A 57,671-nucleotide genomic window follows, 5' to 3' on the forward strand; every position below is an offset into this window, starting at 1 on the left:
TTGAAGATTTCAACTTTGTTCTTAGCGAAGGTAAGAAGTACAACATTAAAGGTGGCGTTCACATTAATGCTACTGAGTATATGACAGATGCATTCGAGTATAAGAATGAGAATATGAACCAACCGTTAAGTAAAGGATGGGGCTGGCTAGACCAATCCTATTATGTTAACAAAACGAAGGATGTAGAGTCAGGGGAATTGAAACGTCGTCTTGACATGTTGAAGGATGATACGAAAGAAAATCTGTCTTTTGTATATGTCGATGTCTATGCAGGCGCTGATTATAATGCAAAGAAATTGGCAGAGTACATTAATGGAAACGGTTGGATGCTGGGCACAGAATTTGCAGGTCCTCTATTCGAGCAGTCAGCTTGGGTACATTGGGGGACAGATCCAGGTTATCCGAATGCCGGTAATGATAGTAAAATTATACGCTTCCTTCGTAATGACGTGTTAGATGGATTCTTAACTACCCCATTATTGAAAGGAAACAAACAAGTTGGTGTTGGATATTGGCAGAATAGTGATCCATTCTATAGCTATAAAACGACGACAGCAGCTTTCTTTAATCATAACTTACCGACAAAATATATGCAGAACTTCCCTATTATAAAAATGGAACCCAACAAGGTTACCTTTGAAGATCAGGTAGCAGTTGAGCGACAATCCGATGGTAAAATTCACTTGAGCAAAGATGGAAAAGACATTGCAATCATGACAGATAGCAGCAGCATTACTAACAGTACCGTCTTTATTCCTTGGGATCCCAAAACAGAGGATAAAATTTACCACTGGAATCCTGCAGGCGGGGCAACAACTTGGAGTCTACCAACTTCCTGGAGCAATTTAACAACGGTACAATTATATAAGCTAAATGATTTGGGCCGCGAGCATGTTGGAAGTGTGCCAGTGACCGCTGGGAAAGTCACGCTGACTGCGCAACAAGGAATTGGATATGTGTTGTACAAAAATACCGCTCCTGTTCAAGCAGAAATGGTATGGGGCGAAGGTAGTCCGGCTAAGGATAATGGCTTCGATAGTCAACAATTTAACAATTGGAGTAAATCATCAACAGGGGGAACAACGGATCATGTTCAATTCGTTAAGAACAGTAACGCTGATGATCAACTTCAAGTAAAAGGTCCAGCTGATGCAACCATCCAACAAGACATTACAGGGCTTGTAGCTGGCAAAACATATTCAGCTTCAGCATGGGTAAATATTGATGGAAAACGTAAAGTAGACATCAGTGTGAAACAGGGTGCTGAGGAAGTTAACAATTATCTTGATAATACGGAACATAAATATTTGTCCCAACAACACAAATATTATAATGCGGACTTCCAACGGGTCAAAGTATCATTCGATGCCAAAAGCGATAAAGCACTCCTTCAGTTGAAGGTAGATGCAGGTAACGCCAAAGTCATCTTTGATGATGTCCGGGTATGGGAGAATCCAACCAAAACGGAAACTGGAAATTCGGTCATGTTCGAAGATTTCGAGAATGTCGATGAAGGTTGGGGTCCATTCGTCTATGCGAAATCAGGCCCAGTACGTACACATTTAGTTGAAAAGGCACCGGCACCGATTGTTCAGTTTCAAAATTACGTATTAGATGACAAATGGTCACTGAAAACCAACGAAGAAGGTACGGGTGAATGGCTTAGAACATTGCCACATACCCTTCGGTTGAAGGAAGATAACCTCTATCATCTGACGATGAATTATAAATCGGATGAACTAGATATGTACACAGTGGCAATACGTGTCAAAGAAAATGGTGTTGTTCGGGATTTGGCTTCACAGAAGTTAAAAGAAGGGGTTAACACTTTAGATATAGCCTTTGCAACAGAAGGCGCTAAAGACGCTTATCTTGCGATTATCAAGAATAAAGTGAATAACGAAAAGGAATTAACAGGAACACTCGTAGTGGATAACATTCGTGTTAACGACGAAGGTCCAATCATTCCTGTTGAAGGTACCCTTGTTCAAAGTGTAACACTATCACAACAAAATATAGAAATGAATTTGGGTCAATCTGTGCAGATCAATGCACAAGTGAGTCCAGCCAATGCCTTTAACAGAAAGCTAACCTGGAGTTCTAGCCATCCAGAAATCGTATCTGTCGATCAAGCAGGTACATTAAATGCTACAGGAGCAGGAGCTGCAACCATCACAGTCACAACTACGGATGGAAGTAATATTAGCGCGACTGTGTCTGTCAATGTATTCTTAGCCAATCAAATCGTTCCGCAGGGACAAATGACGGCATCGGCAACGAGTTCCCAAGCAGGTGACGCAGCTTCAAATGCCCTTGATGGTAATACTACTACGCTGTGGCATACGAGTTGGGCTACGCCGCATTTGCCGGAATCCATTACATTGAATCTTGGTGCAAGCCGTAAGGTGAATCAATTGAATTACACGCCAAGAGCAGGTGCATTGAACGGTACCATTACCAAATATAACTTGTATTCAAGTACAAATGGTGTTGATTTCACGCTGGTGACTACGGGTACATGGGCGCAGAATGACCAAGTGAAGAAACTTCGCTTCCCTTCCGTGACAGCGACGCATCTTAAATTGGAAGCTACAGCGGGTGTAGGTAATTATGCATCAGCGGCGGAGATTAATGTGTATGAGGAAGTGTCTACTCCACAGGTTATTGCAGTTACTGGTGTTCAAGTAGATACGACACAGATCACGCTTCAAGAAGGTGCAACAGCCGAGCTTACGGCGAGGCTTCAACCTGCTAATGCAACCAATAAGAATGTCACATGGGCCAGCAGCAATAATACAATTGCTACAGTTGAAGTTCAGAACGGACGTGCGATAGTTACGGGTATAAGCGTGGGTTCAGCCGACATCACAGTTACAACTATCGATGGGAACTTCACAGCTACAAGTCAAGTAACCGTTGAAAAGGCTAGCGTTATAGCATCTGGAACGAAGCTTACCGCTCCAGCTACTGTATTAACCAATGCAGATTTCGCAGTCAAGCTTGGTCTAGTCAATCTTACGCGGAATATATATGCGCAAGACTTTACGGTGAATTATGACTCTAATGTCATGGATTTCATTGAGGCCAAATCACTTAATACTGGCGTGACTCTCTTTGAGCCTCAGATTTTATCACCTAATGCACTTCGTTTCATCCTAGCAAGTCAAGGAGAAGCGAATGGTATGACGGGTAATTCAGATGTACTTGAGATGTCATTTAGAACAAAAGACTTACCAACGAATTCAAGTGGTACGATTTCGATCACGAAGGCTGATATCGCTGATGATGTTGGTGAATTCAGTGTTATGCCATCATCAACAACGGTCAATATTGAGATTCCCGATCAAGGTATCATAGGTGATATTACAGGAGATGGCAAAGTAAGTATTGGTGATTTGGCTATCATCGCAGCGAACTATGGTAAAACAGCATCGAGTTCGGATTGGTTGTTAGTGAAGAAAGCAGATGTGAATAAAGATGGAACAATTGGTCTAGAGGATCTTGTTATCGTTGCTAAGAAGATTGTTGAGTAAATCAAGTTGAAGTAAAAGAAGTTTGTAAGTCTAGGTACATGATGTGATCAATTAGCATTGTGTGCCTATTCTTACTTTATTTTAATAACGGAGAGGTGATCAGAGATTGAAAAGGTGTATGAGTATGATTATCACATGTATCTTGATTTTGTGTTCAATTCCAATACCGTCAGTTGGTGCTGCGGAAGGTGATATCAATGCTAAACCAAAGGTGATTCCTAGTCTACAAGAATGGACAGGGAGTACGGGTTCATTCGTGCTGACTTCGAACACAAGAATAGTATATTCGGATGTTGCATTGAAATCGACAGCCACTCAATTCACAACAGACCTGAAAGAAATGACGGGGCGAGATATTCCAATGGTAAGTGGAAATGAAGCAACAATAGGTGATTTTCTACTAACATTGAATACAAAAATAGACAGTACCATTGGTGATGAAGGGTATTATTTCGAAGTTGGAAATTACGTTACTATTCGTGCAAATACAAAAGCAGGGGTCTTCTACGGTACAAGAACAGCCTTGCAAATCTTAGAGCAAGATTCACAAAAGTCAAATATTGTGAAAGGGCATTCAAAGGACTTCCCCAAGTATCCAGTAAGAGGATTTATGTTGGATGTAGGACGTAAATTCATTTCAATGGATGACCTTAAGGAATATGTGAAGTTGATGTCCTACTATAAACTAAATGAGTTCCAGCTTCATTTAAGTGATAATGAACTATTCAGTGATTTGAACAGGGATGAGAACAGTTGGAGTAGATATGCTGCGTTTCGTCTGGAAAGTACAAAGTATCCAGAGTTGACGGCGAAAGATGGACATTATACGAAACAAGAATTTCGGGAGCTTCAAGATTTAGCAGCCATTCGAGGTCTAACAATTACGCCTGAGATTGATATGCCCAGTCATTCGCTTGCTTTCACCAAGGTGAGAAAGGATCTGGTACACCCCAATTTACCAATAGATCATCTAGATATTTCGCGACCGGAAACGATCGCGTTTGTGAAGGACATATGGGATGAATATTTGGATAGTGATTGGTTTGATACGGACCGAATTCATTTCGGTGGTGATGAATTCGATCGCAGAGATACGACTCAATTCGAGGTGTACAGAAAATTCCTAAATACAATGAATGCACATATCAAGAGTAAAAATAAAACAGCTCAAATGTGGGGAAGCCTTAGTCAATTCCCTGGGAACACCGTCGTGGATAACGATATTGTCATGAATGCTTGGAATAAAGGGTGGCAAAATCCGAAAGACGCCATAGCTCAAGGGTTCAAAATCATTAATACAGATGATGCCCAACTCTATATGGTACCTAAGGCCAACTATTATCACGACTATTTAGATAAGCAATGGTTGTTTAATAATTGGACTCCGACCTACTTCGGTGGAACTCACAATTTACAGGAAGGCGAACCCAACCTACTAGGCGGAATGTTTGCCTTGTGGAATGATAAGCTCGGAAGAGTAGTAAGTGCAGCCGAAATCGCTGACCGAGTGAATGATGCTGTACCCGTAATGGCAGAGAAGATGTGGAGAAGCCAATCGAGTGGTGCAACATTTGCTGAATTTAATAATTTAACTAGTGTGATTGGTGTAGGCCCAGGAGTAGACCTTTTTCGTGAGGTTAAATCGGTTGGAGATCTAGTAGTCCATTACCCATTTGAAGAAGGAGCTTCCCTTATAACTTCGGATCAGTCAGGTAATGCCTATGAAGGCACGTTAAAGAATGTGACCTGGTCAGATGCAGGCAAATCAGGAAAGTCCGTTGTGTTCAATGGAACGAGTGATCGAATTGTGACAGGCTTATCTTCTAAAGGACTACCATGGACTATTTCTGCTTGGGTGAAACTTGATGAAGGATTACAGGCCGATGAAATGATCTTTACAGAATCTAAAGATGGTGCATTGAAACTGAAACAAAGGGGTAGTGTGAATGCTGGGTTTACTCGCGAAGGTTATGATTACAACTTTAGTGTAGCTATTCCAACAGGCCGCTTTGTACACGTGGCTTTCCAAGGAGATTTAAGTGGCACTTCATTGTACATAGATGGGGAGCTGAAGAGTAAAGTATCCGATACAACGATACTCCCTATTGAAATGATCGGAGGTCAGAAGAACTCCTTTGTAGGATCGTTGGATGAATTCAAAATTTTCAATCGCGTATTAACGGCCAGTGAAATTGCTGTTGAAGCAGGATCACCTTCGTGGACGGTCAACATTGCATCTGGTAAACCAGCAACGGCCTCTTCACTAGAAGCACCTCAATTTACGGCTAATTTAGCCTTCGATGGTAATGGAACTACTCGTTGGTCCTCAGGTAAAACGGACAATGAATGGATATACGTGGATCTAGGGGCAGCGATGGATATCAAAAAGATTGTTCTGAAATGGGAATTATCATTCGCAAGAGGCTACAAAATCCAAGTCTCAGATGATGCCGTGTCTTGGCGTGATGTATTCTCGACGACTGCTGGTGCTGGTGGTGTGGAGAACATCACTTTAAAGAAAGCTGAAAATGCACGATATGTAAGAATGCTGGGTACCAAACGTGCGGGAACGTATGGCTTTTCCTTATATGAATTTGAGGTATATCAATCGAATCCGAATGACATTCCTCCCGTTCAGAATCCAATAAGATATGCAAGGGACTTTGAAGACAATTCGCTTGTGGGCTGGCAACAAATGACAGGAGTTAATGTTGGAAATATGTCCATCGTGGATGCTCCGGCGAATGCAAGTCTTCATGCATTGAAATTGACAGCCAATGGAGCAAGCAACGTGTTTGTAGATATGAATTCTCCGAATGTGCAAGACGGAGAGATTGAATTTAAAGTAACACCGCAGAGTACTGCTTTGCGTGAAGGTATTATTTTCCGGTATGTGGATAACAACGCTTGGGCTTCTATTGGATTTGATGGAGGTTCATGGTACTGGGTGAATGCGCAAGATAACTATGGATTGGTTACCAATAACCCAGCGGCAGCATTGCGTAATGGCGTGACTTCTACTGTTAAAGTGAAATATGAAGGTAGTAAAATTACGTTGATCGTGGACGGAACAACCTATTTCGAAGGTAATCTCTCAAGTCTTCCAACCGAGGCAGGTAAAATGGGAGCTCGTGTATTCGGTGCGTCGGTCGCGGTCTTCGATGATTTCGTATACGCCAATGATGTTGCTGAAGTGCCTGTAACTGGAGTTCAAGTGGATAAGAAGACAATTACGTTACAAGAAGGAGAAATGATGCAACTGTCTGCATTGGTTCTACCGGAATCCTCAACGAATAAAAAGGTTGCCTGGACTTCTAACAATGAAGCGGTAGCTAAGGTTGACGTTGTGGATGGAAAGGTCATTGTAACGGCCAAAGCGGCAGGAACTGCGGATATTACAGTGACTACGTTAGCAGGAGGTTTTACAGACACGAGTAGAGTGACTGTCCTTGCAGCTGCTACAACAGATCTTCCTTTATCGACATTAACTGCTCCAAGTACAGTTCAATATGGGGAGACTTTTATAGTTAATTATGGTCTTTCAAAAGTAGCGGAAGCAGTATATGCACAAGACATTTCGATTCAATACGATGTAACCCGAATGGAGCTTGTGTCCATTGATTCGTTGATTGATGGTGTAAGTGTCATAGAGAAGATTGAAAGTCCGGGATCTCTCCGTTTGATCTTTGCTAGTCAAGGTGGACTATATGGCATTTCAGGTGATGCACAAATCGTAAAACTAACCTTTAAGGCAAAGTCATCCTTAGAACCGGCGATCGGTACAATTGCTGTTGTAAAAGCTTTTATGGGTCATGGAAATGGCGTGGAGACAGACGCAGCACCTTCTTCTGCGAACATTGCATTTACAATTGCACCGGTAGAATTATCTCCAGATATTAATGGGGATGGCAAAGTAAGCATTGGCGATTTAGCGATCGTTGCAGCAAACTATGGTAAAACAAAAACAGATATCGCTTGGGAGCAAGTCAAGAAGGCAGATGTGAACGGCGATGGCAAGATTGATATCAACGATCTCGCGATCATTGCTCGCAAAATTCTGGAATAAGGAAAGAGTCGAATGAAATGACATGGAGGATACGTTATGAAACGCTCTAAATTTCTAAAAGTGATCACTCTAGCATTCGCACTAATGATTGGTTCAATAGGGCTTGTTGGTCTAAATACAGCATATGCGGATGACGTTGTTCCTCTTGTTGATCTTTCCACATTAACGACTACATTAACTGCGCCAAGCAAAGTGGAGTACAACAAGGAATTTAGCATTAATATGGGTCTTCAAGGTGTAACAAGAACGGTATATGCACAGGAAATTACGGTTCAATACGATGTTTCATTAATGGAATTTGTATCCGTGGAATCATTGATTGAAGGAGTAAGTATTATAGATTCTGTCGACCGTACTGGGTCGATACGATTAATTGTTGCTAGTTTAGGGGCAGGTCACGGGATTTCTACTGATACGGAAATAGCGACAATTCACTTTCGGGCGAAGGCATTGGATCATGCTGCAACTGGAGCGATTCAAGTCTTAACAGCCGTAGTCGGAGATGAGAATGGGTTTGAAACCGTTGCAGGTACTTCTTCTGTTGAGATTGCCTTCTACACAGCACCGGTAGAATTATCCCCGGACATCAATGGAGATGGCAAAGTGAGTATTGGAGATCTTGCTATCGTTGCATCGAACTATGGTAAGACAGAAGCAGATGTGGATTGGGATCAAGTAAAGCATATGGATCTCGATGGTGATAAGAAGATTGATATTGTTGAATTAACGATTATCGCTCGTCAAATTCTCGAAATGTAATGGAAAGATAACTGATCTAATGGAGTAGCACAATTAAATCAACTTTTGGAGGGCAAAAATGAAAATCAATTTAAGTTTTAGGCGGACTTTCTTATCTCTTTTATCTTTATTAATGATCTCGGCAAGCTTCTTAGAGACGGTCTCACTAGCTGCACCTACGAATGGATATCCAGAGTGGAATAATAATCCGGCTATCTTCCAAGAGAACCGTGAAAAGGCTCATACCTCTTTTATTCCCTACAAGGATACAGCATCTGCACTACAAGGTGCGGATATGATCTCAGCGATGCTCGAGAACCCATCATCGAATTACCAATCTTTAAATGGACAATGGCAATTCCATCTCGCCAATAATCCAGCTACACGTCCAGTTGATTTCTACCAAGATTCGTACAATACGAGTACATGGGATGAAATTAAGGTTCCAGGTGATTGGCAGTTGCAGGGTTACGACTTCCCCATTTATACGAACGTAACCTATCCATTCTGGGGCAATGGCAATAGTACAAATGTACAGCCACCATTCGCACCAACACAATATAATCCAGTTGGTTCATACAAACGAACATTTACCATCCCACAGAATTGGGATGGCAGACAGACATTCATCTCATTCCAAGGCGTAGAAAGTGCATTTTACGTCTGGGTGAATGGTCAGAAAGTCGGATACAGCGAGGATAGCTTTACGGCGAAAGATTTCAATATTACCCCATATCTAAAGGCAGGAGAGAACACGCTTGCGGTTGAGGTATACCGTTGGTCAGATGGCAGTTGGTTGGAGGATCAAGATTTCGTGAGGTTGAGCGGTATTATTCGCGATGTATACCTAGTCAACACACCTCCAGTTCATATTCGTGATTTCACCGTTGTGACGGATTTGGATTCTGAATATAAGGATGCAACATTGAATTTGAGTGTTGATGTTCACAATTATGTGACAGACGCAGATCCAGGGGCACATCAGGTAGAAGCTATGCTCTATGATGCGAACGACCAACAGGTATTTACGCAACCTGTCGTCATGAATGTCGATGTCAATGGTCATTCCGAAGTACAAGTGAGTGGATCTAAGCTTGTTGTGAATCCATTGAAATGGTCTGCGGAAGACCCGAATCTGTATACACTTGTATTCAGTCTGAAGGATGCAGGTGGCAGTGTGATCGAGGCTGCTGGAACACGTGTTGGATTCCGGGAGTTCGAGATCGAACTTATGCCTGACGGTTCCAATAAACAACAAATGAAGCTCAATGGTAAGCCGATCCTACTCAAGGGTGTTAATCGTCACGAAACAAGCCCTGACACAGGTCGCACATTAGATATTGGACTTATGGTTCAAGATATTGAATTGATGAAGCAATTTAATATCAATGCCGTACGTACGTCCCACTATCCGAATCATCCGTTCTGGTATGACTTGGCTAATAAATATGGTGTGTACATTTTAAATGAAGTGAATCTCGAAACACACGGCGTAAGAGCTACAGTTCCTACGAATAAAGTGGAGTGGTTGGACAATATTAAGGATCGCTCAGCTAGCCTAGTAGAAAGAGATAAGAATCATCCTTCTGTCTTGATTTGGTCTTTGGGAAATGAGGCAGGACAGGGTTCGAATTTCATTGCTCAATCGGAGTATATCCGCAGTCTTGATCCAACAAGACCTATTCATTATGAAGGATACAATGATAAGCGTGTAACGGATATGGTCAGCGACATGTACGCAGGTGTTCCATATTTGGAAACCTACGCAAAGAGTAGCGACCCAAGACCATATATTCTTTGTGAATATGCACATGCTATGGGGAATAGCGTAGGAAATCTGCAAGAGTATTGGGATGTTATTCGTAAATACCCGAATTTGCAAGGTGGATTTATCTGGGATTGGGTAGATCAAGCTGTACGTACGAAGACGCCATCGGAAAGAACATATGTAACGGATACGGCTCATTCTTTTGAAGCGAATTATACGGGGGAAATCGTTGGTTCTGATGGCAGTGTAACGGGCGTTCTCCAACCCAAGAAGATGACTTCTCCGACGGTTACCTTTCCAAATGACCCTAAATTCAACCTTACAGGTTCTTTGACACTGGAAGCTTGGATTAAGCCATTATCGAACATTGCGAACAGTCCTATCATCACGAAGGGTGATACGCAATTCTCATTAAAGATGAACGGTACGAACAAATTGGAAGTATTCATCTACCGTAACGGGACATGGAACTCAGCGATCGCTGATCTACCTTCCAATTGGCTGAATAACTGGCATCATGTAGCGGGTACCTATGATGGAGTGGAACTGAAGCTGTATCTTGATGGTCAATTCGTTGCCACCAAAGCTGTAACAGGCGCTCTTACTGCTAATGCCTTCCAATTAGCTATCGGGAAGGATACGCAACTAAACAGAACTTCAAGTATGAGCTTTGACAAAGTACGTGTATACAACCGAGGTTTAACTTTGGCGGAGCTCAATGACACAACTCGAACGAAAGACGATAGTGCAGTGATATGGATGGATTTCAACACGAGTGACGCAAAGTCGGAAGCTCTTGTTTCGCAGGAGTATTTTGCCTACGGTGGAGACTTCGGAGATTCCCCGAATGATGGGAACTTCATGGCTAATGGCCTGATCTCTGCTGACCGAACCGTGCAACCAGAATTATGGGAAGTTAAACAGGTATATCAAGACATTCATGCGAAAGCAGTAGATCTTAATACAGGTAAGATTGAGATCAAGAATGAATTCTTATTTGCAAATGTCAATGAATACGAGGCATCTTGGGAATTGAAAGCAGATAATAAAGTTATTCAGCAAGGAGTCATCGACGCAACACAGTTAAATATCGAAGGATTGACGACGAAACAACTGACGGTTCCTTATACGATGCCTGTAGCAGAACTGGGCGTAGAATACTGGCTTAACATTAGCTTCAAGTTGAAGTCAGACACCTTATGGGCAAAGGCTGGTCATGAAATCGCGAAGCAACAATTTAAGCTTCCGATTGATGCGAGTTCAGCGATAGCTGAAGATATTGGCGCAATGTCAGAATTAGTTGTAGAAGAACTTGCTACGCAAGTAAAGATTACAACAAATGATATGGATCTTAATTTTAATAAATCAACGGGAACGATCGATTCATTCCGTTTTAAAGGGATGAACCTCATTGAGGAAGGACCTGCACCTCATTTCTGGAGAGCCCCGATTGATAACGATAAAGGAAATCAACATGCTACAAGAACAGCGACTTGGAAAAATGCAGGTAAGAATAGAAGTGTTACGAGTGTTAATGTTTCGAAGATAGGTGCAAAGGTCGTTAAAATCGATGTCGTTGGCCTATTGCCAACAACAACAGCTTCTACATTCAAAACGTCTTACACCATCTTCGCTAATGGAGATATTGAAGTCGTGAATGAAATGAAACCAGGTGCAAGTAATTTGCCTGAGATTCCAGAGGTAGGCAATATTATGACGATACCTCAACAGTTCGAGAATATAGACTGGTATGGCCGCGGACCTGTGGAGAACTATCAGGATCGCAATAGCGGATCAGACGTTGGTCAGTACAGAAGTACTGTAAATGATCAATTCTTCCCTTATATCCAACCGTCTGAAACAGGAAATAAAACTGATGTTCGTTGGGTTGCGTTGACGAACAATGATGGTGCTGGCTTAATGGCCATTGGTGCACCAACGATGGAAGCGAATGCTCTACATTACACACCGTTTGATTTAGATGGACCTAAACATCCTCATGAATTGAATTATCGTAATGACATTACGCTACGCCTCAATTATAAACAAATGGGCGTTGGCGGTGATAATAGTTGGGGAGCTAAACCACATGCTCCATATATGTTGTATTCCAATAAGGACTATAGCTATAGCTATAAGCTTAGACCGATTCCTGCGAATACCACAGATCTTATGGCATTAAGTAAGTTGGTTACAACCGTTCAACTCGTTCAGTCCATCAAAGTAGATGGTGTAACGCTAGATGGATTTGATTCGAAGAAATTCAACTATACGTACAATGTTCAGCGTGGCACGACGAAAGTGCCAACGGTTACCGTTGTTCCAAGTAGTGCGAGTGTCAATGTTCAGATGACCCCCGCATCTGATTTGACGGGCAAGACGATCATCACTGTATCATCAGCTGACGGTCTAATCACTGAGACTTATGAAATTCAATTCCGTATTGTGGATCATTTCTTGAGCGATATGGATTGGGTCAGTGCTACAACGGGTTGGTTGAACGTACAGAAAGATAAGAGCATTGATGGAAATCCAATTACTTTACGTGGAGCTAACGGGGCAGTTACCTACAAGAAGGGGATTGGAACACATGCCAATTCTGAGGTGATTTATGATCTTACAGGTAAAGACTTCATCACCTTCCTAGCAACGGTTGGAGTCGATCAGGAGGCGATTGGAACAGCCGCTGATCGTAACACGATTGTCTTCCAAGTATTCCTCGATGGTGTGAAAGCCTATGATAGCGGCAAGATGAAGAATACGACCGTAGCCAAAGATATTGAACTAGATGTGACAGGTGTTCGTGAATTAAAGCTTGTTGTTACCGACTCTGGTGATGGAAATTCAGAAGATCATGGAGATTGGGCCGATGCTAGACTTGTGAAAGCCGCAGTTGTAGCACCGTCTGTAGGTCTCCACATTGCAGGACCGACAGAAGCGAATTCTGGAGCGAACTTTGAATTAACATATGGCTTAGGTGATATTACGCATGAAGCGTATGGTCAGGATTTAACCTTCACGTATGATTCAAATCAGTTGGAGTTCATCTCGGCGGAGCAATCCAATGTGGATAACCAAATTATTGAGACACTTAGTACGTTAGGTAAGGTACGACTTATTCTTGCGAATATGAACGGAGAACAGGTAACAGGAGACATCTTGAAGCTGAACTTCAAAGCGAAAGCAAGTGATGTGTCTGCAAAGACTACGGTGACACTATCTAAAGTGGTCATTGCAAACGGTCTTGGTGTAGAGAAGGAGCTTGATGGCGCTTCGCATGATATTCAAATCAATCAAGTACAGAACAATGTAGATAAAGCTTCTCTCATTCAATTGGTTGCTAATGCACAGACCAAGTTCGCTTCCGCTGTAGAGGGTACAGAAGCTGGTCAATATCCAATTGGAAGCAAAGCTACACTTCAAGCAGCGATTGCGAAAGCGCAAGGCGTTGTTAATAACACTAACGCTACGCAAGAGCAGGTAGACCAAGCGTATACCGAATTGAATGTTGCCCTAAATGCATTTGTTGATTCTGTGAATCCAGAAACTTCGGTACCATCAGCAGATGTTAATGGTGATGGAAAGATCTCCATTGGCGATCTAGCTATGGTAGCAGCTGCATATGGCAAGAAACTGGGAGATGCAGATTGGAATCAATACAAGAAGTTGGATGTTATCAAGGATAACAAAATAGATATTGCTGATCTAGCATTCGTAGCAAGCAAAATCTTAGAGTAGATTAAGAGCGTACAGTATGGCTAACTCGAGATGCATGATGTAGTAAATTACATCATGCATCTCGTCTTTCAATGTGCATCCGAATATACATGGCTGACGGAAACATAATAGAGCTTCACATTTGAATCGAATGTGAACTTAGGGAGTGAAATTTCGATGGGCAAAAGATTAATAAGCTTGTTAACAGTCATTGTTATCTTAGTAAGTATGTATACCATTCCTGTAAGTGTTGAAGCATCAAGTCTTGATACACAAACTAAAGTCTCAGCAACGCTTAGTCCTTATGAAATTTATCCTATACCGCAGGGACAATCCTATGGCGGAAGCAATTTTACCATCACCGATGATGTAAACCTTGTTATAGAAGGAGATATCGATGAATCTACACGAAATTTCCTCAATAACATCCTGTCATCCAAATCGATCCATGCTACAAAATCGGATGCAGTAGTATCAAATAAAACGAATATCTTACTCGGCATAAACAAATCAAACGGGTATGTGGACACTTATGCTAAGGCTAATATCACATATAATGCTTTAACTTTTAACAAGCAAGACGCATATGTCTTGGATATAGACAATACGTCAGCACAAGCGGGTAATATCGCTATTATTGGTGCGGATACAGATGCGGTGTACTACGGGTTAGCAACCTTAAAGATGATCGTGGATCAGATGCCTGGGAAGAATATTCAGACTGTAAAATATGAAGATTATGCCGATGCGAAGTGGAGAGGATTCATCGAAGGCTTCTATGGTTTTCCTTGGTCTCATGAGGACCGTATTAGCTTGATGCGATTTGGTGGACAAATCAAAATGAATTCATATATATTCGCTCCTAAAGATGACCCGTATCATAATTCAGCATGGAGAACGCTATATCCAGCAGCAGAATTAGCAAAGGTTAAGGAACTAGTTGATGTAGGACATGAATCTAAAACGCAATTTATTTGGGCGATTCATCCTGGTTTTAGCATGATTAATTGGAACAATTATGATACAGAGTTAAATACTTTATTGACTAAGCTTGACCAATTGTACAGTGTTGGTGTTCGTCAATTTGGCTTGTTCATGGATGACATTAGCACCTCGCAATCGTTAACGGACAAAGATAAGCATGTCAAGCTCGTCACCGATGTGGCGAACTGGGTTACTTCCAAATCTGATGTGAAATCATTAATTTATTGTCCTCCGTATTACAATCAGGCATGGACTGGAGAAAGTGGGAAGCCATATTTGCAAGCTTTAAGAGCTGTCCCAGCCAATGTAGAAATTATGTGGACAGGAAAAGATGTAATTGGAAGCGTTAACGTTACGGATAATCAGTGGGCTAAGAATGAGATCGGAAGAGATCCTTATATTTGGCTTAATTATCCGGTCAACGGATATAAGAAGAATAGACTTTTATTAGGTCAGGTCGAGATGCTACAACCGAACACTCATAATTTCTCGGGTATTGTTTCCAATCCGCTAGAACAGGCGGAACTATCCAAGGTAGCCTTGTTCGGAGTCGCAGATTACACATGGAACGTAGATGATTTCAATAAAGAACAGAGTTGGGTTGATTCCTTCAAGTATATTGCACCAGAGGTTGCTTCTGAGTACAACATTATTGCACATCATATGAGTGATCCATCTCCGAATGGGCGTGGTGTTGTATTTGACGAATCGGAGAAATTGAAAGCTAAGTTGGAGACGTTTTTAAGTGCATATTCGAATGGAGCTTCCGTGTCTGGAATTGGAAGTGAGCTCATAGGAGAGTTCGATCAAATTGTAAGCGCTATTCAAGGGTTTAAAGCGAAGAATCAGAATCAGAACTTATTGGATGAGATCGATCCTTGGCTCAATTGTCTAAGGCTTGTCGTACTGTCTGATAAATACGTGGTTCAATCCGTCATGGCACTGGAGAACGATGATAAGAATGGGGCATGGGAGGCGCTAGCCAAGGCAACTAATGCCATGACCGAATCACAGAAGTTCACAAGGGCTGTAATTGACGATAAGCCTCAAATCGTTGAAGCAGGCTCGAAGCGCTTAGTTCCTTTTGCTAATGAATTGATTCAGAAGCTGGATGCGAAAATTTATTCCTCTCTAGATCCTACCTTTATCACGTCCCTAGCGATGAGTTCTTATGGCGCACCTGCGGCATTAAAGAACATGGTAGACGGAAACCTCAGCACTTATTACTATAATCAGACGATTCAAAAGAATGGTGACTGGTATGGAATTGATTTTGGAAAGTCTGTCAAAGTGAATGATATTGCAATTATCCAAGGTAGAACCAATACAGACCAAGATATTTTTCAGCGGGGTGTGTTGGAATACTCCATAGACGGGTTAAGTTGGACTGCTATTGGTGAGGAAAGATCAGGCTATCGAATATCTGTCAAAGGGCTTGATATGGATGCTAGATTTGTTAGATATCGCTTGACGCATGCCGGAATTCCTGGGGGAAAGCCTGATCTGTGGACAGCGGTAAGAGAATTTACAGTGAATTCGGAATATGGAAAAGCGGGAATTTACAGTAATGTACTTGCGCTAGCCGAAGTACCCGTGGAGTCATCAGCTGAAGGTGTTAATCTCTCAAATGTGAGTAATATTACATTGGAACCATCCCAATATGTTGGGATTAAGTTATCCTCTATTGAGAATATCTCGGGAATTACCGTGAGTCGTTCTAATGATGGGGCGATATTGGAATCATCGAAGAACGGGGTGGAATGGCAGGTGGTCTCACCGGGAAGTAGCATATATCCGACTGCAGCCTACTTCAGACTCGTTAATAAAAGCGATCAGCAAATCACATTCAATTTAACATCATTGCAGGTGAAATTTCAAAAGCTCGTCGATCCTGTTATCACTCATAATTATGAGAGTGTATATGAAGGCAACTTGGCTTCGGTATATGACGGAAAGATAGATGCGAAAGTATGGTTTAGAGGAAGACAAACTCCTGGAAGATTTGTTCAAGTCGATATGGGTGGTGTAGTAGATGTGCAGAACGCTGCTGTTGTCATCAACGATGGTGAAACGGATTATTTCCGTCAGGGCAGCCTTCAATTATCGGTTGACGGCGTTAACTGGGAGACGATTCATACCTTTGAAAACCCAGCGGATATAAGTCTGAATTTCCCTGAACATGTCGCTCCATATCGCTATAAGAGAGTGCAGGTTGATCATAAACCAGCTAGATTTATCAGGTTGTATACAACGGTCGACAGAGCAGGATGGCTTTCCCTGAATGAAATTCTAGTTAACGAAGGTATTGAGAAACTAGGAATGGAAAGTCCAGTCATACAGTCACAGCCACTTGGTGCATTAGGTAATGAGGCGATCTATGCAGCGGATCAACAATTATCAACTTACTATACACCTATAGGTAATTCACTTTCAGGTTCATTGAATTATAAGGTGTTCAAGCATACGGAGCTGAGTCAAATTATTATTCTGCAAAGTCCTACGGCTATCTCCAATGCTATCGTATCGATTAGGGATGAAGCGGGTTGGCACCAAGTCGGCCAACTATCACAAGGATACAACGTAATTAATACTTCTGCTTACGCGCATGTATTAGAGATGAAGTTGGAATGGTCTGGGGCTGTGCAACCTATTATCCATGAGATTATTCCAATTCAACGAGACGTTGAGGTCGTTCTGCCAGGAGTGCTAACGACGGTATTATCGGCACCAAGCATGGTTGCTGGAGGCACACCATTTGATGTTCAATTCGGACTGAAAAGCGTGACGCAATCGGTATATGCACAGGATATCACGGTCAATTATGATCCGGTAGTAGTGACTTTCAAGTCTGTAAAGTCCTTAAAGGATGGGGTTAAATTAGTAACAATGGACGATGATACTCCTGGTCTAATTCGATTTATTGTGATTAGCGAAGGCCCTGACCATGCCGTTACTGGTGATGCGCAACTCCTTGAACTGAGCTTTGAGGCGAAGGTATTGGCTCAACAGGTCATGAGTTCAATATCAGTATCAAGTGCAATACTCGCTGATGGTGAGGGGAAGGAAACCGAGGCGGCAGTGTCCTCTGTTCAAATACAAGTTACAAAGGAGAACGGCATTCCAGGTGACGTGAATCAGGACAATAAAGTAACGATTGGTGATCTAGCGATTGTTGCAGTCCATTACGGCAAGGACTCTAACAGTCCGGACTGGCAGCAAGTGAAGAATGCAGACGTTAATCGAGATGGTCGAATCAATATTGAGGATTTAGCACTTGTGGCGAGGAAGATTGTAGAGTAAACATATGCGCTTCGTTGTACTTATGTGCTTAAGCATCTCGAAGTTCAGAGTGGGATGCATAATTGGCAGAGGATAGGGTTACTTCAGTATTCCTATCCTCTAATTATAACTATCAATACTAATTATATGGAGGTTCCAAATGCGACAAAAACAATGGTTCCAAAGAGGTACGGCGATTTGTATTATGACAGCTATGTTGTTTACTAGTTTCACTATTCCTACCAATGCTAGTCAATCTGAACCACCTCAAGTTGGCGAAAACCCAACCCTCATTAACACCATTGAATCCACGTCAGAGCGTCGTATTAATTTCAATGACGATTGGCGCTTCCAACGAGAAACGAATGGCAGTATAACAGGAGCACAAGCACCAAGCTTTAATGATAGTGCATGGCGACAATTGAATGTACCCCATGATTGGAGTATTGAACTTGATTTCAATGCTAGTTCACCAGCTACGCATGAAGGGGGATATCTAGACGGAGGAATTGGTTGGTACCGCAAGACATTTACCGTTCCGCCGTCCATGGAAGGAAAACAAATCTCCATTGACTTCGATGGCGTGTATATGAACAGCACGACCTATCTGAATGGTCAATTATTAGGTACATATCCATATGGATATAATGCATTCTCTTACGATATTTCTAACCTTATCTATACCGATGGTAGAGAAAACGTACTTGCAGTAAAGGTGAACAATACGCAACCTAGCAGTCGTTGGTATTCGGGAAGCGGGATTTACAGAAATGTCTATCTAACCGTAACCAATCCTATTCATGTTGCAAGATACGGTACCTTTGTAACGACACCTGATTTAGAGAGCGATTATAAATTGGGGAAAGCCGATGTGAACATCCAGACGAAGATCAAAAATGATTCAAGTGCATCTGCTTCTGTGAAAGTGAAATCTACGATTTATGATGCGGATGGTACAGTCGTGTCGACAGTTGAGTCAGGGGAAACTTCAGCCGCCCCCGGCGTAGTTACAACTGTTGAAGATCATGCAGCAATTCAAAATCCTACGCTATGGAGTACCAACAATCCTTACAGATACAACTTAGTTACCGAGGTTATTGTCGGCGGACTAACGGTGGATAAATACGATACGCGTTTTGGAGTTAGATATTTCAAGTTCGATCCTAACGAAGGATTCTCACTCAACGGCCAATACATGAAGTTACATGGCGTATCCATGCACCATGATCAGGGTGCGCTTGGAGCCGTAACGAATGACCGAGCGGTAGAACGGCAAATGCAGATCATGAAGGATATGGGTGTGAATGCGATTCGAAGCACTCACAATCCGGCTTCACCTGAATTGTTGGAAGCCGCGAATAACTTAGGTCTACTTGTCATTGAAGAAGCCTTTGATGCTTGGAATCAGGGGAAGAAATCACAAGACTACAGCAGATTTTTCTCCACATGGGCAGAACATGATATAAAAGAAATGGTGGACAGAGGTAAGAATGAGCCATCGATCATCATGTGGTCCTTAGGAAATGAAATTTATGATACAACAAGCGCAAATGGCGTTACGACGGCCCGCAATTTAGTTCAATGGGTGAAAGAAATAGATACAACTCGTCCAACAACCATTGGTGAAGACAAAACGAGAGGCGATAAAGTGAATGTCACAGCCATAAATCCTTTTGTGAAACAAATATTCGATTTAGTGGACGTTGTAGGATTGAACTACAGTGAAAATAATTATACTGGCTATCATAATCAGAATCCGAATTGGATCATTTACGGAGCAGAGACATCATCTGCAACACGTTCAAGAGGCGTATACACACACCCAAATACCTATAATCAAAGTACAACGTACTCAGATTATCAACAATCTTCTTATGATAACGATTTTGTAGGCTGGGGAAGAACGGCAGAAGATGCTTGGAAAAGAGAAAGAGATCTAAAGCATATTGCAGGTCAATTCATATGGACTGGATTCGATTATATCGGCGAACCTACACCATACTATAATTCTTTTCCTGCCAAAAGCTCCTATTTCGGCGCTGTGGATACGGCAGGATTACCCAAAGATATCTTCTATTATTACCAAAGCCAATGGAAGTCTGAGCCAATGGTTCATCTACTTCCGCATTGGAATTGGACAGCTGGTGAATCAGTTCGCGTCTTAGCGTATACCAATGCATTTAAGGTTGAATTGAAGCTGAATGGCGTCTCATTAGGAGAGCGCAGTTATGTGAACAAAACAACCTCTGGTGGAACACCTTACAAAGAAACATCTGCTGGAAAAACATATCTAGAGTGGGCAGTTCCTTTCAGTAAAGGTACTCTAGAGGCGATTGCAATGGACGAAGCAGGAAACATCATTGCTAAAGATGAGGTAGTAACTGCGGGAGCACCTGCTGCCGTGAGATTAACGGCGGATCGAAATGTCATTACAGCCGATGGTAAGGATTTATCCTACATTACCGTAGATGTTGTAGATAGTCATGGAATTGTCGTGCCTACTGCAGACCATCTTGTGAATTTCACACTCTCTGGTAGTGGGCAACTTGTAGGTGTTGATAATGGTAATGCATCGAGTGTGGAGAGATATAAAGATAATAAACGGAAAGTATTCAGTGGAAAGGCAATTGCCATCATTCAATCCAATAAGAATTCTGGAGAAATCACACTAAACGCATCATCTACTGGACTAGTTGGTGATTCTGTCCATGTATTTACCGTGAAGTCTACCGATAACACTGAACAGACTGTAGCCGGAATTGAGAGTATTAATATTGCGACACAAGTAAATGAAGTGCCTGAATTACCAACTAAAGTGAAGGTGTATTACAGCGATTCATCCGTGCTAACGAAAGATGTGACATGGGATACAATAGAGCCTTCGCAGTATAGCCAACTTGGTAAATTCATTGTCGAAGGTACGATTGAAGGAATAACAACTAGAGCAGTTGCCACGGTAACGGTTATGGGCGTAGTAGCCATAAAGCCTGTTGCAATCGTTACAAAAGTTGGAGTTATTCCGACCTTGCCAACCCAAGTAAGCCTACTGTATAGCGATAATTCTCTAAAGAATGTTCCTGTGACTTGGGAAGCCATTCCAACAGGTACAGTAGATCAGGTAGGAGATTTTGTCGTTGAAGGTAGTGTAGCTGAGACGAGTTTGAAAGCTAAGGCCAATATTAGGGTCACAAGTGAAAGTCAGTTAGTCAATATCATGTTACGTCAAAATGGCTCCACTTATCCGTTAATCGAAGCTACATATACCGGAAATGGAGATAATCTCAATGCCATTAATGACGGTATCAAAAGTTACAATGAGAGTCCTAAAAATAGATGGACGAATTGGAGCCAATCCGCTCGTGATGCAGGTGATACGATCACGGTGAACTTTGGAAAGTCCTATGCCATTAATAATTTAGATTTATTTGTATTTACAGATTCAGGTACTGTCGTTCCAGGTGTAGTAACGGTGCAGTATTGGAATGGTACTGCTTGGGCCAATGTTACGAATCAAACGCAACCCTCTCCTTTTGTCGTACAGAAGAATGCGATTAAGTTCGACACCGTGACAACGGATAAGCTGAAATTCCATATGAAGGCATCACAAATAGGCAAATTCTCGGCTTTGACAGAAGTTGAGGTGTATACAGAACAGATGGCTATGGCAACAACAGCTAATCTTAGTGAAATCACCATTAATGATGTAGCCTTACCAGAATTCAGCGCAAGCAAACGGGACTATAAACTCAGATTACCTTATGGCAGCTCACTACCTAACATAAAGGCAACAGGAGCAGATCATGCAACGGTTATGATCCTTCCGGTACTATCACTGCCAGGAGTAGCGAAGATTTATGTGACTTCAGAGAATGGACTCATAAGTTCCGAATACAGCATTGAAGTGACAACAGAAGAACCCAAGCTTGTATCCACGGAGCTTGTCGTAACCACAACCCAAATTGTGGAGGACGATATCGTTGATTTGAAGGTTAATGGGACGCTAGAAAATGGCGCTGTTGTGGATTTAACCAAGTCGAATCCGACATTTGCTAGTGATAATAACAATATTAGAATTGAGAATGGCAAGCTGTACGCACTGCATGAAGGTGAAGCAAATGTCACAGCAACAGTTACGTATAACGGAACTACGCTGATCACACCAACAATGACCTTTATCATTGCGAAGAATGCAGCAGATAAAGTCATTCAGAGTTTGAATGAGGTTAACATTGTTGTGGGTATGGGAGTTGCTCCTGTGCTACCTGACAAGGTCATCGCCAATTATAATACAGGACTTCCTTTGGAAGTATCCGTCGTATGGGAACCCATCCAACCTTCCCAATATGGGAAGTTAGGCGAATTTACGGTATTAGGTAGTGTAGTGGGGACAACGAATAAAGCAAAAGCAAAGGTTATCGTCAAAGGCGCAGTAGGTGTGGAACATATCTCAATGGCTGTATTGCGTAATCAAAAGCCTAACTTACCTCAAAACGTGACAGTCTACTTCAGTGATGGAACACAAGAATTAAAATCGGTTACATGGGGACAAATACCAAGCAATACGTTGGATTCGATAGGAACATTCGAGCTTAATGGTTCAGTGGATAGTGTCAACCTAAACACGAAAGCGAGTATTCGCGTAACGGATACGATAGGTAACACGCTTAATATCAGTAGAGCGAAGAATGGCTACGATTATCCTAAAGCAGAGGCTTCCTTCACGAATAAAGGTGATGGTTCGCAGGACAGAATTGAAGCGATAAATGATAGTATCATTTCTTATAACGATACGCCACAGAATCGCTGGTCGAACTGGCAAAGAACCCCTCGTCTAAGTGATTGGGTATCCATCACATTTGGCGACTTCGAGCCAGTCGAGCATGATGTAGACAATATGGACATTCATTGGTTCTCAGACTTTGGCACCGCAGTTCCAGCTAGTCTCAAGATCAAATATAAATCTGGAGATAACTGGCTGGATGTAACGAATTTAATTAGCGATCCATCTATACCGATAGCGGGATCTGGTAATCATTACTCATTCGATATGGTCAGGACTTCTGCATTGAAAGTGGAAATGATCGCACAATCAGGAAAGAGTCTAGCGATAACAGAAGTGAATGTTCTCACCAAAACAGCTGTTGCGAACAGTGAGCCAACGGTAACGGATATTCAAGTAGATGGTAAAAGCATTATTGGTGCCTTTATTCAAACGGGTGACCATTATGAATACCATGCCAAAATCAAAAATGGTAACGCTATGCCACAAGTGACTGCAACAGGTACAGACAACACAAGCATAACGATAGTACCCGGAATTTCGCTTCCTTCTGTTGCCAAGGTTATAGCAAGATCAGAAGATGGCAAAAAAACAACCGTCTATCAAATTCATTTCAGCCAAGAAGTGGAGGAGATTCCAGATCAATTAAGCATTTCTTTGGAAGGACCAACAACTGTGCAATCCGAAGGGTTGTTCACGGTCGATGTTGGATTACAACACGTAACAACGCCATTGCAAGCCGAGGACATCATTGTTCGTTATGATGCGGATAAATTCGAGTTTGTTGAAGCGGTATCCAAGTTGGCACATGTCCAATTAGTAGAAGTATCCACCAAGATTCCAGGTGAAGTACATCTAATCGCTGCAAGTACGGGTACAGATCAGGTGTTAAACACAGATGGGGCAATTTTCGAGATGACATGGCGAGCGAAGCTTGTAGATCAACGAATTTCAGGTGTCATCGAAGTTAAGCAATCGATCGTTAGTGATTCACAGGGAAATGAGATGAATACAGCGCTCAAATCCATCACGATCGAAATTACGCCGACCATTATTTCAGGTAATCCAGATGTAAACGGTGATGGTAAAGTGAGCATCGGAGATTTAGCCATGGCAGCTGCACATTATGGCAAGACAGTTGATAGTCCTGATTGGAATCTCATTAAGAGAGCAGATATCAATGGAGATGGGAAAATAGGAATAGAAGATCTCGCAGCAATTGCTGTGAAAATTCTAGAGTAAGTTCGATTTGCAGGTTGGTGAGAGCAGCCATAGGGTTGCTCTTCCAATCAATCTACGAGTTACAACATTAAAATGAAGAATGTGGAGGCTCGACGATGAAGCGTAAACAATGGTTTCAAAAAGGCACAGCCATTTGTATCATGACCGCTATGCTTTTTACTAGCTTTACTTTTCCTACGTATGCAAATCAAACAGATCCACCTCAAGTTAGTACAATATCATCCGACACCAATGCTATTGAATCCAAGTCAGAACGTCGAATGAATTTCAATGACGATTGGCGTTTCCAAAGAGAAACCAATGGCAGTATTACAGGAGCACAAGCACCAACCTTTAATGATAGTGCATGGCGACAACTGAATGTACCCCATGATTGGAGTATCGAACTTGATTTCAACGCCAGTAGTCCAGCTACACATGAAGGCGGATTTCTAGACGGGGGAATTGGTTGGTATCGCAAAACCTTTACAGTTCCAGCCTCTATGGCAGGACAGCAAATCTCCATTGACTTCGATGGCGTGTATATGAATAGTTCGACTTATCTGAATGGTCAACTGTTGGGTACATATCCATATGGATATAATGCATTCTCTTACGATATTTCCAACCTTATCTATACCGATGGAAGAGAAAACGTTCTTGCGGTTAAGGTGAACAATACGCAGCCTAGCAGTCGGTGGTACTCAGGGAGCGGGATATACAGAAACGTCTATCTCACCGTGACCGATCCTATTCATGTTGCTAGATACGGTACCTTTGTAACGACACCTGATTTAGAAAAAGCTTACGCACAGGGAAGAGCCGATGTGAATATTGAGACAAAGATCAGAAATGATTCGGCTGCGTCTGCTTCCATCAAGGTGAAATCTACCATTTATGATGCGGATGGAACAGTAGTATCAACCGTGGAATCTGCTGAGAAATCGTCAGCGTCTGGAAAGGTTATTACCTTTGAAGATCTAGCGGTGATTCATCAACCTACACTATGGAGTACCGACACTCCTTACAGATACAATCTCGTCTCTGAAGTTATCATAGGGGGGAAGGTAGTAGATACCTATGAAACTCTCTTTGGCGCTAGATATTTCAAATTCGATAAGAATGAGGGCTTTTCTTTAAACGGACAATATATGAAATTACATGGGGTATCCATGCACCATGATCAAGGCGCACTTGGGGCTGTGACGAATGATCGAGCTGTAGAACGACAAATGCAGATTATGAAGGATATGGGTGTAAATGCGATAAGAAGTACTCATAATCCAGCGTCGCCTGAACTGTTAGAAGTAGCCAATCGCTTAGGGTTACTTGTTATTGAAGAAGCATTTGACGCATGGAATGTAAGTAAGAAAACAAATGATTATGCACGTTTCTTCTCTGTATGGTCAGATCGATTTGCATCTACTTGGGCCGAACATGACATTAAGGAAATGGTTGATAGAGGGAAGAATGAACCTTCCATCATTATGTGGTCCCTTGGTAATGAAGTCTATGATGCGACTAGTGCAAGCGGTGGTCCGACTGCGGTAAAACTAAACCAATGGGTTAAAGATGTGGATACAACAAGACCAACGACCATTGGACAAAATGCAATCAGAGGCGATGGTGTCAATGTTGCACTTCCATCGGCTAATATTAAAGCGGTTATGGATGCAGTAGATATTGTAGGGTTGAATTATGCTGAGAATAACTATGTCGGATACCACGAGAAGTATCCAAATTGGACGCTATACGGTGCAGAAACTTCATCAGCGACACGTTCAAGAGGCGTATACACACACCCGTATCAATATAACAAGATGACTACTTATGCTGACTACCAGCAATCTTCTTATGATAATGATGCCGTAGGTTGGGGGAGATCGGCGGAGGATGCATGGAAAAGTGATAGAGACTTGAAACATATTGCTGGACAATTTGTGTGGACAGGATTTGACTATATTGGCGAGCCAACGCCGTATTACAATTCATTCCCGGCGAAGAGTTCTTATTTCGGTGCAGTGGATACTGCAGGATTCGCAAAGGATATCTTCTACTATTATCAAAGCCAATGGAAGTCAGAGCCTATGGTTCATCTTCTCCCACATTGGAACTGGACCGAAGGTGAATCGGTGCGCGTCTTAGCATATACGAATGCGCATACAGTAGAGTTACTACTTGATGGGACCTCACTTGGGGAACGAAGTTTCGAGAACAAAACAACGACCTTTGGAGTTGGCTATAAGGAAACATCCCTAGGGAAGACTTACTTAGAGTGGGCGGTACCTTTCAAAGCCGGTAAATTAGAGGCTGTGGCAAAGGATGAAACAGGTAAGGTGATTGCAAGGGATCAGCTGGTTACTGCGGGAGCACCTGTAGCTGTACGTTTAACTGCGGATCGACAAGTGATTACGGCAGATGGTGAGGATCTTTCCTATATCACAGTTGATATCGTAGACAGTCAAGGCAATATCGTTCCAACGGCAGATAATCTCGTTAAGTTCACAATTTCAGGAAATGGTGAGCTGGTTGGTGTAGACAATGGGAATGCAGCTAGTATAGAGAGATTTAAGGATACTAAGCGAAAAGCGTTTAGCGGTAAAGCCTTAGCGATTATCCAATCGGATAAAGAGTCCGGAGAGATCACAATAAATGCAAATTCAACAGGTCTTCTTGGAGGTTTATTAAGAGTGTTTACCGTTGATAACGGTGAAAGTGATCAACCAACGGTAGCTGGATTCGAGTTGGTTAATGTTACTACGGAGATGAATGTACCCCCCGTATTCCCAACAGAGATTGATGTCTATTATGGTAATTCATCAATCGTAACGAAAAATGTAACTTGGGATAAAATTGAACCTTCCCAATATGCTAAAAACGGTAGATTTACAGTAGAAGGAACAGTGGAAGGTATAACAAAGAAGATCGTAGTGACAGTAACGGTTATGGGCGTTGTGGCAGTTAAGACTCAGGCAATTGTGACTAAAGTTGGTGTCCTACCGACACTTCCTACGACAGCAAGTCTATTGTATAGCGATGATACGCAGAAAGATGTTACTGTCCAATGGGATGCAATAACAGCAGATAAGGTAGCTGTAGCTGGTAGCTTTATCGTTGAAGGTACCGTTGCCGAGACCGCTATCAAAGCGAAAGCATCGGTCCGAGTGACGAACGATTTCGAGAAAGTCAATATTATGCGTAGTCAGCAAGGGTCAGTTTACCCCAAATTAGAAGCGACCTTTACTGCACCGGCAGATAGACTTAATCATATCAACGATGGTATTAAGAGTTACACAGATACTCCGAAAAATAGATGGACAAATTGGACCCAAGCCGGCCGTGATGATGGGGATTCGATTACGATTGATTTCGGAGAAAAATATGCCATTAACAATTTAGATCTATACGTATATACGGATACAGGTACCGTTAATCCAAGTGCAGTAACGGTGCAACATTGGAATGGATCAACATGGGTGAATGTGAATAATCAATTAAATCCGACTCCCTATGTTGCACAAAAGAACGAAATTCGTTTCGACGCTGTGACAACAGATAAGCTGAAATTTCATCTAAAGGCATCTCAAAAGGGTAAATCCTCTGCCTTGACAGAGGTTGAGGTATACGCTGAGAAGCTAAATATCGGAACGACGGCTAATTTAGAAGGAATTAAAGTCAATAGTGTTGCTTTAGCGGACTTCGTTAATTCGAAACATGACTATACGCTAACTTTACCTTATGGAAGTGTACTCCCAGAAGTAGAGGCTACTGGAAAAGATGGGGCAGTCGTAACGATTGTACCAGCGGCTTCCCTTCCAGGTGCAGCAAAAGTATACGTAACGTCAGAAGATGGTCTGATCAATTCGGAATATATCATTCATCTGAAGACTGAAGCAGCCAAAATGGTTTCTGCAAAGATTGAAGTGGTAACGACGGATATTAAGGTAGACGACATTATACCATTGAAGGTTAATGGGTTGCTTGAAAGCGGTGAAGAGGTTGAATTAACGAGCACTAATCCAACTTATACGTTCGATAAAAACATCATCAAGATTGAGAATGGAAAACTTTACGCATTGGGAGAAGGGGAGGTTAAGGTAACGGCGACTGTTAATTATAACGGCCTATCCGTGACTACACCGGAATATATCTTCAAGATTTCACAGAATACAGCAGAGAAAGTGATTGAAAGTTTAGAGTCTGTAACTGTTGTAGTAGACCGAGGAGTTACGCCTGTTCTTCCTGCAAAGATAGTAGCGCATTATAACACAGGATTACCTCAAGAAGTCAACGTGACTTGGGATTCAATTGATCCCGTTCAATATGGGAAGTTAGGAGAGTTTACGGTGATGGGTAGCGTGGAAGGAACTGCTATCAAAGCCAAGGCTAAGATTGTCGTTAAGGGAGTAATCGCTGTGGAAAATGTGTCTATGGCTGTCCTACGTCATCAAATTCCTACCTTACCAGACATGTTGACCGTTTACTTTAGTGATGGCACTGAAGAACAGAAATCAGTGAAGTGGACGGAAATTCAAGCGGATAGCCTAAATACGCTTGGAACATTCGAAATTGACGGTACCATAGAAGGGACCAATCGGATCCCGAAGGCGAGCATTCGAGTTACCGAGCAAGTGGGCAGCGAACGCAATATTGCGAGAGCTAAGGAGGGTTATGACTATCCGAAAGCAGAGGCGTCCTTCACCAACAGTGGACCTGCCTCTAAGGATAGAATTGAAGCCATAAATGATGGCGTAATCTCCTATGGGGATGAACCATCAAACCGCTGGTCGAACTGGCAAAGAACCCCTCGTCTAGCTGACTGGGTATCCATCACCTTTGGTGATTTTGGACCTGTCGTTCACGGTGTGAACAACATGGAAATCCATTGGTTCTCAGATAGTGGAACCGCAGTTCCAGCTTCATTCAAAATTCAATATAAATCGGGAGATACCTGGGTGGATGTTACGAATGTACAGAGCAATCCATCAACACCGACAGGGGGTAAGGGCAACGTTTATTCTTTCGATATGGTGCAGACTTCCGCATTAAGGGTGGATATGACCAGTCAATCAGTTAAGAGTCTAGCGATTACGGAGATTAACGTATTTACTAAATTGGCGAAGGCAATTAGTGAACCCAACGTATCGGATATTCTTGTAGGCGGTAAAAGTATCATCGAGCGTTTTACACAAACAGGCGGGATATACGAATATAGCATGTCTGTTCCTAATCTTGCTGATATTCCACAAGTGATTGCAACAGGTACAAACAACACAAGCATAACGATAGTACCCGGAATTTCAGTACCTTCTGTTGCCAAGGTCATAGCGAGATCGGAAGATGGCAAGAAAACAACCAACTATCAAATTCATTTCAGTCAAGAAGTGGAGGAGACACCGGATCAACTAAGCATTTCTTTGGAAGGACCAACAAGTGTGCAATCAGAAGCAATATTCAAGGTCGATTTGGGATTACAACACGTAACAACGCCATTGCAAGCAGAGGACATTCTTGTTCGTTATGATGCGGATAAATTCGAGTTTATTGAAGCGGTATCTAAGTTGGCACATGTCCAATTAGTAGAAGTATCCACTAAGATTCCAGGGCAAGTACATCTAATCGCAGCGAGTACGGGTACAGATCAGGTGTTAGATACAGATGGGGCATTGATCGAGATGACATGGAAGGCGAAGCTCGTTGATCAAGGAACTTCAGGTGTCATCGAAGTTACGCAATCGATTGTCAGTGATTCACAGGGCAATGAGATGAATACAGCGCTCAAAAGCATCACGATCGCCATTACACCTATCCAAAGTTCAGGTAATCCTGATGTCAATGGTGATGGTAAAGTAAGCATCGGAGACTTAGCCATGATCGCTGCCAACTATGGTAAAAATTCCAGCAGTCCTAATTGGATTAATATTAGACAACTTGATCTAGATGGAAGCGGTACTATCGATCTGGTAGATCTTGTTATGGTTGCTCAGAAAATCCTTCAATAACAATCATTAACAGTTGAACCCCCCCCAATATTCGAAAGAGGTGTTTATCTTGATTAGAAATATCCTTACTAAAATACTAAGCATATCTTTGATCTTTGGTTTACTCACACAAATCTTCTATATGGGTCCGCAAGTAAACGCAGACGCAATCCCAACGTTACTAGCTGGGGATACCCTTACATTAGTTAGCAATAACAAAGTAAACTCCACCATGATATGGTGGAGTAAGGATAGTAACTCAACGATGGCATCTTTTGCGGCATCTGAATTACAGAGCTATGTTAAAAAAATAACAGGAGCTACCATTCCTGTTGTGAAAGGAACTATAACCCAAGAGGAATCCGCTCAACTCGGAAATATGTCGAGTGCGCTCGTACTCGTTACTGGTGATGAAGCTAGTAATTATGCTGCGGGTAATCAACCTGCAACTATTCCATTAGCATGGTTAAATTCTGCTAATACTAAACTAGTTGGTACTGTAGATGATTCATTCGTAGCTGAAACGAATGGGAGTCGTATCGTTCTAGCAGGTCAGAACGATCGAGGAACGCTCTATTCATCCTATGAATTGTTAGAGAAGGTCGGCGTAAAGTTCTTTGCTCCTTCTTTTAAATATTATGAGGGAAATACAGAGTTTGTACCCACGAACAGCACGTTAACCATAAGCGGTCTAGACGGTGTAAGCCAGCCAAGCTTTGAGTTTCGAAGAAAGTATGTTGAAGAAGGATGGAGCCACTCAGCGGAGAACTTACCGCAATTAATCGATTGGATGGCAAAGAATAAATTAAATACACTCGTTGTGCCATACGACTATATCGCTCAAGGAAACACGAAATGGGATGATTGGCGCGTAACACTTATAAGTGATTTGGAAAAACGAGGGATTATTGTTGAAGTCGGCGGGCACGGCTTCGAAAGTTTCCTTACAAAACCCAAATACGCTGCAACACACCCAGATTGGTTCGTTGCTGGACATAATGTATTCAACATCGCAAATGATGAAGCGGTGAATACGTATGTGTCAGAGGTTGTTGAATATTTAAGAGCTCGTCCTGAGATCGGTATCTTTGATGCATGGCCACCTGATGTTGCTTCATGGCCGCCAGCTGTTCTGACCAAATTCGGAACAAGTGCCAATGCCTACGCTTATGTAGTGAATAAACTTCATGCAGCAGTAACGCAACAATTACCGGGTGTTCGAATTGAAGCGATCGCGTACGCTTCGCATGTTGATCCTCCTAGCCAAGAGTACAAGTACGATGAATCCATTCTTATCGATTTCGCACCCTATTTCCGTAGTTATAGAGATACTGTATTCTCATCTGGGAATCAATCGGTTATTAATCAAATTAATAGTTGGAAGAACACCTTCAATGGTACATTTACGATGTATGAATACTATCGCCGTTATGCCTTTCACTCCTTACCCATCGTATTACCACAGCTGATAGGTCAAGAACTTCCATACTATAAGACATTTGGGATGGAGGGTATTGGAACATACTCGGAGCCAGCTGACTGGATCACTTTCGAAATTACACATTATATTCTAGCGAAGTTGTCTTGGAATGCTGATGTTAATGCACAAGAGGTTATAACGGATTACATTCAATCAAGATACGGCGCTGCTTCTGTAGATATGGCAGAGTATTTCAGACTTACCGAGGAAGCAGCCAGATCTATTTATAATTCGCCAACTGGGGATATGAATAATACTACTCGCGTAACAGGTATGAGAAACAACTATTTGCAAGCAAAATCAACACTAGAAAGCGCTTTGAGCAAAGTAGCTGCTGGTAAGCCGGAAGCTTATATGATTCAGCGATTATTATGGAATATCGATTTCTCCATTGCGGATGTAAGTGTAGATTACTATAGACTTCTTGGAGATAATACCAACATGGTGGCATCAAGGCTTCAAGCACAAGATGCGCTGAATGCTCATCGCTTCGACGGAATTATACTTCAGAACTCTTATTTAGTTCGCGAGTATATTTCGGGTTACGGCAATCTCGACTGGGTTCATGATATGTATCGTGGGAAATTGAAGTATGCGCCAATGTTGACAACCATGGGTACACATCAATCGAATACGATTAACCACATCGTCGATGGGAATGAAGAAACCGTGTATTGGTCCAATCTCAACCCAGCTATTGGTGATTATGTGGGCATTGATCTTCAAAAGGTTAAGCATATTAAAGAAATTAATTTATTAATGTCTACGACAGCGAAGCCTAATGATTACATTCGTAATGGTGTCATTGAGGGTTCTAAAGATTTCATAGAGTGGAAGACGATCGCTACAATTAGCAACCAACCTGTATCGAATCTGACTCTTGAGGACAATACCGAGGCTAGATTTATCCGCATTCGTTCAACAGCTGCACAGACACAGTGGGTCATTATGCGTGAATTTGATGTAGTCACTGAAGAAATTGTAGTGCCGAACCATAAGCTTCAAACGACACTTGAGGCAGACAGAAGTGAAGTGAAATCCGGAGAAACGGTGAATATCAAGGCAGGACTTGAGAATATTCCGGTTCCGATCTATGCATTAGATGTAGATCTAGAATACGATCCTAACGTATTGGAATTCGTGTCTGCCCAATCTATTAAGAACGGTCTATCTGTCATTGATACCAGCACTTCACTAGGGAAAGTCAGAATACTTGCAGCTAGCGAAGGTGTAGGAAATGCTTTAGAAGGAAATGTACAATTCTTAGAAACGAGCTTCAAAGTAAAAGGCATTGGAGAGTCCGTTACAAGTTTAATTAACCTCTCCAAAGCTGTTCTAGCAGATGAGCATGGCGTGGAGACGGAGGCGTTACCTTCCACAACGAGTATACAGGTTAACACGGAAGTCATTGGAATATCAGGTGATATTAATAACGATGGTAAAGTGAGTATCGGGGATCTTGCTATTGTTGCAGCACATTATGGTAAGGATACGAACAGCACAGATTGGCAGCAAGTGAAGAAAGCAGATGTGAACAAAGATGGCGTTATAAATCTAGAAGATTTGGCAATTGTGGCACAGAAGCTAATTGAATAAGATTATGAAGGGAACGCGGATACACAAGAAATATTGAAGTGCACTCCTTAGAAAAGTCATAGGAATAACCCATGGGTGAATCCGATGTCATTCTAAGGGGTGCATTTTTATCATGATAAAAATAAGTGCCAAAAATATCAACTCTACATCAAGAGATATCAAATCAAATCGCATTCACTGTTTGTATAATGAAAGGATATGTAGAATGCTTATTTCAAGCAAAAGATGTAAGCGTTTAACTCAAATGAAATTAAATTTAAATATAAAGGAGTTGTGTAAATTGAGAAAAGCCACATCCATATTACTAGTATTAATCATGCTCCTTGTCATGCTTCCAACGACGATATTCGCTAATGAACCTATACACAATATAGCCGCTTCAAATTTGATATTAAGAGTGGATAATCAGCAAATTTATAACAATAATTTCACGAATCTAAATGATAAAGTGGATGCATTAAAGTTGCTTGATGAAGGGACGATTATCATCAGATTCCGTCCAACAGCTACGCCAATCATGTCCTTATTCTCACTTAGCAACAATACTACAGCGAATGGGCACTTTCATCTATACGTCACTCCATCTGCCATAGGCAGTGAGAATCGTTATGAGAAGACGGGAGAGATAAGTACAAATACGCAATTCAAAGTGGATGTACCCTTAAAGACAAATGAGGTTCACACGTTAGCGATGGTAGTAGATAAGACACAAGGTTACAAGTATTTCCTTGATGGGAAGCTGGTCAAGCAGGATACAACAACGGTCAGGAAATTCCTAAGCAATATTTACGCACCGAACAGTGCTCAAATAGGCCGTACAGAAAGAAAGTCTGGATCTAATAACTATCCTTTTAGCGGGGAAGTAGATTTCGCTGAAGTGTATGGAAGTATATTAACAGACCAAGAGTTAATTGCAATTACAGGAGTAACGCAAGCGGTTCCAGTACAGAATCCTTTACCCGATAGTGCTATGATTACGGATCCTCATTCCGTATTCTACCCAGGGTTGTATGGTTCAAGTGCCTATCGTATTCCGGCTCTACTGTACACGAAGGCAGGAACGTTAATCTCGGGTATTGATAAGCGGATCAATGGTGGGGGCGATTCTCCAGCGAACATCGATATTATCGTCAAAAGAAGTCTAAACCAAGGGGATACTTGGGAGAATAACGAAGTTCTCATCAATAATTATCCTGGAAACGCATCGAATATTGATCAAGCCCTATTACAAGATCAAGACACGGATAGAATTTATTCCCTTGTGCTTGGATTTCCAGAAGGTGCTGGATTTCCAACTGCACAGAAGGGAAGCGGCTTCAAGTCTATAAATGGCAAACCATATTTGATCCTTTGGGATTCAAGCAATGCTGAGTATACGGTGAGAGAGAATGGAGAGGTCTATAACCATTTGAATGTGAAAACATCATATACCGTGGATAAGCAAAGAGATTTGTACAATAACAATGTAAAAGTAAGTCATATTTTCCTCGATAATTCACCGTTAAAGCCGCTTAAAACCTCTTATTTGGAGATGTGGCACAGTGATGATGATGGTGTAACCTGGGATGGGCCAGTTGACTTGAATTCAGGGATCAAAGAAGAATGGATGGCTTTTCTAGGTGCGGGACCGGGGTCGGGCATTCAATTGACACAAGGGGTTCATAAGGGAAGACTAGTATTCCCTATATACTTCACTAACGAAATGAATAGTCAAGCAAGTGCTGTGATCTATAGCGATGATCATGGTGTGACGTGGCATCGTGGCGAATCACCCAATGAAGGTCGTATCGTGAATGGCGTGACTCTACAAGAGAGAACATTCAGAGGAAATGAGATTACAGAAGCTCAAGTTCTCGAGATGCCCGATGGTCAACTCAAAATATTCATGAGAAATTATTCCGGATTTGCTCAGATTGCAACTAGTTTTGACGGTGGAGCGACCTGGGATTCGGAAGTTGTAACCGAAAGTGGATTGATTGCAGCTTACTGTCAAATGACAGCAATTCGTTATAACGGATTAATCGATGGAAAAGAGGCAGTGATCTTTGCAAGCCCTGGCAACAGTTCATCACGCATTAATGGGACGGTGAAAGCTGGCTTGATATTAGAAGAAGGTACGTATTCCAACGGCAGAACAAAGTATAAGTTCGATTGGAAATATTCGCAATTGGTCAAAGAAGGACATTATGCCTATTCCAGTCTAGCAAATCTTGCGAACGGGGATATTGGTCTATTGTATGAAGGAACGGGTAGCGCAGAGATGAGTTTCATTAAATTTGATGTGGATTATTTGAAATGGCAGAAAAATGTGAATAGTCCCCCTGCCAATTTAAAGACGATTGCAATTGAAACACCTAATCCCAACGGCTACTTAGCCAATGATCCGTTGAAGATCAAAGTGGTGTTCGATCGTTACATGATGCTCAGTGGTGATCGTAACTTGAAAGGAACCATTGGTGATCAACCTATCGAATTCCAATATGTAAGCCAAAATGAGGCAGGTACAGACTTTATTTTCCAAGGCAACTTTCCTACTATTGCACCAGGTTCATACCCATTAGTAGCTGGATTTGATACCAATCTTAAGGCGTACAATGCCTTTGGAAATGCACTGCCGACCCAAGCTGTTGAGAACAAGCTTCAAACGGATGTTATTTCACGATCTAATGCTACAGAGCAGGGAGAAGCTACTCAATTAACAGGTGCAAGTCGTGTAGATTCAGGAGAAGAATTCAATATTCAACTGGGTCTAAATCGTATCAACCAACCCTCTTACGCTCAAGATATCACTGTCAACTATAATCCCGTGGTGATGGATTTCGTATCCATGAGATCATTAATCAGTGGTGTCAATCCGTTCGAGACCATCACGACGACATCTGGAACCATTCGTACATTACTTGCAAGTACAGGTGCCGAGCATGGCGTAACTGGAGATGTGTCTTTACTTGAATTGAGCTTTAAGGCGAAAGATGTGACGGAAGCCAAATCGGGGATCATTCAAGTCTCGAAAGCCGAGATCGGCTTCGCTGATGGAACAGAAGCAACAGCAACAGCATCAACATTAAGTGTTGAAGTTGAACCGGTTGTCATCGGAATTCCTGGTGACATCAACATGGATGGAAAAGTAAGCATCGGGGATCTTGGTATCGTTGCAGCACATTACGGTAAAGACGTAAATAGTTCAGATTGGGAGCAAGTTAAGAAGGCTGACGTCAATAAAGATGGAAAGATTGATATTGTAGATCTCACAAGTGTTGCAAGATTGATCGTCAATTAGTGGAATGAAAGGTGGCAGGAAAATGAAAAAGAAGACACTTAGTTTGATACTAGCGTTGTTTATGGTTGTAAATGTATTATCCACATTAGTGAGTGCCAGTCCAGTGACTCTTGATGTTCAGACAACCAATGCAACAAACAATGGGCAATATGAAATATACCCTTTGCCTCAAGCTCAAAGCTATTATAATTCTAATGTTACAATAACGAATGAAGTGAACCTTGTCGTTGAGAGTGGCATTGATGTTTCTACCCAGAATTTTCTGGATCAGATCCTTGCTTCTAAGTCGATAACGGCAACGAAATCAAGCAGTGTTGTGGCAGGGAAGACGAATGTATTGGTAGGAGTGAAGAACTCTACGGGATACGTGGATACTTACTTCAATGATCATATCAACTATGATGCTACCATCTTCACCAAACAAGATGCACACGTATTAGATATCCATACCAAGACGGAACAGTCAGGAAACATAGCTATCCTAGGTGCTACTACGGATGCAGCGTATTATGCATTAGCTACATTGAAGATGATCTTTGATCAGATTCCTGGAAAAGAGATTCAAACGGTGAAATATGAAGATTATGCGGACACGAATTTCAGAGGATTTATCGAAGGATTCTATGGATTCCCTTGGTCACATGAGGATCGGATTAGTCTTATGCGGTTCGGTGGACAATTCAAGATGAATACCTATATTTTCGCTCCAAAAGATGATGTGTATCATAACTCGTCTTGGAGAACTTTATATCCTGCGGCTGAATTAGCCAAGATTAAAGAGCTAGTCGACGCTGGTCATGAATCGAAGACACAATTCGTATGGGCAATTCACCCTGGTTTCAATATGATCAATTGGAATAATTATGACGCTGAACTAGCAACGTTATTAGCTAAGTTAGAACAGCTTCATAGTGTAGGGGTACGTCAATTCGGATTATTCATGGATGATATTAGTACAGCTCAATCATTGACGGATAAAGAAAAACACGTGAAGCTGATCACCGATGTTGCAAATTGGGTGACATCGAAGGGAGATGTTAAATCCCTAATCTATTGCCCGCCTTTCTATAACCAAAGTTGGACGGGAGAGGGTGGTAAGCCATATTTACAAGCGCTAAGCAATGTTCCTGCCAATGTTGAAATTATGTGGACGGGTAATAGTGTTGTCGGTACGGTCAATACGGCAGATATGCAATGGGTAAAGGATGCAACAGGTAGAAATCCTTATATGTGGTTGAACTGGCCAGTGAATGATTATCGGGATTCTAGATTGATGTTAGGTAAAGGTGAAGTATTAAAACCAGGAACGCATAATATATCAGGTGTTGTATCGAATCCCATGGGTCATGCGGAACTGTCTAAGATTGCCTTGTTCGCAGTTGCGGATTATACATGGAATGTAGATGATTTCAATACTGATCAAAGCTGGTTGGACTCCTTCGACTATGTTGCACCTGAAGTGGCACAAGATCTCCATACAATTGCTTACCATTTAAGCGATCCTTCACCAAGTACTCACGGTCTTGTCGTAGGTGAATCAGAGAATCTTAAGGCTGATCTTGAATTGTTCTTAACACAATATAATAATGGTGAACCCGCAGGTGTTGTTGGAACTAGATTAATCGCTGCATTGGATAACATACTGCAAGCCATTCAATCTTTTAGAGCAAACAGTCTGAATACAAATATGGTGAATGAAATCAATCCGTGGCTGAATAGCTTACAGCAGGTTGTTCAAGCCGATAAATCCAGTATCGCATCAGCTTTAGCTGTTCAGAATAATGATATCGATTTAGCGTGGGGAGAGCTCGCGAAAGCAAGCAGTGCATTAGCGAAATCGAGAACATTCACCATTAAGAAGTTGAAATATCCTGATGTGACGGTAGAAGCAGGATCCAAACGATTGGTTCCTTTTGCTCAACAATTGATTAATAAGCTAGATGCGAAAATTTACACATCGATAGATCCTGACTATGTGATCCCTACGGCTATGATGTCCTATGGGTCGCCAACGGATCTAAACAAGATGATTGATGGTGACGTTAGTACCTATACGTATGTTCAGAAACAGCAAGTCAACGGGGATTGGTATGGTCTGGATCTAGGAAAAACGACCTCCGTTTACGATATTAAGATTACACAAGGAAGAACAAATACAGATAATGATATTTTTCAAAGAGGGGTATTGGAATACTCAACGGATGGTCAGACTTGGACCTCAATCGGAGCTGAAAGATCTGGTTATAGCATTGTGGTCACAGAGCTTGATCTTCAAGCTAGATATGTGAGATATCGATTAACTCATGCTGGCATACCAGGTGGAAAGCCCGATCTATGGACGGCAGTCCGAGAATTCACAATAAATGCAACAGCTGGAAAGACACAAGTATATACGAATGTGGATACATTGAAGGGTTCTACAGTTATAGCTACGGAAGTATCTGCAGAACTGTCCAACATTAGTGCAACGACGTTGAAGCCTTCTGAATATGTTGGAATCAAACTTCCATCTATTGAGCAAATATCAGAAATCACAGTAGAGAGCATCAATAAGGGCGCGGTACTAGAGACTTCAGAGAATGGTGTTGTCTGGCAGGTAGTTAGTGTTACAGGTGGATCGTATCCTAACGCAGCATACGTGAGACTAATCAACAAGAGTAGTGCAGATATACCTTTCGATCTTAATAAACTGACGGTGAAGTTAAATAAGTTCGGTGCACCTGTTGTCACTCATAATTATGAGAGCGTATATCAAGGAAATCTCCAAAATGTATATAACGGTAACTTAGGTGATAAGGTGTGGTTTGGTGGCATGCAGACTGCAGGTAAATACGTAAGCATTGACTTAGGTGGCGTTGTTAATGTCGAGAATGTGGCTGTAGTCATTGGTGATGGAGAAGGAGATTATTTCCGAAAAGGTGACTTGCAATTATCATTGGATGGTCAGACTTGGACAACGATCCATTCGTTCAATAATCCAGGAGATAAAAGTCTGAATTTCCCTACACATGAAGTTCCCTACCGATTTAAACGGGTGCAAGTAGATCAAGTTGATGCTAGATATGTTAGACTGATCTCTACGCAGACGAATAATGTATGGATGGCTCTCAATGAGATCATCGTTAATGAAGGGATCGAAAGACCTGGAACGGTGAAACCTGGGATCCAAGCTAGCCCTTCCGGTGGTTTGGGAAATGAAGTGGTGAATGCTATTGATCATCGCTTAGCGACATTCTATAAGCCAGCGGGTGCATCGAAGCCCGGAACGCTGAACTATAAACTCTCGAATGAAACTCGGATAGAGAAAATCATTATTTTACAAAATCCATCGGGTATCTCCAATGCGGAAGTGTCGGTAAGAGATGAAAGTGGATGGCATACCGCGGGAACATTATCGCAATCCTATAACAGTGTGAATACTTCTAACTATCAGCATGTGTTGGAGGTTAAGTTACAATGGAACGGGCAAGTCATTCCGGAAATATATGAGATCATTCCAGTGAAAAGAGTGGGAGATGTTACACCACCCGTTGATGATGGAGAACCAACTACGAATTTATCGGGTGTTGCTTCAGTTCTAAGTGGTCAGGAGTTCGCCCTTTCATTCGGATTGAAGAGTGTGACGGACAATGTATATGCCATGGACATCACGATGGAATATGATAGCCAAGTGCTTAGCTTCGTAAATGCTACGTCTTTAAAAGAAGGAATTAAGTTGCTAGAGACGAAAGAGACTACACCTGGACGCATTCGAATGGTTATCATCAGCGAAGGTGCAACACATGCCATCACAGGTGATATGCAATTCTTAGAATTAAATTATAGAGCGAAACAAGTAACGCAGAATACAAATAGTGTAATTGCCATTACCCAAGCGATTATGGGAGATGCGCTAGGGGTGGAGAAAGAGGCAATCGCTTCAACACATTCAATTCAAGTCACAGTAGATGTACCAGTACCGGGTATCCCTGGAGATGTGAATAATGATGGTAAAGTATCGATTGGAGATCTTGCTCTAGTGGCAGCGAATTATGGTAAGAATACGACTAGCCCAGATTGGGAGAGTGTGAAGCATCTAGATGTAACGAAAGATGGCACCATTGATATTAGCGATCTAGCGTTAGTAGCTAGAAAGATTCTTCAATAAAGCTAAATTTACGATGTGTCCGAAATAACAAAAAGCAGGTCAAAGATAATATCTTTGATCTGTTTTTTTTGATCTAATAGCGATTTTTGGCGAATAGCGTGGTATTATTGTGTGTGGTATAGGATTGGATACAGATTGATTACATGAAAGAGGCGATAGGGTTGAAAGGAATTAACTATCTTACGATTGCCATTTTGAACTACCTAGCAGCTATTAGCTTTATTGTTGCAGTGATGGTTACAGATCTTAGTAATTGGAAAATAACGTATGGTTTTGGTTTCGTGGCATTATTATTCGCATTAACTGGTGTAGCTAATACAGTCAATCACTTCAAAAAATAATAATAATACATTAAAAAAAGAGCAACGTAATCGTTGCTCTTTCGTATTTATGATCACACTTTATGAAGTAAGGCTTCGCCTGCGATGCCAGGATTCGTCATTTGGTATGAATCGAGAATGATATTAAGTTCGTTCTCGGATAGTACATTGTAATGAAGGCATAGACTTCGTACCGATTGACCGGTTAAGATGGCCTCGCGTGCGATCTTCGTCACGACTTCATAACCCAAATGTGGACTGAGTGCGGTAATAATCCCTACGCTATTCTCCACATATTCCCGACATCGATCGATATTTGCTTGAATCCCCTCAATACAATGTTCACGAAAGACCCGAAAACCTTGATTCATAATTTCTAATGATTGTAATAAATTATAGACCATGACTGGTTCCATGACGTTAAGTTCCAACTGACCGGCTTCTGATGCAAGACAAATGGTGTGGTCGTTTCCAATGACTTGGAAAGCAATCTGATTGATCACTTCGCACATCACTGGATTTACTTTGCCTGGCATAATGGATGACCCAGGTTGACGTGAAGGCAGTGTGATTTCACCCAATCCTGCTCTTGGACCAGACGCCATCAGACGGATGTCATTGGCAACTTTGGACATGTTCATCATGCAGATCTTTAGGGCGGCAGATACTTCGGTATAGGCGTCCGTATTTTGCGTGGCATCCACTAGATCTTCAGCTGGTTCTAACGGAAAACCACTTAAATCTGCAAGGATTTCTGCGACTCTTACGATATAGCGTGCATCTGCATTTAACCCAGTGCCAACGGCGGTTGCTCCAATATTAATATGAAGCAAATTATTCTTCGTGGCATGAAGTCGTTGTATATCTCTTCCCAAGACGCGTGCATAGGCTTGGAATTCTTGTCCTAGACGTATTGGAACCGCATCTTGCAGGTGCGTACGTCCCATTTTGATAATACCATCGAACTCCGTAGCTTTATCACTGAATGCCTTATGTAAATCTTCCATCGATTGTTGTAAGGTCTTAATCAGCGTGAGGACTGCTAGATGGACGGAGGTTGGGAAGGCATCATTCGTAGACTGAGCCATATTTACATGATTATTCGGATTGATATACTCATAGTTTCCTTTTTCCTTGCCTATAATTTCAAGAGCTCGGTTCGCAATGACCTCATTGGCATTCATATTAATGGAAGTCCCTGCTCCACCTTGAATAGGATCAACGATAAATTGTTCGAACCACAGACCACCAATGATTTCATCTGAGGCTTGAACAATAGCATCTCCCACATGAGTGTGTAGCTGATCAATCTCCATATTTGCGATAGCTGCCGCTTTCTTGACCATGGCTAAAGATCGAATTAATTCAGTATGAATTCGTTGACCTGTAATTGGAAAGTTCTCTGCAGCACGAATCGTGTTAATACCATAGTAAGCTTCAGATGGAACATCCTTGGTACCAAGGAAATCTTTCTCTACGCGCATAACAATGGATTCCTCCTAATTATGAAATCATGGGACTATGTAAGGTGAAGAACCTGAACAATAGGATTAACATCCGCTTCATAATCAACGCCATCCGTTTCGAAACCAAACAATTGGAAGAATTCCCGGCGATATCCTTCTAGATCCGTTAACTCATAAATATTATCACTCGTGATCTGGTTCCATATCTTAATAACCTCAGCCTGGACATCCTCACGTAGTTCCCAATCATCAATGCGAATTCGTCCTTGATCATCCAATGGTATACCGTCCGCATGGTATAGATGTTCAGTGAATAATCGATAGGCCTGTTCGATACATCCTTCATGAAGCCCTTTCTCTTTCATAACTTTATATAGAGCAGATACATAAAGGGGTACTACAGGAATGGCAGAACTGGATTGTGTAACAAGGGCCTTGCTTACGCAGACATATGCAGAACCACCCGTTGCAGCGAGTTGGTCATTCATTCGAATAGCCGTTGCTTCCAAATGGTCCTTTGCTTGACCAATAGATCCTTCTCGATAGATAGCTTGTGTAATTTCTGATCCGATATACGAGTATGCGATCGTCTTCGCGTTATCGGCTAGTACGCCAGCTTCGCGTAATTCGGTAATCCAACATTCCCAATCGTCACCACCCATGACAGTAACCGTATCACGAATTTCATCTTCTGTTGCAGGTTCAATCGTAATGTCACTGACCTCACCTGTATGAAAGTTAACGGTATTGTTCGTATAAGGCTGACCAATTGGTTTCAGAACAGAGTTGACCATTTCACCAGTTGCAGGATCAGTTCTACGAGCGGAAGCGACACTATAGATAACGAGATCGACTTGTCCGATTTCAGAGCGAATGAGATCGATTGTGTTTGTTTTTGTCTCAGAAGAGAAAGCATCACCAGTCACACTATATGATTTCAGACCAGCTTCTTGTGCGGCTTGTTCAAATGCTGCGGAATTATACCAGCCTGAAGATGCGGTACGTTTCTCGGTAGCTACACTAGGACGGTATACACCAACGGTATTCGCATGTGCTCCAAAAGCACCAACAATACGTGATGCCAATCCATATCCCGTAGAAGCTCCAATGACTAATATATTGCGTGGACCCTGAACCTTTGGTTGGGCTTGTACATATTCTATTTGTTCTTGTACTTGACGCGCACAGCCTACCGGATGTGAAGTCGTACAAATAAAGCCGCGTGTTCTCGGTTTGATGATCATTTGGTTATTAATTCCTCTCTTTCATAGAACGATTTATTATATGTTTATTTACCCTGAAATAGCATGGCTGTATCAAGTATATTCAAATTGAAGGGAAATGTCTTGCTATTGTATCATTATGATACGATGTACGTACGAATCGAAAGAACAGGAGATAGAGAATATGAAATTAGTATCATGGAATGTGAACGGGTTAAGAGCCTGTGTAATTAAGGGATTTAATGATTACTTCAACGAAGTGGATGCAGATATATTCTGTGTTCAAGAAATCAAATTACAAGAAGGTCAGATCACTATGGTGCTTGGTGAAGATTATTCAACGTACTGGAATTATGCAGTGAAGAAGGGATACTCCGGTACAGCGGTATTCACGAAGATCAAGCCAATTTCTGTGCGTTATGGTCTAGTGGAAGATGAAGAGCCCGAAGGTCGAATCATTACATTGGAATTCGAGAACTTCTATCTTGTGAATGTATACACGCCCAATTCAAGACGGGATCTATCTAGATTGGAAGTAAGATTAGCATGGGAACTAGAGTTTCGCAGCTATATTCAACAGTTGGACAAGCACAAGCCTGTTATCCTTTGCGGTGATCTAAATATAGCACATCAAGAAATTGATCTAAAGAATCCACAATCCAATCGAGGAAATTCGGGCTTCACACTAGAAGAACGTGGTGAAATGACAAAGTTATTGAACGCTGGATTTATCGATACATTCAGACATTTCTACGCAACCCAGACAGATGCCTTTACATGGTGGTCCTACATGGCCAAAGTAAGAGAGCGCAACATCGGCTGGCGCATCGATTATTTCCTAGTGTCCTCGAGAATGGAATCGTTGTTAGTTGATGCACAGATAGATTATGAGATTATGGGTAGTGATCATTGTCCGATTGTGTTGGTGATGGAGTGAGATATCTTAGGTGCGAACCCGAAGCACACATGAAAACCCCGGGGGTTCGCACCAGAATTCCTTGTAAAAGGTATGAAATTTGGTTATTATTGGGTTGATAAGTAGAGAGGAAAGTAGGAAAGGGAACCTTTATTAATAAAAAGGCGATCAAATACCTACTTTTGTGTTGCTTTTCGCAGTCGCACTCATGTAAAGTGCGTGGATTGAAATGATCGCTCAAGCAGCAGGCCGTTGCAATCGAAATGGTCGCACTCCATGTGAGTGCGTGGATTGAAAATATATTATCTAGTCCGAACCGGAATTGATTTAAGATTACTCTATATGAACTGTGACCCATTAGATGGAAACTTAGAAATAAGTGATCCTCTTATGGGTCATTTGTATCTAAATCGAACTATTGATGAAAAACTGATGTAGCACTAAAGAGCAACAAGATGATAGGAATCTTGAAGGTATTTAATAATGGATTGGTCCTAATTAGTTGTCAATGTGAGTTTTATCTGAGCAGAAATTATTGTGGATAAAGAAGGCAAGCCCGTTCATCCTACTGAGGCTATTTATAGGGGAGAGATTAATTGTTATACGGCGTTGCGTATTCGTGAATTAACTGGACGTGATCCCATGGCACAGTACACATTGAACTTTTGGAGATGAAAAAGACAGTTATTAAGGAGTCGAATTCAGATTTTCGCAAACAAGTTAATGGTAAAGCATATTTATACTTTACTGCTTATCGTGGACAATTTATATAAAGTGGTCATCCTGATGATTTGCAGTTGTTATATCAGGCTGGAGTGGGCAAGCGGGTATCTCACTGTTAAGGGTAGGTTAAGATCCCAACAAAATGCACAGATCGTCTACCGTGCCTTTGCATCGATGAAAAGCAACCTCAATCAGATTAAAGGATAAACAAAGTCTCTGTAGAATGTCTAATTTAGCGGGGATGTTAACGTGAGATGAACAGACAAAAGCACTTAACCGAAGTTAAGTGCTTTTGTGAAGACCTATGGGTCAGCTTTTACGCTCAAGGCTTATTTTAACTTACCAATGTAATGTTACAGAGTAGTAACACATCTACTATAACATAATTAACTTATATTGCAAATATAGAGGAGGTATTTTGATGGAAAAATTCAATTATAGTATTGGCTTAGATATTGGCACAAATTCTGTAGGCTGGGCATGTATTAATGAGCAGTTTGAGATATTAAAGCATAGAGACCGCTACGCAATTGGAGTTCACGAGTTTGATGCAGGTGAAACAGCGGAGGCTCGTAGATTACAGCGTGGAGCAAGACGAAGGTATAACCGGAGAAAACGAAGAATCCAACTTCTGCAGGAGTTATGGACTCCATTGATGGATAATCCCCAACCCTTTTTTTCTTATACAGAGGAACCTACATATTGGCGGAAAGATAATCAATTTGAAGAACGCTCATTAACTCATGTACTGAACCAAATGAGGGTTAACCCTAAGAAATATCCAACGATTTATCATTTGCGCTCAGCATTACTTACAGAAGACCGTAAATTTGACCTTAAATTAATATATTTAGCAATCCATAATGTAGTGAAACATAGAGGGCATTTCCTAAATGGTACAGACGAATGGTTAGAAGGCCGAGGCGCCAGCAATGAGACAGATGGTTTCAATTCACTAATCAAGGATTATCAGAAATTGGTTAATGATACGCATGTTGTGGAATTCGATGTTATTGGAACAATCGTAGATATTTGTAATGACAAAGATCGTAGCAAAACAGAGAGGCACCAAGCGATAATGGCACTCCTTCCGAGCACATTAAGTGAAATTATTAAGCTTATGCTTAACTTAACAGGCTCTTTTTTAAAGCTATTTCCACTGTCCAGTCAAGTGGATGAATATAAGGAATTAAAGGGCAATGACGGTAAGCTACAAATTTCTATGGAGGATTTCCTAGTTAGGTTAGATCTGCTGTTAGAAGAAGAACGTGAGGTTATGCTGGACGCCCAAATTCTTTTTCAGAGGCTTCAACTGAAGGGTTTGTTAGGTAAGCATGCAACGGTGGCGGAGGCAAAGGTAGATACATATAGACAATTTCAAATAGACTTGAAGCATCTGAAAGAAATTGTGCGAAACTATGGCACGGAAGAAGAGTATCGCAAATTATTTATAACATCAAAGCATAATTGGCGTGAATATAAAAAGAAGCCTAATATCAACTTGTTATGTGTTTTAGATCGATATACTTTACAGGCAAATCCTAATCAGAAAATGGAGGATATGTTAGGAAACAGTGCTGAGAAGGCAGACAGTAAAAATACTGATCTATATTTCAATTTATTTGTTCGTGATCTTATCACTTCTTATCTATCTATGGCGAAGTCGCCCCATCAACTTAACCAATTAGAATTAATTATTCGTAAAATTGATGAGCATCAATACATGGTCAAGCAGGTCAATAAAGATAATTCAGCCATCCCTGTGCAAAATAGTATGTATGAAACTCGAAAAATATTAGAGAAACAAGCTAAGTATTATCCAATAATGACGGATGGGTGGATAGAACAAGTGATTCAGCTTATCCAGTTCAAGATTCCGTATTTCGTTGGACCTCTAGTGAAAGGAACAACGAAGCATAATACAAGTTCATTTGGCTGGGCCACTCGTCATGATGAGCAGTCACGTGTTACACCGTGGAACTTTCATGAGGTAATTGATCAATCGCAGACTGCAGAGGGCTTCATCGCACGTATGACGAATAAGTGTACCTATTTACACACTGAGGATGTATTGCCTAAGCATGCCCTGTTGTATCAGCAATTTGAGCTTCTAGATGAATTGAACCGAATTCAAATCCGCCGGCCCTCCGAGGATAAACATATCGACCATCGTCTAGATCCTAGATTGAAGCAGTGGCTTATGCAGGAAGTGTTTCAGAAGAAGCAGAAGGTTAACCATGATGATGTCATGCAAGCCATACTCCGTTCGCCCTGGAAGAATAGCTATGTCCACCATGAAGATGGTGAACGCTATCAAATCTTTGGTACATCCAAAGAAAAGGAGTTCGCCAGCTCCCAGTCGAGTTATTTAAAGCTGAAGCAAATATTTGGAGAGGTTTTGGAATCTGCAAATGACCTGTATGAGGATATTATTTATACACTAACTGTATTCAACGAGGAACAAATCATAAGACAAAGATTGATTCATTTAAAGGATACGAATGTCAACGGGTATTTATTACATGATGATATTATTCGTGCTTTGCTCTATTGGAAGCCAACAGGATGGGGAAAGCTAAGCAAGAAGTTGTTAACGGGAATTCCCGTATATGAACATGCTACCATGACACTAATCGAAGGAATGTCACAACAGCACTATGTGTTTAATGAGTTGAAATCACCAAAACACTCTATCGCGAGTGGGCAATCGAAAACCAAGCAATACTCGTATTTACAAAAGCGAATTGATATGGAAAATACAAAGAACAAAAACAAAAAGACGACTCATCGTTTAACATACGCCGATGTGGAGGAATTAGCAGGGTCTCCAGCTATTAAGCGAGGAATATGGAAATCTCTTAAAATAATCGAAGAGCTTGTTGGTGTTTTTGGTGAGCCTCAGCATATTATGCTTGAAGTAGCCAGGGATGAAGAAAAGAGGAAGCTACGAACCCAATCAAGGGAGGACCAGTGGAGACTATTAGGACAAAGTTTGAAGTCTAGCGAATATGCTTCATTTTATAAAGAGAATAGTAAACCAAATGACAGTAGTAAGTTTATGCAAACAAGATTCTGGCTATACTTATTACAAGGAGGAAAGTGCTTATATACTCAAACACCTTTAGATATTAATCAGCTATCAACCTATCAAATTGATCATATTATTCCTCGTAGAATCGTAAAGGATGATGGCATTGATAATCTAGCATTGGTCCTGAGCAGTGCTAACCAAAGAAAGGAAGGTACCTTTGTTCCACTGGAGACCATTCCTCATAATCAGCACTATGCTGTAACTACCTATTGGAAGAGCCTATTAAATCTGAATTTAATCTCTCGTAAAAAGTATGACAACTTAACAAAAAAGAAGCTTACTGATATTGAGCTTGATGGCTTTATTAAACGTCAGTTGGTAGAGACTCGTCAAATTATTAAGCATGTGCAAGAACTTCTTCAGGAACGTTTCGAAGACTCGAACATTCACTTAGTAAAGGCAAATATCATTTCAAAGTTTAGACACGCCAATTATTTGCCCAAGGTTCGTGAAATTAATAATAAACATCATGCTGTAGATGCATTCCTTGTCGCTACCTTTATTCTATCGGTGATTACGAAATATGGCGTAAACTACTTACAATTCAGCCTTCAACGAAAGAATCTGGATCAATTACTTACTCAGAAGATATCGGCTCAAGAGGATTTCTTCTTATTCCGTAATTTCCATGAACAGCGCTATCCAATCCTTATACAACAAGGTGGACACCAAAGTGCTAAGGAGTATTTAGACGAGGTAATGTACGACCTACCTTGGCAAAGCACGTATGCGATTGGCAGTGCGGAATCTAGTTTCTACAATGAGACAGTGTATTCACCTAAGATGAAGAAGAATTACGACCAAGTGAAAGACACAATGAGCTATACAGAGTTAACACATGAGAACTTTAATAATCTATTTTCATTGGTTCTTGCTGTTGATGAGATCAAAAAGAATAAGAAATCTCGTAAACAAATAATTATGGATGTTCGTGTATATGATTATTACCAATTACGTGGTTTAACTGATCAGGAATTATCGGAAAAGCTTGTTGTAAAGCATTATCCGCAATATACAAATGTAACCTTGATCTCGAAGCTTCACAAATATCAGAAGATACAATATAACGGGGAGCCTGCATATTTCATTTCCTCAACAGAGCTTCGAAACAGGAAGCAATTACAGCTTCAAAAGGACGTCCATCAGAATGTTTCTCAGGTGCTAGATCCTAAATTCATGCGTAGAAAAGGTGATTCGTCTGATCAGGAGCAAGTAGATTCAAAGTTAGTATTTGATGTATTAGGTGATTGTATATTCAAGGAATATCAGCATTTGCCTGGAGTGGATAAGACTAAGTTCGAAAAGGCAAGCAATAAAATTGATAGCCATGAAAGTGGGGCTAAGATGATTAAGGAGGCCCTTAAAGTATCATCAGCTAGTGCAGCACGTTCCGATGCATTAGGTGGAAGGTGGATGCTAGGTAGTATAAAGCCAGAACTCATAACAATTATCCATGAATCGGTAACGGGATTGAAGTATCGCAAATAGTAAGGGAGGGATGATATGAGCTGGCGTACAGTTGTCATAGCAAAGGATGCTAAAGTGAGCTTAAGATTGAATCATTTGATTGTCTCCAATGAATCTGTTGCTAAGATTCCTCTACAGGAAATTTCAGCAGTCGTCGTTGAAAATCCTAATATTGTTCTGACCGGACACCTAATGAATGCTTTAGCAAGTGAGAATATTATGACTCTGATCTGTGACCAGGAATACAACCCTGCTACCCTGCTTCAACCATTGTACGGACATCATAGACAAGCTAGAAAGATTAAAGAACAATTTAGTTGGAGTGGTGAGCAAAAAGGCCAACTATGGCAACAAGTTATTCAGCATAAAATTACTAATCAGCAAAAATTACTTAAGCGCTTTTCAGCTGATGACCGTATAGGATTGTTTAGCGATTATATAAGCCAAGTGGAACCACATGATCGAACCAATCGTGAGGGACCTGCAGCAAAAGTCTACTTTAATCTATTGTTCGGACACGGCTTTCACCGTGATCAAGATGTAGTAATCAATTGGGCCTTGAATTATGGTTATAGTATTCTTTGTTCGATGTTTGCAAGAATGATTGTAAGTAAAGGATATTTAACTGAGGTAGGCATTCACCATATTAATGAATTCAACTTTTACAATTTGGCTAGTGACTTGATGGAAGTATATCGCCCCGTTGTAGATCGAATCGTCAAGCGAGAAATAGAGGATTGCACGAGTTTTGGAAAAGACGAAAGGCGTAAACTGTTAGCTATCTTTGACGAAAAGATAAAGCTTAACGGCAAAGCCTATACCTTGAATCACAGCGTTCAGCTGTACGTAGAAAGTTGTATGGAATATCTGAATGGAGATAAAGAGAAAAAGGTACTATTCCCTAGCTATTATTAATGAGGTGAGAAGGTGCATCGTATTATGAGAATGTTTGTTATGTTTGATCTTCCTACAGATACGAGTGAAGAACGAAGAGAGTACAGAAGGTTCCGTAAGTTTCTTATTATCAACGGATATGTTATGTTCCAATATTCTATCTATACCAAGATCATTCTTAATCACAGTGCGATGCAACTCCATAAAGCAAAGCTAATGAAGCAAATTCCACAGCATGGCCAGATTGATGTTATGTTAGTAACGGAGAAGCAGTTTGCTACAATCGAATCATTTGGCAACGAAGCCTTGTTCACGAATCCTGTATTACGAATAGATAGGTTGATAGAATTATGAGAATGCTGTTTAGTCATATGGATGAGATCATTCTAGAACCTGGGCAGGTTCATAGTATAATGTTACAATCTACTTCTAATTTGTATCGTGTACGAAAGTTGATATTTGATTGGGTTCAAGGGCAGTGTATGAATAGTCCTTACCTATTTGTTCGAGAGCAGGATAGGGATGTATTGGCTAAACAGAAATATGTCATTCATATGAAGCAATCTGTATTTGAATTAGCTGAGGACAAGGAATTTAGTAAATGGATAGTCCAGCACTTGAAATATCAACTTGAGCATGATGAGGTCTTCATTAGCCAGTACAATGAATTCATGCATGCACTTGAAAAGATGATATTCAGCACCACCTTGTATATTGGTGATGTGCAAATCGAATTTGACCTTACAGAGAAATTGATGGAGTCCATACTGAAGCAATTGAGCTTTCAACTTTCTATCAGTGAACAAACCTCTTTGCAATCATTACAGCTACGCAAGTTATATATTGATCTGTTGTTAAAGTTGAATGTTCAACAAAAGGATATAGTCATTATTTATGAGTATCCCGAGAATGATGCAGCGATAAAGGATTATGAAGCGTTAATGTTGTATTTGAAGAGTCTGAATGTGACAGTACTATGTATTTCATCAAGTAAAGACTTTGTGAAGTATACTGATATTGAAAATTTAATTCTGATGTATGATAATGGGTCTAGATATAATTTACTCAAGCTTAAAGAGGAGTTAGAGTTGTTCGAATACGACCATCCAACGTTATCTATTGATCAGTTAACAACAACGTTGTCGATCATTGATTTTTATGGTGTGTATGATCTGCTTGATCCTAAATACGTAGAATTCCTGGAAAGTAACCAAAAACCAATGTAATTCTTTAAAATTACACCAAAAGGGTTGCAAAACCGCCGATTTGAGGTTTTAGACCAATGTAATTTTAGAGAGTAGTAAAACGAGCAAACATGGAGAAATGATACACCAGGTGTTTTAGACCAATGTAATTTTAGAGAGTAGTAAAACGAAGAAACGAAAAGACATTCACACTGGCCAGTTTTAGACCAATGTAATTTTAGAGAGTAGTAAAACACCTAACAATGGAGAATAGAGACTGGCAGAGTTTTAGACCAATGTAATTTTAGAGAGTAGTAAAACGACTTGCGTCACGTATTCGTGTACTGGTTGGTTTTAGACCAATGTAATTTTAGAGAGTAGTAAAACATATACATCTAATGCCTCCAAATCTACATTGTTTTAGACCAATGTAATTTTAGAGAGTAGTAAAACAAATAGAACGTCAACAACAGAATCAGACATGTTTTAGACCAATGTAATTTTAGAGAGTAGTAAAACATCTAAACGTCTGAATCCACGTTGAAATTAGTTTTAGACCAATGTAATTTTAGAGAGTAGTAAAACATGGTTAGAAAGTCATCGGTGTTGCTTAAAGTTTTAGACCAATGTAATTTTAGAGAGTAGTAAAACACATTCGTTGACATAAGCATGCGTAGAGCTGTTTTAGACCAATGTAATTTTAGAGAGTAGTAAAACTGGTCCAAGTCCTGGAGTTTACGTTCCCTTGTTTTAGACCAATGTAATTTTAGAGAGTAGTAAAACATGAACCATATAATGAACACGAGCGAGTACGTTTTAGACCAATGTAATTTTAGAGAGTAGTAAAACTATTGAGTTAGATTTAATGTAGTACAAGGTGTTTTAGACCAATGTAATTTTAGAGAGTAGTAAAACCTCCTTATGCCAGTGTTAAAGCGACTTGCCGTTTTAGACCAATGTAATTTTAGAGAGTAGTAAAACACGAAGAACAATTTGGTAACACACTACCGCGTTTTAGACCAATGTAATTTTAGAGAGTAGTAAAACGTTCGCTTCCAGTAATAACTCAGAGAGTATGTTTTAGACCAATGTAATTTTAGAGAGTAGTAAAACATGTATCCTCACGTTCTCTCACATACTGATGTTTTAGACCAATGTAATTTTAGAGAGTAGTAAAACTGAGGAAGTTTTGCAGGGTCCAGTGTCACCGTTTTAGACCAATGTAATTTTAGAGAGTAGTAAAACAAAAAATCCAATGATCCCAGATATTGAGTTGTTTTAGACCAATGTAATTTTAGAGAGTAGTAAAACGCCCTATCACAGACGATTACGAGTACGTACGTTTTAGACCAATGTAATTTTAGAGAGTAGTAAAACTGACATGGAAATAAACCCACCAGCATGTTCGTTTTAGACCAATGTAATTTTAGAGAGTAGTAAAACAGGACAAGTTACCTCTTCACAAGACTATTTGTTTTAGACCAATGTAATTTTAGAGAGTAGTAAAACTAACGGTTCGTTTCAAGTTCATTTATCTTGGTTTTAGACCAATGTAATTTTAGAGAGTAGTAAAACACTGACCGCGCTTCAAATGCATCCCTGCAAGTTTTAGACCAATGTAATTTTAGAGAGTAGTAAAACCTCCTGGCGCTCGTCGATTTGAACTCCGTTGTTTTAGACCAATGTAATTTTAGAGAGTAGTAAAACACACCATTTGCCTACGCTGTGAAGGACTTTGTTTTAGACCAATGTAATTTTAGAGAGTAGTAAAACCTATACTCCAAATTAGTTGGTATCGGCAAGTGTTTTAGACCAATGTAATTTTAGAGAGTAGTAAAACGATATAACCATCCACAAGGCGCAGTGATATGTTTTAGACCAATGTAATTTTAGAGAGTAGTAAAACAAGTGACCTGCCTCTTATAGAGTTCTTCTCGTTTTAGACCAATGTAATTTTAGAGAGTAGTAAAACGGATAAAAGATCATCTATGGTCTGGGATGGTGTTTTAGACCAATGTAATTTTAGAGAGTAGTAAAACATTATTATGAACGGAAAAAACTTTGCTGAAGTTTTAGACCAATGTAATTTTAGAGAGTAGTAAAACAGGTGCAAGCGAATTTTTGACCAAGCCAACGTTTTAGACCAATGTAATTTTAGAGAGTAGTAAAACATCCACGAACGTAAAGACTACTACCGACCTGTTTTAGACCAATGTAATTTTAGAGAGTAGTAAAACATAAGGCATGGAATGAGGAGGATTCGTCCTGTTTTAGACCAATGTAATTTTAGAGAGTAGTAAAACCTTCAATGTCTTTCAGATACTCATCATTATGTTTTAGACCAATGGAACGGCTACACTAAGTTAGACAAAGAAAATAGGGCTAGTAGAATGGAGAAATAAATAAGGGAGCGAATCTACTATTCCAAAACAAAGACGAACGTTCACAACAGAGTTTAAACAACAAATAGTGCAACTATATGAAAGTGGAAAGACAAGAGTAGATAAAGCAAGCCGCGCTGATCATGGGACGAAAGTAAATGTAATGCTCACAAATATTCGGTATCAGCAATGTGCGACGTCCTGCAACTTCCGCGAAGTACATACTACTACAAGCCAAAACCTGCAGAAAGTAAGGAAGAGTAGCAGTTAGAGGACGCTGTAGTTGAAATTTTTAAAGCAAGTCGAAATAACTATGGAACACGAAAAATCAAAGTAGAACTACGTAAGCGGACTCTAAATCCTTCACGCAGGAAGATTGGAATCGTAATGAGGAAACACGGATTGGTATCTAACTATACCGTGGCGCAGTACAAGCCCTTCAAAAGTGATTCTAACGAGTCCAAAGTGAAGAATGAGTTACAACGCAGGTTTAATCAAGATGATGCATACGCCGTTGTCGTCAGTGATTTGACGTATGTGCGAGTTGCCGGGAACTGGCATTACGTATGTTTATTTGTGGACCTATTTAACCGAGAAATTATCGGATATAGCAGCGGCGCCAGAAAGACAGCGGAGCTCGTCTACAAGGCCATAGCAAGTATCTCAATACGTTTAGACCGCATTGGAATGTTTCATACCGACCGGGGTAAAGAGTTTGATAACACTTTAATATCTGATGCTCTATTGACCTTTGGAATTAAGAGATCGTTAAGTAGGAAGGGTTGCCCTTACGATAATGCAGTAGCAGAAGCAACATTCAAACTTTTTAAAACAGAATTCGCTAACCAATCTCATTTTCAAACACAAGAACAACTAGATATCGAACTTCACGATTATGTTAACTGGTTCAATGATCACCGTATACATGGAACACTTGGAAACTTAACGCCAGTTGAAGCTAGGATTATGCCCTTATAATTTTTGTTCAGTTTAGTGTTGACAATCCAGTTGTTAAAGCACGCCTCTCCTTGAACTTATCTTTTTCATTTACGTAACTATCACTATCACTATTAGCATCTCTATTGTCCGAACTTCCTTCATTCCAAATAACAGTATCGTGTTGTCCTGTTTCTAGAGAATATCTTAAACGTCCTGCAGAACTAGTATTAGAGGTAGCTATGTTAGAAAATAACACTGGATCTCCTTGTTGTATAGTTGCGGTTATTTCTTCTGTTCCAAGTAGTGTAGTCATCCCATCTACCTTAGAACGATCGATCTTCCATACTTGTGCTTTATTTATTTTAGTGTAATCAAAGGTAGAAGTTTGAGTCCAGTTATCTTCATAACCACCCACCTGTTTACTATAGCCTTCCTGAACCCACCAATATTCAGTACCCATTACAGGAGGAATAGGGGCTACGTAACCGGGCTGTCCGGCTGTCCCTGATCCAGGCACTCCCGGTACTTTTGTATAAGGTCCGGATTGTTGACTTACAGTCTCTGTATAAGATGCTCCTGATACATCAGTTGCTCTTCGTGGAGTAGGTCTACTAGGCGGTGAGTCTTTTTGTTTTCCTCCAGTTATAGGAGCCATAGTCCATCCCGAAGGTACAGATGTAAAATAAGACTTATATGATCTAGTTGCAGTTGCATTAGCAACATATTCTGTTTCTATGTTTACAATAAACTCTGATCCACCAGAAGCATAATAAATGTTTCTAGTAGTTGGAGTTCCTGCCATAGCTTCAAATGTTTCGTTATTTGGAGTACCTTCTTTTATCTCAGACCAATAACTAGGACTAGACGTATAAGTACCAAATACATTTACATCTAATTTCTTCTTACGGAAAAACTTAAGTAATGTTTCGTCCCCAGCATCACATTCTATAGTGTGAGTAACCCCACCTGCAGTGTATGTAATAGTTAGCTTAGCATTGTAAGCAAACTCTACTTTACCATCTTCAGGTATTGGATAATTACTTAGATTATCCTTGTAGTTTAAAGAAGAGACACCTTTGAAGTATTTTATAAGATCATCATTATCAATAGGGTTTGCTACTCCTGTTGTAGGAGAGCCAGTTATAATCGGTACAGCTCCTGTATTATTAGGACCTTTATCAGTACGAATAATATCTACTTTAAGTTTAGTATTAGTAGCTGTCTTCATAGCTATTACCCATGTCTCTAAATCTTCGTCAGATAACTTAGTTCTAATATTGACTGGAACTTCTTTACCTATCTTAGCACCTATTACCTCTCCACCAAAATTAGAGCTATCAGGTATATTAAGTTCACTATCACAATTACATATTATTTTACTGGATTCTTCATACAGTGCAATTAATGTCGATCCACCGAATTGAACGTTGGGTTTTCTTGTAACTACATCACTAGCTCTTTTCCAGTTGGGGGCATCTTTTGTAGCTGTAGTGTAAGATGCTGTTACCTTATCCATCTCATTAACTATATAAGATCCCACAAGCTTATATGTCTTACCCGGAACTTTACTATACTGTTTTGTATTAGCATTGTCAGTTAATAGAATAGGAGTAGATATAGGTGACCCACCAGGCCATTTCTTGCTGGGACTATCTGGATTCTCTACTAAGTAGTTAGAGCCTCCTGCATTAATAGTTGAGTCTAATACAACACCATCGGACTTTCTAACTTTCTTAACTCTAAATTCTTCTTTACTGTAGAATGTTATAGGCTGATCGTAGTACTGTCTGAACCCCCCTTTGTTAGCCCAAGCTTGTGCACCTCTTATAGAGGATAAAGTAGTATACTCCTGTGCTAAAAGAGTAGCACCTATCTTTACTCTGAATATAGTAGATACTCGTACTTGCTGCCCTGACTTAAGTTCAGATATACCAGAAGTCTTAACCTTTGCTTTAAAAGCATCTGCATTCATAGTGAAGGTGGATAGCACAGTACCATCTGTATGATCTTTATCCTCGCCTGCTACTAATCCAGCATCTCCTATATTTATCCTAAGATACTTAGAATCAGATAATGGAGTACATTCAGATGTTAATACATCTGAACCAGTACACGTCTTGTCTGTGCGAATTACCCAACCTACAGATTGATAACGTATACCAGAGGTGGCTTTCTTATTAACCGTCTGAAGCTGTAAGTCCCCCGTATCCCTATTAAATTGTAATCCTAATTGTATAGAACCATCAGACTCTTGTTCTGCTGCCTGTGCTGTCTCTTGTGCTAGTAAACTTGTTATAATTATTATAATAGCTAAAAATAAATTTAGATACCTCTTTCTAGTCATACACCTCACCTAACCTTTTTACTTTAGTTATATCTCAAATTACTTTAACTCTTTATATTCACTTTTACCTTCAAGGAACATATTTTCGGAATATCTAATACGTAAACTTTCAAATAATTGTACAATACCCCCGTCTGTTGTGTCATATGAATT

General features: G+C 40.8%; 21 protein-coding genes, 1 pseudogene and 1 CRISPR repeat array (2 of these 23 running past the window's edge). Of the genes and pseudogenes, 18 read left to right on the forward strand and 4 right to left on the reverse strand.

What is annotated here, in order from left to right; all coding sequences use genetic code 11:
• The 11 genes from ACH8E3_RS04475 to ACH8E3_RS04525 all read left to right on the forward strand — a co-directional run.
• Positions 1 to 3,533, forward strand: partial view of an endo-alpha-N-acetylgalactosaminidase family protein gene (locus ACH8E3_RS04475; RefSeq protein WP_458631396.1) — the 3' portion only. Its footprint begins 1,633 nt before the window's first position; 3,533 of the gene's 5,166 nt are visible here — the last part of the coding sequence; its start codon lies beyond the left edge, outside the window; it ends in the stop codon at positions 3,531 to 3,533.
• Positions 3,534 to 3,657: 124 nt separating this feature from the next.
• Positions 3,658 to 7,599, forward strand: a complete 3,942-nt coding sequence (locus ACH8E3_RS04480) for a family 20 glycosylhydrolase (RefSeq protein ID WP_458631397.1) — start codon at positions 3,658 to 3,660, stop codon at positions 7,597 to 7,599.
• Between the two features lie 36 nt (positions 7,600 to 7,635).
• Complete coding sequence (locus ACH8E3_RS04485) at positions 7,636 to 8,358, forward strand: cohesin domain-containing protein (RefSeq protein ID WP_458631398.1); 723 nt, start codon at positions 7,636 to 7,638, stop codon at positions 8,356 to 8,358.
• Positions 8,359 to 8,416: 58 nt separating this feature from the next.
• Positions 8,417 to 13,843 (forward strand): glycoside hydrolase family 2 TIM barrel-domain containing protein, encoded by a 5,427-nt coding sequence (locus tag ACH8E3_RS04490; RefSeq protein WP_458631399.1) that lies wholly within the window; start codon positions 8,417 to 8,419, stop codon positions 13,841 to 13,843.
• 156 nt (positions 13,844 to 13,999) lie between these two features.
• Positions 14,000 to 18,106: a beta-N-acetylglucosaminidase domain-containing protein gene (locus tag ACH8E3_RS04495; protein WP_458631400.1), complete on the forward strand. Its 4,107-nt coding sequence runs from the start codon at positions 14,000 to 14,002 to the stop codon at positions 18,104 to 18,106.
• Positions 18,107 to 18,245: 139 nt separating this feature from the next.
• On the forward strand, positions 18,246 to 24,107 hold the full coding sequence (locus ACH8E3_RS04500; protein WP_458631401.1) for an Ig-like domain-containing protein: 5,862 nt from the start codon (positions 18,246 to 18,248) through the stop codon (positions 24,105 to 24,107).
• Between the two features lie 95 nt (positions 24,108 to 24,202).
• Positions 24,203 to 30,088, forward strand: coding sequence for an Ig-like domain-containing protein (locus ACH8E3_RS04505; protein ID WP_458631402.1), 5,886 nt, complete (start codon positions 24,203 to 24,205; stop codon positions 30,086 to 30,088).
• A 49-nt stretch (positions 30,089 to 30,137) separates the two neighbouring features.
• Positions 30,138 to 33,143 carry a DUF4838 domain-containing protein gene (locus tag ACH8E3_RS04510; protein WP_458631403.1) on the forward strand — a complete coding sequence of 1,002 codons (3,006 nt, stop codon included), beginning with the start codon at positions 30,138 to 30,140 and terminating at the stop codon, positions 33,141 to 33,143.
• Between the two features lie 280 nt (positions 33,144 to 33,423).
• The gene (locus ACH8E3_RS04515) at positions 33,424 to 36,423 is read left to right on the forward strand and encodes a sialidase domain-containing protein (protein WP_458631404.1); all 3,000 of its coding nucleotides are present in this window, start codon (positions 33,424 to 33,426) and stop codon (positions 36,421 to 36,423) included.
• 22 nt (positions 36,424 to 36,445) lie between these two features.
• Entirely contained in the window at positions 36,446 to 40,570 is a 4,125-nt protein-coding gene (locus tag ACH8E3_RS04520) for a beta-N-acetylglucosaminidase domain-containing protein (protein WP_458631405.1), read from the forward strand.
• Between the two features lie 161 nt (positions 40,571 to 40,731).
• On the forward strand, positions 40,732 to 40,911 hold the full coding sequence (locus ACH8E3_RS04525; RefSeq protein ID WP_458631406.1) for a hypothetical protein: 180 nt from the start codon (positions 40,732 to 40,734) through the stop codon (positions 40,909 to 40,911).
• Between the two features lie 53 nt (positions 40,912 to 40,964).
• On the opposite strand, the gene aspA is transcribed toward ACH8E3_RS04525, so the two are convergent.
• Both aspA and fabV read right to left on the reverse strand, forming a co-directional pair.
• Complete coding sequence (gene aspA, locus ACH8E3_RS04530; RefSeq protein ID WP_458631407.1) at positions 40,965 to 42,374, reverse strand: aspartate ammonia-lyase; 1,410 nt, start codon at positions 42,372 to 42,374, stop codon at positions 40,965 to 40,967.
• Between the two features lie 35 nt (positions 42,375 to 42,409).
• Positions 42,410 to 43,600 carry an enoyl-ACP reductase FabV gene (fabV, locus tag ACH8E3_RS04535; RefSeq protein ID WP_458631408.1) on the reverse strand — a complete coding sequence of 397 codons (1,191 nt, stop codon included), beginning with the start codon at positions 43,598 to 43,600 and terminating at the stop codon, positions 42,410 to 42,412.
• Positions 43,601 to 43,763: 163 nt separating this feature from the next.
• Between fabV and ACH8E3_RS04540 the strand changes: the two genes are divergently transcribed.
• The 7 genes and pseudogenes from ACH8E3_RS04540 (at position 43,764) to ACH8E3_RS04570 (ending at position 55,213) form a co-directional block, all read left to right on the forward strand.
• Positions 43,764 to 44,516 (forward strand): exodeoxyribonuclease III, encoded by a 753-nt coding sequence (locus tag ACH8E3_RS04540; protein WP_458631409.1) that lies wholly within the window; start codon positions 43,764 to 43,766, stop codon positions 44,514 to 44,516.
• Between the two features lie 516 nt (positions 44,517 to 45,032).
• Positions 45,033 to 45,170 carry a hypothetical protein gene (locus tag ACH8E3_RS04545; RefSeq protein WP_458631410.1) on the forward strand — a complete coding sequence of 46 codons (138 nt, stop codon included), beginning with the start codon at positions 45,033 to 45,035 and terminating at the stop codon, positions 45,168 to 45,170.
• A gap of 469 nt (positions 45,171 to 45,639) precedes the next feature.
• Positions 45,640 to 49,797, forward strand: a complete 4,158-nt coding sequence (cas9, locus tag ACH8E3_RS04550) for a type II CRISPR RNA-guided endonuclease Cas9 (RefSeq protein WP_458631411.1) — start codon at positions 45,640 to 45,642, stop codon at positions 49,795 to 49,797.
• 15 nt (positions 49,798 to 49,812) lie between these two features.
• Positions 49,813 to 50,691 carry a type II CRISPR-associated endonuclease Cas1 gene (gene cas1 / locus ACH8E3_RS04555; RefSeq protein ID WP_458631412.1) on the forward strand — a complete coding sequence of 293 codons (879 nt, stop codon included), beginning with the start codon at positions 49,813 to 49,815 and terminating at the stop codon, positions 50,689 to 50,691.
• Positions 50,692 to 50,715: 24 nt separating this feature from the next.
• The gene (gene cas2, locus ACH8E3_RS04560; protein ID WP_458631413.1) at positions 50,716 to 51,024 is read left to right on the forward strand and encodes a CRISPR-associated endonuclease Cas2; all 309 of its coding nucleotides are present in this window, start codon (positions 50,716 to 50,718) and stop codon (positions 51,022 to 51,024) included.
• Complete coding sequence (locus ACH8E3_RS04565; protein ID WP_458631414.1) at positions 51,021 to 51,896, forward strand: hypothetical protein; 876 nt, start codon at positions 51,021 to 51,023, stop codon at positions 51,894 to 51,896. Before cas2 ends, ACH8E3_RS04565 begins: the two co-directional genes overlap by 4 nt.
• Positions 51,897 to 51,941: 45 nt before the next feature.
• A CRISPR array of direct repeats spans positions 51,942 to 54,157; the repeat unit is 36 nt; unit sequence GTTTTAGACCAATGTAATTTTAGAGAGTAGTAAAAC.
• Positions 54,158 to 54,275: 118 nt separating this feature from the next.
• Positions 54,276 to 55,213, forward strand: a pseudogene (locus ACH8E3_RS04570) (IS3 family transposase).
• 7 nt (positions 55,214 to 55,220) lie between these two features.
• Here ACH8E3_RS04570 and ACH8E3_RS04575 read toward each other — a convergent pair.
• Together ACH8E3_RS04575 and ACH8E3_RS04580 are read right to left on the reverse strand one after the other, a co-directional pair.
• Positions 55,221 to 57,518 carry a hypothetical protein gene (locus tag ACH8E3_RS04575; protein ID WP_458631415.1) on the reverse strand — a complete coding sequence of 766 codons (2,298 nt, stop codon included), beginning with the start codon at positions 57,516 to 57,518 and terminating at the stop codon, positions 55,221 to 55,223.
• Positions 57,519 to 57,557: 39 nt separating this feature from the next.
• Positions 57,558 to 57,671 carry the end of a copper amine oxidase N-terminal domain-containing protein gene (locus tag ACH8E3_RS04580; protein ID WP_458631416.1) on the reverse strand. It continues 1,038 nt past the right edge of the window, so the window shows 114 of its 1,152 coding nt (coding positions 1,039-1,152); the start codon falls outside the window, past its right edge; its stop codon occupies positions 57,558 to 57,560.

It is taken from the genome of Paenibacillus sp. CMAA1364, assembly GCF_054373195.1.

Bases quoted from the DNA above. Each gene is read 5' to 3' on its own strand.
- aspA (WP_458631407.1), bottom strand. From the start codon at position 42,374: ATGCGCGTAGAGAAAGATTTCCTTGGTACCAAGGATGTTCCATCTGAA.
- ACH8E3_RS04540 (WP_458631409.1), top strand. From the start codon at position 43,764: ATGAAATTAGTATCATGGAATGTGAACGGGTTAAGAGCCTGTGTAATT.
- cas1 (WP_458631412.1), top strand. From the start codon at position 49,813: ATGAGCTGGCGTACAGTTGTCATAGCAAAGGATGCTAAAGTGAGCTTA.
- cas9 (WP_458631411.1), top strand. From the start codon at position 45,640: ATGGAAAAATTCAATTATAGTATTGGCTTAGATATTGGCACAAATTCT.
- ACH8E3_RS04480 (WP_458631397.1), top strand. From the start codon at position 3,658: ATGATTATCACATGTATCTTGATTTTGTGTTCAATTCCAATACCGTCA.
- ACH8E3_RS04520 (WP_458631405.1), top strand. From the start codon at position 36,446: ATGAAAAAGAAGACACTTAGTTTGATACTAGCGTTGTTTATGGTTGTA.
- cas2 (WP_458631413.1), top strand. From the start codon at position 50,716: ATGAGAATGTTTGTTATGTTTGATCTTCCTACAGATACGAGTGAAGAA.
- fabV (WP_458631408.1), bottom strand. From the start codon at position 43,600: ATGATCATCAAACCGAGAACACGCGGCTTTATTTGTACGACTTCACAT.
- ACH8E3_RS04490 (WP_458631399.1), top strand. From the start codon at position 8,417: ATGAAAATCAATTTAAGTTTTAGGCGGACTTTCTTATCTCTTTTATCT.
- ACH8E3_RS04505 (WP_458631402.1), top strand. From the start codon at position 24,203: ATGAAGCGTAAACAATGGTTTCAAAAAGGCACAGCCATTTGTATCATG.
- ACH8E3_RS04495 (WP_458631400.1), top strand. From the start codon at position 14,000: ATGGGCAAAAGATTAATAAGCTTGTTAACAGTCATTGTTATCTTAGTA.
- ACH8E3_RS04575 (WP_458631415.1), bottom strand. From the start codon at position 57,518: ATGACTAGAAAGAGGTATCTAAATTTATTTTTAGCTATTATAATAATT.
- ACH8E3_RS04500 (WP_458631401.1), top strand. From the start codon at position 18,246: ATGCGACAAAAACAATGGTTCCAAAGAGGTACGGCGATTTGTATTATG.
- ACH8E3_RS04485 (WP_458631398.1), top strand. From the start codon at position 7,636: ATGAAACGCTCTAAATTTCTAAAAGTGATCACTCTAGCATTCGCACTA.
- ACH8E3_RS04565 (WP_458631414.1), top strand. From the start codon at position 51,021: ATGAGAATGCTGTTTAGTCATATGGATGAGATCATTCTAGAACCTGGG.